Raw genomic sequence first — 57,671 nt, forward strand, 5'->3', positions numbered from 1 at the left:
TGTAGTGGAGTCATTTCTTGCATATCCTTCATCATATCCAAAATATCATCGTCTGTAATGGTATCCGTTAGTTCTGTAGAGGTAAATCCAGGTTCTATAGACGTAACATTGATACCGTATTTAGGTGCCAATTCTTTACGCAGTCCTTCAGAATACATTTTTATTGCCGCTTTTGTAGCGCAGTATACCGCACCACCCGGGAAGTAACTATGTGCCGCACTGGAAGATATGTTTATAATATGGCCGCCTTTGTTATCCATTAACGTAGGCAGTACCGCAGCAACACCGTTAAGAACCCCGTTAATATTTACAGAAACCATTTGGTCCCATTCCTCCGTTTTTAATTTATCGATATAAGACAATGGCATTACACCGGCATTATTAATAATTCCGTTGATTGTACCAAAGGTACTTTTTGCTTTTGCCGCAACTTGGCGCATATCGTCCTTGTTGGTCACATCTGCAACTACCACAAGGGCTTCACCATCATTCGCTTTAATTTCTTCTTGTAAATCTTGCAACTGCTCCTCTCTTCTAGCGGTTAAAACAACTTTTGCACCTGCTTTGGCCAAACGTTTTGCAGTTGCGGCACCTATACCACTAGAGGCACCTGTAATCACGATTACTTTATTCTCTAAATTCATAGCAATTTTCTTTTTCTACAAAGTTGCCACGAATTGAGCATGCCCTTTAGTGCGATTACCGTTTTCCTTGACGGATATGCTGAAAACACAAATGTTACGGCCATTGAATCTTTGATATCGCAAACAAGTTTATCTTTTAGTTATGTATCTTACAGAAACTAAAACTGAACACAAATGAAACGAACTGCTTTATCCAATGCTCACCATTGGATGTTACTACTGCTCGCATTTAACTTTGGTCTATTGACCGTTGCAGCACAAGAATTTGTATACGGGGACCCTTTACCAGACGCGCCAGAATTGGCGTTTAGAGGCCCATATTCTGTAGGAGTAAAAACCATGCAATTTGAAAACCCTAATCAGGTAGATATTTTAAACTCCACAGGAGAAAAAACAGTAACCTATAACAGACCCTTGACCACAGAAGTATGGTATCCTGTAAATAAACAAGGTAACCGTACCATTACGGAATACCAAGATTATATGGGCACTGCCAACGACAGTTTAAGACCGCTTATCCCGTTTACGTTTAAAGGAAGAGCTTTGAGAGATGCCATACCCGAAAAACCAATGGAAAAATACCCCTTGGTCATTGTTTCCCATGGTTATGTTGGGTCTCGTTACCTAATGACGTATTTGACCGAGAATTTGGCCTCTAAAGGCTATGTAGTAGTAGCTATTGCGCATACAGACAGCACTTTTGAAGATGCCAATGCTTTTTACAGCACTTTATTAAACCGGCCGCTAGACATTAAGTTTGTATTGAATGCTATTGAGGCTATTTCTAAAAATGGTTCCAATACGGTTCTGGAAAATTTGGTAGATACCAATAACACCGCCCTAATTGGGTATTCTATGGGCGGTTATGGCGTATTAAACGTTGCAGGTGGTGGTTATAGCGATGGTTTGGGCGCGTTTTTTAAGACGATGACTAAAGGAAATGATGCAATTGCGGTAAACTTGGCGAGCAATGCCACCTATCAAAACAAGAAAGATACTCGAATTAAAGCTGTGGTTGCTTTGGCGCCTTGGGGAAAGGAAAGAGGCGTTTGGACGGCAGATAATTTAAAAGGAATTAAAGTACCTACCTTTTTTATAGCTGGGGATAAAGACGATATTTCAGGATATGAGAATGGTATCAAAGCCATTTACGAGGAGGCTATTTATAGCGACAGGTACTTGCTCACCTATGCCAATGCCAGACACAATGTAGCGCCCAACCCTGCGCCAAAAGAGGCTTTAAATTTAGCTTTACATTTTGATGAATACTACCGCTATGCAGAACCTGCATGGGATTCTAGACGAATCAACAATATCAATCAACACTTTATAACAGCTTTTTTAGGCCTTCATCTCAAAGGTGAAGACAATAATGCTTTCTTAGATTTAGAGACAACAGGAAACAAAACCAATTGGAAGGGTTTTAAACCGCGGTCGGTTACTGGTTTAGAATTGCTACACCAAAAACCAGCGGAATAGCTTTTTACTAGTAGTTGTTGTACAAAATAGCAAACCCCATACTTGAGCATTTAAGTATGGGGTTAATTTTTACCGCTGTATTAGGTTTTAATGCTGTTTAGAATCGTTAAATTGCCATAATACATTAACTAGTTGCCACTTGCCATTTAGTTTTACAATATGTAAGTAATCTATCCAATCGTCCGCAATTAGTTTAACCGATGCTACTTTATCATATGCATCTAAAATTACAACCTCTTTTTTGGGCGTTTCTGGAAACTTATCTTGATTTTGATTATAAGTCTCTGCCAGTAGAATCATGGCGTCTGTAAACGTTTCCCTCAAATATTCTTTACCTGTTTTTTTATCTTGCCAAAAGGTTCTTTTTACCATTCTTGGATGCGCGGCCCTTTCAAACTGTGCCGGATTAACATTATGCTGAGATTCTATATAATCTAGGGCCACTTGTTTAATCTCTAAAGAATCTTTCTTGGTTTGTCCTTTTAGATGCACGCTAATTAGGAACAGTAAAAGCATAAAAATTTTAGTTGTTCTCATTTCTGTTATTCGTTTTTTAGGATTGAATTTTTTCCAATTTAGAAATGATTGGGTATAAAATATGCCGTGTTTTACTTTTTTTAAGAATTAGCTTGCGTTTACAGATTTTTAAGTTTCCTATATATTTACCAACTGAAGATTATATATTTTAATGAATTATACTGAGTTTTCCGTTATACTCTCCTTTAACAACAGTACCCTCTTTTTCTAACGTAAAGGTTAATGTATATTCATCACTATCTTTTTTAATAAGTAAAGAACCATTATCCCAATTGAAATTACGATACGTATAGCTCCAATCTTTATCGTCTTTTTCAGAAGGAGTTATTCCTAATACAGCTTCTGAGTTCAAAACTAAAGGTTCTGCTGTAGAAATAGTCAACATATTATTATTTGTGCTAAGGGGATAATTATCTACAATTTCTAAATCCGTATTAGGCCTATTTAGCACAAAAAAGAGGTAGCTATCTCTAGGCTCTGAAAACTCCCTTATGTTTTCTGTATCGAATGAAATTGGTTTATCTGACAAATGTATTCTAAGCTGATAATTACTATTGCTAATTTCTACAGATTCAATGTAAGCGTAATTTAATTCGTATTTATTCTTTCCATATTGCACATGATTATCTTGGAAAACATCATCGTCCTGTGTACAGGAAAATAGAAATGAAATGAAGAAAATCACAGTTAATAATTTGTTTAGTCGCATTGTTCTCGTATTTATATTTCAATTAAAGTTATGCAGATTATCAAACTAAAATAACAGCCTTATATTAATTTTAAATTAATTTAAAGTTATTGTCTAGTAGCATTTAATGAATAACGGTAGTAAATAAGAACATTAGTTTAAAACAAAGACTTTTTGAATAAATATTAGAGATTAAATCTACAATTGTTTAGTATGATACTAACAAATTATAAACTCTATTCTTCTTAAGCTTGGATTTACACCACTTATCAATTCAATTGCTCGACCAGTAGTAAAACAAAAAAAAGATTTACTCAGATGGCTCGGCCAAGTATCGGTCAAAATATTCGATGAGTTTTCCAAAAAGATAGCGGTCGTAATTTGGTTCACGACTCCATCCGTGCGTTGCACCCGGTGCAAAAGCAAAATCGAAGTTTTTACCCTGTTTAATCAGTTCTTCAGCTAAAACGGCCGTAGTCTTAAATGGAACCACATGATCTTGCATGCCGTGGATAAACAAGAGCTTATCTTGCAAATTGGCTGCGTACTTGACTGCCTTTCTTTCAAAAACCTCTGGGTGTGTTTGTGGCGTGCGCACGATAGCAACATCGTCTGTACCAAAAAACACTGGGTCCACAGCCGCAGCTGCAGCAACGCCAACTTGGAATAAACCAGGCTTTTTTAATAGTGAATACACAGATAAGGTACCACCATAACTACTGCCCCAAATCCCCATACGGTTAGGGTCAACGTAATCTAAGGACTCAAGGTAGGCAACCGCACTTGCATAATCTTCTATGTCTTGGTCCGCAAAACCCAATAAAAACTCTTCCCGAAATGCTCTACCATAACCGTTACTGCCACGTGAATCTACCTGCACCACGATATATCCTTTCTTAACTAACAGTTGCTGTACAAGACTGTAATTACCAGCCCAGCGGTTCCTAGCGGTATTGGAATATACGGGACCGAAAACTACGGGATACTTTTTACCAGGCTTCATATTATCAGGTTTAAGCATCCGGGCATGCAGCGTGTAGTCGTCTACAAGACTAGGGAAAGTTACGTAGGTTGCACTTGTCCACGTTTGCTCTGTAAACGCTGGCAATGGCGAATGGGTAACTCGTTTGGCTTTACCACCCTTGCCAGGTATTACATAGAGCTCATGAGGTGCTGTGTCGTTACTATGCAAGACTACCAAATTTTGACCATCTGGTGAAGGATAACCTGTGTTTTGACCTGCTAATTGCGTAATCCGCTCAGGTTTGCCACCTGATGCATCCAAGCGATACACGTGTTGTTCGTACGGGTTGACACCGTTCCCAGTATAAAACAGCCTATTTGCCGCATTCATTGGGGCAGACAGTACATCATAAGAAGGGTCTGTAAGTAATTTTGGATTATTCTTAGCAGTTGATGGGTCTAAGGCATAAAGCCCATAACGGTCTCCCCTATCGCTTAAAAAAACAACCTGCTGCCCATCTGGATGCCAGCAAGACCCAAACGTGGTGTACATGCGGCTCTCACGAACGCCTTTCCAAATTTCACGAGTTTTGGATTCATTAGGAGCAACAACAAATAGTTTACGCTCCACGGCCGTATCCGAAGCTACATCAATTAGTAATGAACCGCTTGAAGACCAGTTGAAATCTATAATCTGATTGGCACTTGGTTCTGGTAAATCTAAATAGGTTATCGCTTGGTTATCCAACTGGAGTAGGCCCACCCTACGTATCTCGTTGGGGTCTCCCGGGTAACTTCTGCGTACTTCGTTAGGGGTGGTTTCGGTAGCAAGGTAATTTGGAAAGGGCACCTTTTGCATCTCACGTCTATCCACGGAATGAAAAACAATATGTTTCCCATCCGGAGCCCATTTGTAAGTTGGCCCACTCCAAATACCCGGACCAATTTCACGTTCAGGTCTGCTATAACGCCCCTTTCCTAAGTTAGATAGGCTTGCAATACCAATTTTGGTAAGCTGTTGATTTTGTTTGGTGGTTAGGTCCGCCAGCCATAAATCGCCCTTACTTATATACGCCAATTGCTTACCGTTTGGTGACATAGACAGATTATGCGCGCCTTTCGTTACCGCCATTAATTCTGAGTCTTCCCCTTTGCGCAACGTTGTCTGCCATAGATGGTTGCCACGTAGACTAATGATGGTATTTTTATTGACCCAGACCATATCGCGCACTGGCGCAGATTCCGCGTTGGATAAAAGGCGAACCTCGTTCCCATCCTTTGAAGATATCCAAAGACCACGCCCAGAAATACCTGGTTTACTCCAAGAGAAAGCAAAATGTTCGCTGTTGGGTGCCCAAACAGGTTTTGACGGTGTTATCCCTGTAAGTTTTGGTGATGCAAAAATGGCATCTAGGGTAAGCGCTGTTTCCTGTGCTGTAACAATTCTGGTTAGGACTGTTAAAACGACCGTTAAAGCCCATTTTTGCCAAAAAGAAATATAGTTCATTCGTTTATTTCAATATAAATTTTCTAAAAATCGACTTACTTCATCATTACCATATGGTCAGCATTACCGGTCATTTCCCACTGCGTTAATACCACAGGAATATTACCTATGCTATTAATACTATCAAAAAAATCACTGAGCACAAATGGCGCGCCCTCTAGTTCTTTACCACGCGCATATGCGGCCATAGCGGCTTCTAGTAAATATTTCCCGGTAATATAGCTGGTACCGTAACCCGGTTGTCTTAAATACAAGTGCTGCTCAAATATCAAAAGTTCTTTTTCCGTTTTCATCCACCCTCTAGGGGTATATTCTGAGTGTATACTTCCAGCTTCTTCCATGGTCATTTCATTGGCATGTGCATAAAGCGAACCCAGTCCTCTTGCTGCCCGTTGCGCAATCATAATGTAAACAATCTCCCGTACCCTAGGGTCGTCATCATACAAACCGGCATCCATAAACATTTCTTCCACGGCCGTGGCTGTGCCCTCGTTTCTAGAATCGAAGATATTGTACAACAGTGGCCCTTTTCTAATTTCACTGGGGTTGGGCTCATTTTCCATTCTAGCCAACTCAAACCAATGGTAAAAGTGAGAAAACAGTGGGCGAGGGTCGTAGTGCGAAGTGATATAAAAAAAGTTTCTTGTTTCCTCTGGAACAAAGGTGCCCAAATGTTCCCGTAAAGCGGGCTCAAAATAATCTTTGACCGTTAAAATAGCTTCTTTCTCTAGAAAGTTGAGGAAGCTGTTGGCTGCTCGATTGGCTAAGGCATCATAACTTTTAGGAGAGTCTGCGGCGATTAATTGGGGGAGCTTGCGATTGCGGTGTTCTTCTAATTTTAATGCCGACCATGCACGTGCCAATTCTCTTTTTAAAATCATTACCTCATCTTCCCAAGTAAGTGGAACCAAATGTACATTTTGCATATACCAAGTATAATTCTCCTTACCTATACCTGAAGGGCCTGTTTTCTTATCGGATTGCGCTTCTAGCCATGCTACCAGTTGATTTGTGGCCGTTTGGGCTTTTTCAATGGCGGCCATCAGGGCTTCATCGGTACGTACACCTGCTGCACTTTTCATATTCTCAAGTACTTCGGATTGTGTTTTAATATCTCTGATACCCGTAACCCATAAATCTCTAGCATTGCCTGAAAGGTTGGTTTTAGCTTGTGCGTTCAAGGATGGAATCACGGCCAGCTCCTTGAGCATTTTTGTTCGTGCAGCATCGCTCAACGGAAAAGTATACGTCCATAGTTCCAAGGTACCATGATGGGTAGGGCCCTCGTGTGCTGGAACATCACTTTTGGCGGTCCAAATGGTTTTGTAGAATGCAGGGTCTCGCTCCCATGGTTTTAGTACACGATGGTTAAAATCAAAACCATTCATCTCTGCCCAAACAACCATCCAATCCACCTTGTTGGGGATAGACCAGCCTGTAGTGTCAATAGCCGCATGGCGCGCTCTTAATTGCTTAAAGGCAGGCATACGCTCCGTAAACGTAGCTTTACGATAATCCGGAGCACCTTTATGCATAGGCGGCGTTTCAAAACGCCGCCATTCTTTGAACAAGGTTACTAAATCTTGATAATCATTAGTTGTAGTTTGTACCGGTGTTGTTTTCTTGCTCTTTTCTTTTGCATCTATTGTACAAGTAAACAATAGCATTACTAAGACAGGGAGCAAGATAGTAGTGGTTTTCATATGTGGTTGGTGGTTTTTCTTAATTGGCCGAAATGGTGGGGTTATCGTTGAATTCCTAAAAATACAGGATTTTGGTCTAGATAAAAAGACCTTAAACGTAATGGGGTAATGGGGTGGTTTTCACCTCAGTTCTTTGTTGTATGCGTTTTTTTATTTAACTAATGATTTCTTGAATACTTCAAATAGGCTTTTTTCCTGAAGTCTAAAAACAAAACCAAAATATAAGGTTATAAGTGGAAAAAAAATTAGCACCCAACTTTTAATATTTGTATTTCCAACAATAATTTCTGGGATTAGAAATATTAATGGAACAAATACTAGGATTAATTCCCAACGGAATTTTGTCTTTAATGCCAAATGTTGCTCCTTTTGATTTTTCGATGTTACGGTGGCGTATCCTTTAATTCCTTCGGTGATAGGTCTGCCTATGCTCATAAAAATTCCAGCAGGCCGGTTCGCGACGAATTTCAGCTCATTTTCATTAATCCATTTGGTCCGAAAATATTTATTCTCTCCCAGTTTTAATCTTTCATCCAATTCGGACAAAGTGCCATAAAATGAAATTTCATCTTGCAGGGTAAAAATGTTTAGTAAGTCCCTCATCACAAAGTGGATTAAAATGCTCTACAACTTTAAATTTATGGCCATTTTCGCCACGAAAAAAGCGCATACCATACGGTTGGAAATAAATATAGGCAATTACGGTTGAATACCGTTTAGATAATTTTGGCTCAATGAATTAGAGCTAAATTTTTATCTAGTTCTTTTTTGTTTAAAAGCGGTTACCTTTCCAAATAAGCAAACTAGTGATAGCGGGGGGGATTAGGTCAGGTTTTTGTTGTACGCTGGCTTCTTTATTTAAAGATTCCGTTAAATGTTTTTGATTCGTTATAAACAGTGATTCCGAAAAGATTCCATTTCAAAACACCGTTAGCAGAAAATTTCGCATTTTCAGATGGTTTGTAATTTTCAGTTTCAATCGACGTAAATTCCCATTCGTAACCGCTAACAAATCCAGTCAAGAAACTATTACTTTCTATAGCAATCAATTCGGTTTGTTCAATCGAATATTTAACGTGCATATTTATATCAAAAGTCAAATTCTTTTCAAGCGTTACTTTTTCTACTTTTGAAAAATTCTTTTTGTTGTAGTTGTTTGATATTGTAATTCGATTCGTTTTTCCCTCCAAACTAACAGCAGAAATTACTTGAACAACTCCGATTACCATTACAAATATTGAAACAACTTTGAATTTAGGACTAAAAATCCGTTTACCTTTTCTAATAAATCCAACAATCAGATATAGAAAGTAGAGAACAGTAATTAAATTAATTATGGACCAAAGTAAATGTATCATCGTTTTCGTTTTTCAGCTTGTTTACAACGTTGAATGTATGACGAGTTGCGCATAAAAAAACGCAGACCACACGGTTGGGAATAAATATAGGCAATTACGGTTGAAAACCGATTAGGAAATTACGACTCAATGAACTAGAGCCATTTTGTGCATTTACTTTCAATTCAGTTCGCATTTGGCTAAATTTTCACCAAGTTCTTCTTTGTTCAAAAGCGGTTTCCTTTACCCATGAGCAAACTAGCGATAGCGGAGGCAGAAGTTTGGCCAAAATTTATATATCTCAAATTTAAAGTAGAAAAAAGTAGGTTTTTACCTCAGTTCTTTGTTTGCATTAGTTTTAATCAGTCGTCGAAGCACTAATCACAGTAATTATTCCTTCATCACTATTTAGTACTGTCCAAAAAAATGTTCCCCACCATTCTTTTCCTGCATCAAAATAATAAGACCAATTATTATCCCATTCGTAGATTACAAGTTGATTTTCGTCAGTAACATCTAGTTCAATCTCTTCTAAAAAATAATTGAAAAATTTTGTTTGAACTAGTTTGATTCTCTCCCAATTATTTAGTTTTTTTCTTCCTAATTCTCTTGCTTGTTGACGAATAAATTCGGTATATCTTAATGGATATGGTGGTTCTAAAAGCGCATAACTTAAACCGCTATTGGCTCGATGCGTTAATTCTTTGAACTTTTTACTGTAAGATTCTCCTAAAAACGTGCCTAATTCTATTTTCTTTCCTTTTGGTTCAACACCTTCAATATCATTACTAATCTCAGCACCATTTAAACCTGAGTTAAAATAGTACTGACTTTGATATTGTTTATGTGGTTTCTCATAAAATTTGGCTTTTCTCTTTTTTAAAGACTTAAGTGCTTCTTTAGCTACAAATGCAGAAAAATCATAATTATTCTCAGGCAGTTCACTAAAAAAGAATTGGACTAGATTGAGCACACTCCCAAACTGCGAGAAATATTTTTCTTTCTCATAAAAGTCACTGTTTTCAAATAAGACAGGTGTTTTCATCAAATTATTCTTAACGGTTGGCTATATGGTTAGTAGGTGATTACGGGCTTTTTACCCATCAAGGTACAACATATTTGTAGCGGATTATTACTCTCCGAAAACCACTAAACCCTTTTTAACTACACCGCGTGTTGAGCCGACGTTAATTTCAAAATAACTATTTTAATTGTTCACTATCCATCCCTGTTTCTTCGTTTTCGTTACTCTTAATCCATGGCATTTTATCTTTCGGCCATTGTCCGTTAACAATCGGATAGGTTTCTAACTTTTTCGGGTCTATAACTACATGTTTGATTAGTTTGCGGTGCCAGGAATATGTCACGTGGACTAAACCGTCATTAGTTTGAATCACAGCAGGATAGGAATACTGCACTGTTCCTGTCCGATATTCAAGTACAGCAGCTGCATCCCAATTGATTCCATCTTTAGAAACAGCCACTGTTAGAATACCCCGTCCTTTGCGGCCCCCGATAGAATCTTCACGCGTTGAATGATTATAAACCAGAAGGTGACGACCATCATCAAGTGTTACCGCATCGATGGCCGAATTGTTGTTTGGCAGAGTAATATCAGTCACCGGCGACCAGGTTATACCTCCATCTTCTGACCATGATTGAGCAATTTTAGTATTTTCATCTTTTTCATTACTTCTTGCAAGAATCTGTAAGCGTTTTTGAGAATGGACAAGTATGGTGGGTTGAATAATTTGGTACTTTGTGTTTACCGGATCACTAATCGGTCCTACCTTAAACCATGTTTCAGCATTGTCTTTGCTGATTTCCACATGGATGCGTTTACCTGGATCGCCCTGCAGGCTGGCACCTGCAATAATTGTCCCGTCTTCCAAATAAACCGGCTTGTTTACAATTGGGCCGACGAATCCTTCAGGAAGCTTTTTTGGACTGCTCCAAGTATAGCCATTGTCCCTTGATGTAATAACATGACCATCATCAATACCAGGGCTGACGTAATATATCTGGATGTCGCCGCCACGGAGCTTAACAAGCACGGGATTGAATACGGTTTGCCCATCGTCACCGGCAATACGTACAGGTGGTTGCCACTGTCCACCCTTTGGTTTTCGTGCCAACCAGATTTTAACGTCCGGAGCACCTTCTTTCAATCCGCCAAACCATGTACACAGCAAATCTCCATTGTCCAATTCCAATAAGGAAGAAGCATGACAGTCACGTGTTGGGCTCTGTGTAAAAACGAATTCCTCCAAAACAATAGCTTTTTTAGATGGTGATTCGCCCTCTATTAAATCAATAGAAAGTTGCTGACTCCATGAACTGAAGATAATTGAAATTGAAATCAGCCTTGTTAAGAATATTTTTTTCATTTTTTTTCCTGTTGAATTTCTTTCTTAAATTCAGTATAACGGTTTAGCTATGAACAGTACGGGAGCAAACTAGCGTTTGCTTTCCGCCACGCACATAGCGCAATCTTTTGGTTTTGTTTTTTCTTTTTTTGTTCAAAAGCGAAATCCCAAAGATTTCGCGAATTCATAAAAATACGCAAACCATTCGATTAAGTCCTAAGCCCTTATTGTTTATAGGTTTTGTTGTCATTAGTTTTTAATTTTAACATTTCAAATGTAAGCTTGTTTCGTTTATTTCGTTTAATATTGTAAAGGCGAAACTTAATAAACCAAATGGAAACTTATAATAATGTTAATAAAGCCTCAAAAGAGGAGCAAAAGATTGCGATACAATCTTATGATGCCCTTTCTTCTGTGATTAAGGAATTAAAGTCCAATAATCCTGAAATAGAGATAGATGAAACTCAAGAAAGGATAAAAATACCATTAAGCGCATTGAAACTTTTAGGAGAGATTTTAGAAGCAATGAGCAAGGGTAAACCATTTTCTTTGGTGCCAATTGCCACAGAAGTAACAACGCAAAAGGCAGCTGAAATTTTAGGTTGTTCTAGACCTCATTTTGTTAAACTTTTGGAAGAAGGAAAAATTGATTTCACTAAAGTTGGAAAACATCGTAGAGTTAAGTTTGAAGATGTAATGAATTATAAGAGAAAAATGAAAGAGACTCAGAAAAAGCATATTATTGAAATTATGCAATCTGACGAGGAAATCGGACTATATGATACATAGTGTTCGTTTTATTTGTGTTTTAGATACAAATGTTATTTATCCGATTGAGATTAGAGATTTACTTTTTTGGTTTGCTCATTATGATTTATATACTCCTAAATGGAGTGAACATATTTTCGATGAATGGGCAGATGTTATGAAAAGAAAAGGAGTTTCTGAAGAAGAAATTTCTAAGCGTATGTCAAAAGCAAATTTGGCATTTCCAGATGCTTTTGTACCTAACTATTCAGGGTTGATTTCTGGATTGGAATTATCTGACCCAAATGATTGTCATGTGCTAGCCGCAGCAATTAAGACCAACGCTAACGTAATTGTTACAAATAATATTAAAGATTTTCCGAAAGAGTATTTATCATCGTTTGGCCTTTCCGCCAAGACCGCAGATGATTTCTTAACTGATATTATCGACTTAAATCCAGAAGAAGCTGTAAAAGCGTTTAAAGAAATGGTGTTATATCGTCGAAATCCTGATTTAGATGAGTTTGAAGTCTTAGATATACTTAGAAATAGAGGATTAAAAGATACTGCTGACTTCTTGCATTCGCAACTTTGAGTGAATTAATGACAACAATTCAATATCCGTCATATTACTGATATTCCACTTTTAGCATAAAGATAAACCAATTCTTATACACTACTGTTTTAAATAGTGCAACCGCTCCAACCCATATTGTAAGTCTACTGTAATTCGCTAAAAGCAATCTCTTTAAAAGAAGTAATTACCTTATCAGCTAGAGCATAATCTTGGTTTTTAGAATGTGGACTATCAAACGCTACCGCATAAATACCTGCGCTGTGTGCAGCTTTTATGCCATTGGTAGAATCTTCTATTACCATACAATGCGCTTTCTCATGACCAGAAGCTTCCGCAGCTTTTATAAAAATCTCTGGATGCGGTTTAGATGCTTTTAGGTCTGCCCCACTTAATTTTGCCACAAAATACTGGTCCAAATTAAAACGTTTAAACACATTATTTATGCTAGGCATACTGGCAGAACTTGCCAAAACTAAGGTAAGTCCGTTAGCATGGTAGTCCTTAATCAGGTCTAGAACGCCAGGTATAAGTTCTAAATCCGTATCTAGGGCAAAAAGCGACTTAAAATGTTTGCGCTTGCTGGCTACCAAATCTTTGGGCTGCGCATCTAGGTTAAATTCGGCCACCAGTTCTTCGCAAATAGCCAAGGTGGCCTTTCCGGTAAAACTTTCGTACAAAGCAGCAGATACATCCATACCAAATTCTTGAAACATGGCGTGGTAGGCTTTTGTATGCAGGGGTTCAGAATCTATGATTACCCCATCCATATCAAACAAAACTGCTTTTATCATCTTACAACTATTTGGTGTAAAAATAATAGGAATACTAGAGGAAACCCTCATTTAAGCTACATTATAAAAAGCGCGCCTTAATTTGTGAATATTCACACTAATTCTGTTTAATTTTATGGCGTGAATAATTCAACAATAAAAGAAGTCTATGAAAACCTACCCAATAGGTTGGTAGCGCAATATCCTGAATTGCCTTTTGAAAACCATTGCTATCTGCGTATTGCTTTAGATTGGCTGTTTAAGGCGAAATGGGATACAAAAATTAACAGACCTGCCTATAAACACCTAACCAACCAACAAAAGCTGCAATTACGGCAACTATTAAGGAGTTATTTATCCAATAAAAAATTGCTTTTAGCACATCATAAAGCGTCTCTAACATATAGAAAATCATGGAAAAAACAGCTAACATTACCATTATAGGCGCTGGAGTAAGCGGACTGCTCGCTGCCAAAACTTTGGAAGAAAAAGGCTATAGCCCAACCGTTGTGGAGGCTACGGAAGCAGTTGGCGGTAGAGTTAAAACTGATTTTATTGATAGTGTGCCTTTAGACCACGGTTTTCAAGTACTACTTACGGCCTATCCTATGGTGCAAAAACACTTGAATTTAGAAGCGCTTAACCTCAACTATTTTAAACCTGGAGCCCTTTTGTTTTCTAACGGTAAAAGAGAACGTATTGGCGACCCACTGCGGGATTTTAGCGCTTTGTGGCCCACCTTGGTTTCTAAAGCGGGTACCTTTAAGGACAAATGGAAAATATTTAAACTTTCACAGCAATTAAAACGTACTTCACTAAACGACATTTTTGCATCTAAAGAAACCACTACACTAGCTTTTTTACAAGACTATGGTTTTACGGATAGCATAATCAATAACTTTTTTAAACCTTTTTTCACAGGCATTTTTTTAGAAGAAGAATTACGGACCTCATCCAGAATGTTTCAGTTTGTATTTAAGATGTTTGGCGAAGGCTATGCGGCTGTTCCTCAAAATGGTATTGGCGCTGTGGCCGAACAATTAAAAAACAGTTTAAAACAGACCACCTTCCAGTTTAATACCACAGTAAATTTTTCCGCAACGGGAAAAATCGCAACTGAAAAGGGCGAAACGATTACTACCGATGCAGTCCTCTGTAGCGCTCCGTTGCAAAGCGAAGTAGCCTGGAAAAGTTGCCATAATTTTTATTTTGAAACTGCAGAATGGGCTATTGAACCCGGTATCATAGGATTGCTTACGGCCCCAGAGACCTATGCCAACAACATTAATTACTTGTTCCAAACCAAAACACCCATACTATCGGTTACCGTGGTGAAAGAAAGTACCCATGCTGTAACTGATTTAGAGCAATTGGTTCGTAAAGAATTAAAACTACATTGTGCCATAGAAACGGGTAGGCTAGTGAAACACTACCACATTAAAAAAGCATTGCCCGATTTAGAAAACATACGACAAGATTTTACACAGAAAGGGAACTCATCCAATAGCATTTCTATTGGGGATTATACTTTAAACGGCTCCTTAAATGCTGCCATGCAATCCGGAGAAGCAGGCGCCTGTGCAGTAATGAATCAACTACAACACACCTAATGGGTATGCTTGTGTTCTAGCAACATATCAAAAGAAACTGTTTTTAAGGCTTTTTCATGGGTAGCCTCTAAAATTACTGGTGGTGCAACATGGGCATCGTAGGCTTCCTTCCAACGAGAAACACACAGACACCATTTATCACCAGGTATTAAACCTGGAAAATTATAATAGGGTATGGGTGTTATTAAATCATTGCCACGGCTTAATGAAAATGCTAAAAACTCTTTGGTCATTAGCGCACATACCACATGCGTACCCGTATCCATATCGCCCGTTTTGCAATAGCCATCCCGGTAAAATCCGGTTTTTGGTGCAAAACAACAAGGCTCTAAAGCAGTACCAAGAACGTTATTGGGCATTGTTTTCTTTTCGATACTTAGTTTCAGCAATGGTTTGCTGGTTTCGTAAGGCTTCAATAATGGATACATCAAAACGTACGCCATCGGCATGCATATCTGCCAAAGGACGCTCAATCATGTAAGGTGTTTTCTTTTTCATAGCAATTCTTTTTCCTCTTCACCTTAAAAATAATCATTTTGTTTAATTTATTTACATATTTATTAAACATTTAAGATTGGTTTAATAGTCAATCAATTAGAAGGTCTGTAACAATTAGTTATAATTTGCTACCTATCTAAAGTATAGCAAGGCAATTTTTGTTAGCTTTAAGGCAAGGCAAAGCCTATTATTTTAAACCGTACAAATAACCAAGAAACACCTTTAATACATTGTTGTTTCTACTATAAACCTAAACTCTAAAACATGGATATCTTCGGAAAAATCAAGGAAAAGCTCAGTAATGAATTTATAGATATTATTGAGTGGCTAGACTACACGGACGACACCATTGCACACCGTTTTGAGCGGTATCAGAATGAAATTAAAAACGGCGCCAAACTCATCGTTAGAGAAGGGCAGACGGCAGTTTTTGTAAACGAAGGGCAACTTGCAGATGTTTTTACCCCCGGTACTTATGAGTTAACTACCCAAAACCTACCTATCCTTTCTACTTTAAAGGGTTGGAAATACGGTTTTAACTCCCCTTTTAAGGCCGAAGTTTATTTTGTGAACACCCATTTATTTACCGATGAAAAATGGGGCACTAAAAACCCAATTACCTTAAGTGACGACCGTTTTGGCTTGGTAGAGATACGTGCCTTTGGAACCTATGCCTTCCGTATTTCCGATGCAGGCAAATTTATTATTGATATTGTAGGTACGGATAACAACTTTACCAATTATGAAATTAACGAGCATTTAAAAAGTTTAATCGCTACCCGATTTACAGACACCGTTGGCGAGGCCAATTTACCCATTGAACTGTATGCCGCCAATACCACAGAACTTTCTGAAACGTGTAAGGAAGTAATGGCTCCCGAGTTCCAAAGTGTAGGTATTTCTTTAGAAAAATTCTACATAGAAAATGTTTCTATGCCAGAGGAACTTAAGAAAGAAATTTTTGAATACAGCCGCATAGACAAGTTAGATTTAGATAAGCTAACCAAGTTCAAAGCTGCCAAAGCTATTGAAGCAGCTGCCCAAAACGAAGGCGGAACCGCCGGTGCCGGTATGGGTATGGGTATGGGCTTTGTTTTGGCGCAACAAATGGGCGGTTTAATGAATCCGCAAATGGGCGGCCAACCTGGTTCACAGCAGCCTGCTACAACTGGCGCCGTACCCCCACCAATGCCGGTACAGGTACAATACTTTTATGCGGCCAACGGCGCACAACAAGGTCCGGTTACGTTTGACCAATTAAAAACCTTATTTGCCAACCGCACCATTAATAGGGAAAGTTTGGTGTGGAAACAGGGCATGAGCAATTGGGCGCAGTTACAAGAAGTAGAAGAATTAAAGTCCTTCTTAGGAGGCAACACACCTCCACCACTACCGCCAACAGCGTAATTAGCACATTTATAAAACTAATTTATGGGCAGCAGCAAAGCTGCTGCTCACTTATAAACACCAAAGCATACCCAGCTCATGGAAGCGGTGAATACCCAACAAACCGAACTTAAAAAACCCTGCATAAACTGTGGTGCAGAAATGAAATATAGCCCGGGCACTAAAACTGTCTTGTGCGAATATTGTGGCCATACCGAAGAAATTCATTTAGACGAAAATGGTTTTGAAGAGCTAGAGCTGTATCCCTACCTTAAGGAAATGGGGGCGCAACGCCACTCCGAAGAAATTTCCATGCTCAATTGTAAAAATTGTGGTGCTACCCAGCATGTAGAAGAAAACTACAAATCGCTACACTGTGTGTACTGTAGCATGCCTTTGGTTTTAGAAGACCAGTATAAAGAAGAATGGATTTTGCCGGGTGCCGTATTGCCTTTTCAAATAGATAAACAAAAGTCTTTTCAAATCTTTAAAAAATGGGTTAATTCACTTTGGTTTGCACCAGACAACTTAAAAAAAGCGGCATTAGACCCGCAATTTACCAAAGGATTGTATTTACCCTATTGGACGTTTGATGCCCAATTACAAGCCCAATATTCTGGTCAGCGTGGTGAATATTATTATGAAACCAAACGGGTACGTAACAGCAATGGTAAAATGGTAAACCAGCGGGTACGGAAAACACGTTGGTACCCAGCCTCTGGCAGCGTAGCTGGTTTTGTAGACGATACTTTAGTGGAAGCTAGTAAGCAAAGAAAGGGCCGAGTTCCCAGTAAAATTGCTAGGTGGAATCTTAAATTACTACAACCTTTTAACAGCAGCTTTTTGCGTGGTTTTGTAACCGAAAAATATACCATTCCCTTATCCCAAGGGCATTTGGCTGCCAAGGGCGAAGCTAAACGAATTGCAGAACGCTGGTGCAGACAAGATATTGGTGGAGATACCCAACGGGTAAGCAGTATGGATGTGCAATTATCAGAAGAAACGTTTAAGCACATCTTACTCCCAGTTTATGTAAGTTCTTACCGGTATAACGGCAAGGAATATAACTTTTTTGTTAATGGCGAAAACGGAACCATTTCTGGTTCTAGACCGTATAGTGCTTGGAAGATTTTCTTTGCCGTTTTAGTGGGTCTTATCATCATAGGAATTCTAGTGGTAGTTGGCAGATAGCTTTCCATTTATTTAATTAGATTAGACCATCTTTTGAAAGCGTTACCTACAATAACAAAGCCGATTACTTTGTAATGTAGGTTTTGACTTTATCATTATTAGGAACCACAAAAATAACTTGGCGGCCAGCTTTCATTTTAATCGTAGTTATAAATGTAATTTGATTAGAAAATGGAGCGATACCGTAATCCTTGACTTGCTTATAGTTGTTAACACTTGATCCAATAATCCCCCCTAAGCTCATGTATTTACCATGATACGTATTTACCCTTTCACTATTTCCCGCCACCATAAAGAAAGTTTTATTATCAAGTTCTATTTGTTCAAACTGGGTTAGTGGTGCCAATTGAAAATGATTTGGCAGGGGCACAAACTCTTTAAAAGTACCATTATCATTCTTAATATAACCGGAAGCTAAATAATTGGATTCATATTTCTTTGCCCTACTTAATGTTCCTTTTTTAATTATGTCTTCAATAGATTTACCTGCAAAATCTGCATGTTGTACATAGAGCTTACTTATAATGTTCATTTGGGCGGACATTTCCATCTTAGAATTTAAAGGATAGTAGGTTCCGTCTATGTTATAGGCTAAAAGGGTTTCATTACTACCGTTTAAATCGAAATCTGAGTGATACATTACCAAAGGCCCATCAAAATTTAAACTGTACTTAGTGTTTAAACCCCAGTTACCGAGAACAATATCTTTATAACCATCATTATCCATGTCAAATAAATCTATCTCTTGCCATAAACCAGTTAAATTTTCCGGCAAATCTAACTTAACAAATCCGCGTTCTTTATTCAAATAGACGTTGGGGACATCCCATTCAGATGCTAACAATAAATCTGGCCTTTTGTCTCCATCTACATCTGCCCACTTAGCTTTATTTATATTAGATTTAACCCTTAACCTACTAGATTTGGTAAAAGTTCCCTTTCCATTATTCTCCAAAAGATAAGAATCTACTTGTGCACCAAAATTATCTGCATCACATAAATTACCTATAAAGAGGTCCGTATCCCCATCTAAGTCAAAATCTACTGCGGTTACCGAGGTTGTTACCAAATCATTTACTGGGATAGCATTTGTAGCCTTTATAAAATTTAAGTTGTTATTTATATATAGGCGATCAATTTCTAAGGTACCATCTCTGTTAGGGGCTATTCCGCTGCCAACGTATAAGTCCAAATCACCATCTTGATCTGCATCCAAAAACACAGCTGTATTATCTTCAAAAAGGGCATCCTTTTCTATTTCAGGAATAGACATGGGTTTAAAAGTTTGCCCATTATTTAAATACAGTTTCGCCTCTTCCCCAGCTGCTGCTCCTATGAAAACATCTTCAAAACCGTTATTATCTATATCTGCTTTAGCTACCGCAGGACCAAGATTGGATATTCTATATGGAATTAATTTAATTTCTTTAAAATCATTGTAGTTATCTTCTTTGTGTTGAAAGTCAACACCTAAATCTACTTCCTCAAAACGGTAATTTCCTTGTTTAAGAAATAAATCTTCTTCTTTCTTTACTTCTAATGGATTATAATTTACCGTAAGCCTTACCGCGTCCAAATTGTTTTTTATAATTTGAGTAGTATTATCTGGCCATATAACTTTTATGGAATCTATAGGCTTACGGTCATTACCCAGACCAAAATGTAACTGATGGTCTACGCTAGATAAAAAACCTCTAGAGGCATATAACTGTTTAAGCTGCTTACGTTCGCTTTGATACACTATGGCCTTAGTTCCAACCCCAAATTTATTCTGTCCCTTATACCGAAAACCTAAAGCTATTGCTTTACCATTATTACTGGTGTTCTTGTAAACGGAAGGAAAATCATTAAAGTTATTAACTACAAGGTCTAAGTTTCCATCTAGGTCTAAATCTGCATAAACACTTCCATTACTATAACTTGGTTTTGCATTGAACCATTCTCCGGTTTTCTTAGAGAAACCGTTTTTACCGCCTTTAAAGATTTGATTAGTAGCAATACCATTCGGCATTGCAGCTATTGAGTTATATAACCATTTCTGACCCTCTTCTGTAGACCTGCCCTTAAATGCATTAGAAACATACCTTATGAAGTCCAATCCATTAGGGCGCCTCATTATACCATTAGATATAAAAAGATCTGCGTATCCATCGTTATCAAAATCTGCAAGTAACGGTGACCAACTCCAGTCTGTGTCTGCCATTTTATTCATAATAGCATTCTCATAGAACCCATCTCCTTGTGAGTTCATATGAAGCATATTTCTAGAATATTGGTCTTTATACCCTAATTCTCTTAGCTTATCTATCATATTAAGCATGGCATCATCCCCTTCGGTCTCTTTTAGAACCTTTTCGTTATCGGGCAACATATCCAAGGTAATCAAATCTTGAAAGCCATCGTTGTTGATGTCTCCAGCATCGCTTCCCATGGAAAACCTACTACTAATAACAAAATTTTGCCCATGTGCCTCGATAAAGGTCCCATCTTGATTGTTTAGGTAGTAGTAATCATCCTCATGAAAATCGTTACAAACATAGATATCGTCCCAGCCATCATTATTAAAATCAGCTAAAGAAGCACTTAATCCATAACCATTAGGACCCGCGAAAATTCCAGATTGCTTAGTTACATCTATAAATTTACCGTTTACATTTTGTAGTAAAACATCTCCCACTTTCGGAGTAATATTATTTCTTACGGATGCTTTACCATGTGCCCTTGTAGTATGTACGGCATGATTAACCAAAAACACGTCCAAATCATCGTCCTTGTCGTAATCAAAAAAATAGGCCTGTGTGTTATAACCTTCAAAATCTAAATTGTAGCCCTCTGCGTCTTCTGTAAACGTACCATCTCCATTATTGATAAATAGTTCGTTTTTACCTTTAAAATCTAAGACATTACTTACCGCGCAAACATAAATATCTAACCAACCATCTGCATTAATATCTACCATGGTTACCCCAGTATTCCAAGATGCGTTCCCCGCAATGCCTGCCTTTTTCGCTATCTCTGTAAACTTAAAATTACCTTGGTTTAAAAAAAGTTTATTGGGCACCTGGTTGCCTACAAAAAATAGATCTGGCAAGCTATCATTATTAACATCGCCAACGGCTACACCACCACCATTGTAGTAATAAATGTAGTTGAGTATATTATGTATTGAATCTTCTTTTACTACGTTTCTAAAATCAATCCCAGTTTCTTTAGGCAACAACGCCTTAAACAAATATTCTTTTCTTTTTTCTACATGCTCTTTTTCTTGAATCTTATTAGTGCAACTAATAAGTACTAAAATAATAGCAGTAAGTACAATACCTATTTGACTCTTCAATTTCATCCATCAATTATTCAAACACCAAACAAACGGGACTGTCCAAGGCTACCTCATGCAAAAAGTTTAAAGTGCCTTCTTTTTCATCTCGTTTAAACACGGTAATATTATTGCTCTTTTTATTCGCTACCAAAACAAACTTACCGTCTGGAGATAAGGTAAAATTTCTTGGCCAATCGCCTTCCACAGAAGTCCTGCCCACTAGACTAATTTTTCCAGTAGCTTTGTCAATTTTAAAAATTACCAAGGTGTTTTCTCCTCGGTTGCTCCCATACAAGAATTGCCCATCTGGACTCATATGGATATCCGCACAAGGGTGTGGACCAGCATAATTGGGGTCGATAGTGCTTTCTGTTTGCAAGGGCTGAAACTTACCTAATGCGTCTCTTTTAAATACCGTTAATGTTGCATTAAGTTCGTTAATAACGTACATAAAATTTCTGCTCTCATCAAACACAAAATGTCTTGGACCTGCACCTTTATCTAAAGTTAATGCCTCTTGCTCAGCAGGCACCCAACCATAAGGTTGTTTGGTATATCTTTTTACTTGGTCTAACCCTAGATCCGCAGCAAATAATCCATCTGCATTAAAATGAGCCATATGTACATGGCTAATGCCTGTAGTGTCTGGCGGATTATGATTAATTACTTGTCGGTCCCCTAATTGCCCATCTTCTAATAAATCAAAAATGGCCAAATTACCCCCAGAATAGTTGGAAACTGCCAATTGACCAGATGGCGAATAGGCCACATGGCACGGATTTGCTCCACCTGTTGCTTTCGCATTTACCTCTTTTAAACCATCTGACGTAACTTGGAGTGCCACAACCCCACCACTATTAGCGTCAAAGTCCGAGGTTTCCTCAACGGCATAAAGCATTTTACCATCATCAGACAATGTTAAAAAGGAAGGACTACTTAACTTAGCCTCAAGTTTTAAACTGTCTAGAGTACCCGTTAATGGATTAAACTGAATAGAATAAATACCTTCACTATTGCCATTGGTATAGGTGCCAATATATATTTTTTGCATCTCTTGTGGTTTTTCTTTTTTACAGGCGGTAAATAACAAAATTACTAAGGCTAAAATGTGGTATTGCATTTTCATGTTTAGTGTGGTTTGTGGGCTTCTAAAGTAACTATTTCTAGCTAAAACCAAAGCAACCATTAACGTTCTTTATCTTTACGCCGTGGATAAAGACAGTATCATCTTAATTCTATGTAGCCTTGGTATTGCGCAAGGCTTATTTTTGTGTGGTTATTTACTCAGCCTTAAAAAAGGGAATGTACTTGGCAATCAACTCCTGTCTTTAATACTAATTGGTTTAATTCTACGTATTGGTAAGTCTATCTTACATGTTTACATAGACCTAAGCCCTTGGCAACGTAATATGGGTTTGGGCGGCATATTACTGGTGGGCCCTAGTCTTTGGTGGTATGGAAAGATGCTCCTTTTAAAATTAAAAACATTACCCAAAAGTGCTTACCTGCATTTTATACCCTTTGGTCTATTTGAGTTATTTTGTTGGTTAATCCCCAACGATGGTCAACTATGGGCCTATCTAACGTATTACGCCGTATTTGTACATTTAGCCATCTATATAGTATTGGCGATTCGTATCTTAAAATTTGGTAGCCCTTTGGCTTCCAAAGTTGCCATACGATGGTTTAGAAACCTTGTAATTGGTGTAGGTCTAATTTGGTTCTTTTATATCGGTAATATTTTAGGTATTGTCCCTTTTTACATTGGAGGTGCTCTTTTCTTTTCATTTTTGGTCTACGTGTTTTCTTTTTTAATGTTGAAACAGCACACCTTTACGCTAGAAAAATATGTGAACACAACTGTAGACCCTAAGGAGGTACGCCTTATCATCAATAAATTAGAACGGCTATTTACAACCGAAGCAACTTACCTACAACCCAACATGAATTTAGCTAGTGTTGCAGAACAATTACAGGTAACGCCTAGAGCATTGTCCCAAGCCATAAATGAAGTTTTGCACATGAATTTTTCGGAATATGTAAACTCCCATCGCATTAATAAAGCAAAACAACTTTTGGTACACCCTGATTATGCAGAAGAAAAAATTGCAACCATTGCTTACGATGTTGGTTTTAACAATCCTACTTCCTTTAATATTGCTTTTAAAGCAATAACCAAGATAACGCCCACACAATATAAGAAAGGGCACATTGCAGCGGTAAAATCATCTTAAAAATCATGATTTTTAAAGTTTAACCTTGCTAAAAAAGGCAGATTTGGCAAAAACAATTCTATGCGTTATTTGCTATCATTGCTTTCCATTTTCTTTCTAAATTGCATTACCAAAGATGCCACACCCGTATTTAAACCTGTACCTATTCCCGTAAAGGAAGTAGTTGTTGAAGACTTAAACAAACCTTGGAGTATTGCCTTTTTATCAGAAGAAATAGCCTTGGTATCCGAGAAAAATGGTGATTTGGTAAAAGTGAACTTAACCTACCAAACAAAGACTAGCATCAAAGGTTTTCCATCGGATTTAAAAGATAGTATAGGAGCTGTAGATTTTGGTGACAATGCTGGTATTTTTGATGTATTAATAGACCCTAATTACAATCAAAATAAGCGAATCTTTATAGCCTATGCTGCTGAAAAACCTAATATAGGCAGCACTACGAAATTTATTTCCGCACGTTTGGCAAACGATTCGCTAACGGATATCCAGACTATTTTAGTCGCTGCTCCTTTTACTCAAGACAACTTTCATTATGGTGGCGGTATGGCTATTGGTACGGACCAAAAATTATACCTAACGGTAGGAGAACGTTTGTATTGGGAAAATGATGAACCTACCACACCTATTGCGCAGGACTTAAACGACCCCAGAGGAAAAATGCATCGGTTTAACCTAGATGGCAGCATTCCAAAAGATAATCCCCTTATAGGTAAGGGTGCTATTGCCAGTATTTACGCCTATGGAATAAGAAACGCACAAGGCATCGCTCTAAATCCAAGCACCCAATCTTTATGGTTTACAGAGCATGGCACCATACAAGGAGACGAGCTTAATCTTTTACAATCTGGTGGCAACTATGGCTGGCCTAGCAGAACCACCGGCAAATTACGGAGTAAGACCTATAAACCCCCTGTATTAGCAGACAGTAGTGTAGTTGAACCAGTCTGGTATTGGCAACACACGGTGGCTCCCACAGGCTTATGCTTTTATACAGGAACTACCTTTCCACAGTGGACCAACAGTCTGTTTGTCCCTGGACTTTCTAGAGGTAGTTTATGGCGATTTAAACTGGATGAGGATGTACCCATTTCTGCAGAAGAATTGTTCTTAGATAGTCGAGCACGTTCCCGTAAAATAGCTCAAAGCCCTGCAGGTAAACTATACCTACTTACAGATGAAGAAAACGGGAAAATCATTGAAATAAAACCTAAAACAAACGAATTATGAAAAAAGTATGTATCGTCTTAACCCTATTCATTTCAATACTAAGTTTCGGCCAGAACGAGGTTGCTGCCATAACCACAACGCTAAATTTATACTTAGAAGGTTCTTCTTATAATTATCCAGAAAAAATCACTGAAGCTTTTTATAAGGATGCGCCTCTATTCTTATCCAAACCAGACCAAGAAATATGGCTTGTTAGTCCGGAAGCGTATGCTGGTTTTTACGAAAACAAAGAAAAAGGAGCATATAACGGCAGGGCTACAAAAGTGCTTTCTATAGAAGTATTAAATGATATTGCCCTAGCAAAAGCGGAAATATATTTTGAAAAAACAAAAGATATTTATGTGGATATATTCTTGCTTAAAAAGCTATCAGGGACTTGGAAGATTATTAGTAAGGCAGCTTCCAACACCACTCGAAGCGAGTAATTAGTGCAATGTTCTTTTCACTTCTTTATATAAATAGATACCGGTGACAATTGTAGCAAGTACATCTGCTATAGAAAAAGACATCCACACTCCCAATTCTCCATAGATGGATGGCAACATTAAAATTAGCGGTATAAAAAAAATGCCTTGTCTGGTAAGCGTTAAAATTAATGCAGGAACAGCCTTACCAATTGCCTGAAAATAAGCGGCGCCTATTAACTGCAAAGCAATTATAGGTGTAGCCAAAAATACCAAACGCATTGCTAGCGGTATGTGCTCCAAAACATAGGCGTTGATGGCCAAGGCTTGTTCATCTAAATCTGGCCTATCACTTAAAAATAACTGGGCAATTTCTTTGGGAAAAACCGTTAGAATCACAAAAACCAATGTGGCAACCAAAGCGGCATATTTAATAGCGGTAATTATTGTTTTCTTTACCCGATCATATTTTTCTGCACCATAATTAAAGCCAGCAATTGGTAAAAAGCCCTGTGTAACCCCAAAAACAGGAAATAAGGCAAACATGAGCATACGCCCAATTATGGCATAAACCGCAACTAATGGCTCACCACCTAGATTAAAGAGAATATTATTCATTAAAAGGTAGGTAATACTGGTAACGGCTTGCCTTGCCAAGGTAACGAAACCCAGTGAACCAATTTCCTTTAATACCGAGCCATTAAGTTTAAAATGCTGAAAATTAATTTTAAGTTCGGAATTGGGCGAAAGAAAAAAATAAAAGACGTAACCAAAACAAAGTAAATAACCTGCCGTGGTAGCCCATGCCGCCCCGTGCATTCCCCAATCCAACACATAAATAAAAAGGTAATCCAACACCAAATTTCCAATAGACGGGATAATCATTGCCGTCATAGCATATTTTGGTTTGCCCTCTGCCCTAATTACGGCATTGCCCATCATACACAGTGCTAAAAACGGCACACCGTATAATACAATTACGTAGTAAATTTTTGCTAAATCAAAAATTGCACCTTTACCTCCAAAAGCAGGAATAAGCGTATCTACATAAAGTAACCCCAGTATTACCATGCTTATGGTTACTAATAAGGTTAAGCTTATTTGATTGCCAAAGGTGAGCAAGGCCTTTTCTTTTTGGTTAGAACCTAAAGCCCTAGAAATAATACTTGCCCCTCCAATACCTATGGCCATACCTAGGGCGGCTATAAAAAAAGAAACCGGCAAAACTACATTTATGGCAGCAATGGCTATGGGTCCTATCCAATTGCCAACAAATATGGTGTCTACCAAAATATTTAAGGACATGACCAAAATACCAATAGATGCTGGCACAGCTTGTTTTACCAATAATTTACCTATTGGTTCTGTGCCCAATGCTTCAGAAGATACGTTGGCCATGTTTTCCTATTTCATTATAACCCTCAAGTTATACTAGTGTAGACTGTTCTTTGTTCAACATTATGGTATTGGCGATACTGCTCCACAAAGCTACACGCTTCTCCAAGGCCAGTTTGGAATATTCCAATACTTCTTCCCACTTAACAACATCTTCACCGCAAAGCTCAGCAATCATTTTTAAGGCAAGGGGTCCATGCTCATCCCCATCCAATTCTATATGCCTTTTTAGATAGTAGGTTAATTTTGGATAATTGCCCTCTCCAGTTTTTTCTGCACCTTCCACTATTTTTAAGAACATATCTGGTATAACATCTTCCCTTCCAAAGGTAAAGGCTGCGGCAATGATGTGCGGCTTTTGGGTTTTAATTACATCAAAAGTAAAGCCAACAAAACCTTTTTCAGCTTCGTTCAGATAAGAAGCTTGGATTTGCTCGCCAATATCTTCTAAGTCCTTTACGTTAGAAATGAAATTTAGCACGTTGTCCGTATTGGCACCAACTTCTTTCATTGCATCTAAATACATGGAAAAGTGGCTTTTGTACTCCCCTTTTTCATTAACGTCTGTTTCTTCTTCTAGCACAATCTCATTGATAAACCTTGCGGTGGCATTATTTACCACAGGTTTCCAAGGTAAGGTGGTGCAAGTAAGCTTAGTTTGTAACGCTTTTAACAAAGACATAAAATCCCAAACCGCATATACATGGCTTTCCATGAAAAGTTGTACATCCGTTACGGTATTTAAACAGGAATATAATTGGTGATTGTTAAGCGTTTCTCTCAACGGAGCCAATGCTAATTCTATTTCTTTTGCTTTGGTCATTTTTTTAAGTATTTACGGGGGTTACCTTATATGGGTTTGTGGTAATGCATCTGTTTCTTGCCATTCTTTAAGCCAACTCACCATAACGGATACCCAATCGTCTCTATCATTTAAACAAGGTATGTGTATGTAGTCCGTTCCACCAGCTTCCATAAATTCTTCCTTGCCCTCCATGGCAATTTCTTCCAAGGTTTCTAAACAATCACTTACAAAGGCAGGGGTAATAACGGCCAATTTGGTCTTGCCCTCTTTTGCCAAACGTTCAAATTCAAAATCGGTATACGGTTTTAGCCAAGGATCGTTAGGTAATCTAGATTGAAAGGAAGAACTTACCTTGTCTCTTGGCAAACCTAGTTCCTTAATTACCAATTCCGTTGTGTCATAACATTGGTGTCTATAGCAGGTATGGTGTGCCACGGAGTTGGTTTTACAACAACTACCATCTATTTTACAATGAAACTTTGTTGGATCAGACTTACGTATATGTCGCTCAGGAATTCCATGATAGGAAAACAGCACATGATCGTATTCAAAAGTATCTAAATGCTCTTTTATACTCTTAGAGAGCACTTTAACATAGGCAGGATTACTATAAAAAGCCGGCATGGTAGTTAATTGCATCTCTGGAAAAAAGGCATCTTTATCTTCCATGGCTTTTACCACTACCGTTTCATAAGAAGACATGGCATAATGTGGATATAAAGGAACCAAGTACACGTGTTCTACCCCTTGATTCTTTAACTCTTGCAAACCCTCTTTTATGCTTCCGCTACCATAACGCATACCTAGTGCAACCGGAATATCAAGTTGTGCAGCCACTTTTTCCTTAAAGCGCTCTGAAAGGATAATTAAAGGGGAACCCTCTTCCCACCAGATTTTAGAATAGGCTTTTGCAGACTTTTTAGGTCTTGTTTGTAATATAATACCTCTTACAATTAGATTTCTAAGTATTGGATTTACATCAATTACCCTTTCGTCCATCAAAAATTCATCCAAATACGGTTTTACGTCTTTTGGGGTTGGACTATCTGGAGAACCAAGATTTACCAGAAGTACGCCTTTTTTCATAGTTGCATTTTTAGGAATACAAAAATACAACTTGCAACGCTTATCGTTAATACTGGGTTAAATTGTTTTCTTATGGTATATAAGTAAATACTATATGAAGAGAATACAGTATCTTGAAAAAAGCTAAATAGTACCTATGAACAACTTTTTAAATTCCGTACAAAAAGAATCTTTGGTGTTTTTTGTATGTACACTCCTAGGTTTATTCCTTGCATACCTATTAAGCCGTCTTATTTTAAAACGATTGGGCAAGAACCCAAAATATCTTTTACCAAAAGGCACGTTTAAGAGGCTTTCTTATCCTATTTTTCTAATTCTGCTTTCCTTTTTAATACGGTCCTCGTCTTTACGCGAACTATTAACGCTAGAAGCGTATGCGTATTGGTTTAGAAAAATTAGCACCTTACTTTTTATTTTTTCCTTTACCTGGCTAATTGTTGCTATTCTAAAAATCACTAAGAAAATAGTGCTCTTGCGGTACGATGTAGGCGTAAGCAATAACCTAAAAGCCAGAAAGGTGTACACCCAATTCAATATTTTAGAACGCATTGTCATTTTTGTGGTCATTATTTTGGCAATGGGCGCCGCACTTATGACGTTTGAAGAAATTAGAAAAATTGGTCTAAGTGTCTTTGCATCGGCAGGTGTAGCGGGTATTATCATTGGTTTTTCTGCCCAAAAGTTTATAGGAACCATTATCGCTGGCATACAAATAGCCATTGCGCAACCCATAAAACTAGACGATGTGGTTATTGTTGAAGGTGAGTGGGGCCGTATTGAAGAAATAACCCTGACCTATGTGGTGGTAAAAATTTGGGATAAACGCCGATTAATTGTACCTACACCTTATTTTATTGATAAACCTTTTCAAAATTGGACCAAGACATCTTCTGATATTTTGGGCACTGTTTTTTTATATACTGATTACAATGTACCCTTTGATAAGCTTAGAGAAGAACTCACCCGTATTTTAGAGGATACCGATTTATGGGACAAGGAAGTAAATGTCTTACAAGTAACCGATTCTAAGGCAAACTACGTGGAAATTCGTGCTTTAATGAGCGCTAAAGATTCACCTACCGCTTGGGACCTACGCGTACATGTACGGGAACAATTAATAGCCTATCTGCAAAAAAACTACCCTGAAAGCATTGCTAGAAATCGTGTATTATTGTGGGACGAATCCAAAAACAAACCTTCAGATGAAGCATAGCCTGTTTTTTGCATTTCTTATAGGCGTTAACATCCTTAACGCGCAATTGGTGTATAACAAAAAAGACAGCTTACTTGTCTTGGATAAATTGGAAAGGTTAAAAAATATTGACAAACACACTTCAGGGGAAGCTATAGTTGCCGTTGGCCAATGGTATTTGGGAACGCCTTATGTAGAAAAGACGTTAGAAGTAGCTGCCACGGAACCTCTGGTAATTAATCAGTCTGGTTTGGATTGCACCACTTTTGTAGAAAATGCATTGGCCTTGAGCCTACTTGCCCAAAAAAAAGAAATCTCTTGGAACAACTTTATAAAAAACTTAGAAACCATTAGGTATAGAAATGGTATTCGCAGCGGTTACCCATCAAGATTACATTATTTTTCAGAGTGGATAAAAGACAACGAAAAAAAAGGCTTGGTAAAAGACATTACTGCAGATTTGGGTGGCGTGCCGCTAACAAAACCCATCAATTTTATGGGCACGCATCGCCAGTTGTATCCACATTTAAAAGATAATGACGCCAACTACCAGCAGTTACTTGCTATAGAGCAAAAATTGGCCAAAGAAGACCTATGCTATATACCCCAATCAGAAATCAAAGCAGCAGAAAAATTCATTAACACGGGGGATATAGTAGCACTTGCAACCAACATAAAAGGTTTGGATGTTACCCACACCGGAATATTGGTAAAAAAACCAAACGGACGGGTTTATTTATTACATGCTTCTAGCTCACAAAAGAAAGTGGTACTTAGCAAAGAGCCTTTAGTAGACTATCTAAAAAAGATAAAAAGCAATATAGGTATTATAGTTGCTAGACCCCAGTAAATTATTATTCTGAATCTCTTTTAAAACACCAAAGCATTGCTTTAAGTAAATGCGTTCTAAAAAGTGGTTCATCGTAAGATTCTATGGTGTGCCCGCCTCCAGTGTAAAAGGCCCTTCCTCCAAGGTTTTCGTGATACCAAGCTATAGGATGGTAATTGCCATTTGTCCCTCCTTCGTAACTACCTTCGTCTAACGTAACCAACACCTTAATGTTCGGGTCTATACTTTTAAAATTATACCATTCGTCTGTACGCTCCCAACTTTTGGGCAAGTGTGCCGTAGCTGGGTGTGTAGCATCTGTTACCGTTAAAGTGGCTTTTCTAACATTTGGGTCGTTTGGGTGGCCATTAAAATAGGCGCCCACCAATTTATTGTACCAAGGCCAATCAAATTCGGTATCCGTTGCTGCATGTATACCCAAAAAAGCCCCACCACCGGCTATATAGTTTTTAAATGCAGCCTGCTCTTGGGTGTTTAATACATTTCCTGTGGTATTTAAAAAAACAACCAACTTATAATTCTTTAAATTTTCTGGGTTAAAATCGGCAGCCGTTTCGGTTTGTAGTACAATAAAACCATTTTCCCTACCCAGTTCTCGTAAGGTTTTTACACCCTTCTCTATACTCTTATGGCGCCAACCTTCGGTTTTGGTAAAAGCAAGAACCAACTCAGGAATCCTAGTAGATTCCCAAGCATCTTTGCCATCTTGTGCAAAAGAGACCATTGCAGAAAAACAAAACAAGAAACAAATAAGGGCCTTCACATTCATGGTTTTACGTTTTAACAATGGAAGTTAAATATTTTTTTGGCGTAGTGCCATATTTCTTTTTAAAAGCCGCTATAAAATGACTAGCCGTGCTGTACCCTACTTTTAAACCCACCTCGTTAACATTATGCTTTCCAGATTCTAACATTTGCCGTGCTAAATCCATTTTGTGGTCCAGCAAAAAACCATATACACTATCGCCATAAATTTGCTTAAATCCTTCTTTTAATTTTTTAAGGCTCAAATCTATCTCATCGGAAAGCTCTTGCAAGGTTGGTGGTTCTACCATGCGTTCTAAAATTATATCTTTTGCCTTTTTAATTTTACGTACGTTGTCTTCATCTGCCAAAAACGGGCATTGCTCTAAATCCGCATCTTCCGTTCTATTAAAATATAAAGCGATCAGTTCATAAACCTTACCTTTTATATACAATCTTTTTATGGACGGGTGCAGGTTATAATTCATTAACTGACTCAATACTACAGCCATACCAGGCGTTAACATTTCTTGCGCGTAATACTTTTTCTCACTAAAACTTTCACTTAAAAATGGAATAGCATTGGCATCTTGTGAGAAAAGTGAATGAAACTTTTGTATGCTCATAATTACGGAAAACACCCAACTATCTGGCTGTAAACTTAAATGTATGGGCAAATCTTTCTGTGTGTTGTATAGTAAAAGCGAATTTTCTTCGGAAACGTTTAAACGATAATTACCTTGATTGAATAGGAACTGACCACTACCCTTTAACGAAAAATGAAATTGTATGTAGCTACTATCCAACTCATGATATATTTCTTTGGCAGCATCCGTATCGTTCTGAATCTTAAGCACATAAAAACCAGGTTCTACAAAAACTTGGTCATAGGAACCCATAGCGTTATTTTCTTCCATAATAAATTGGTTTAAGCACCCTCTTTTTTATTATTTAGAATGACTCTAAACAAATATAAATTAATCACAAATTGCCAGTAAAATCGGCTATTTCATCAAAAATAACGATAAACCAAATCAATAAGAAACAGCAACCGACAAAAATGGTACCGATAGCGTTATTTTTTTTGGAACAAGGCATAGTACTTTTGTAATTCAGGTTTAGAGCAAGAATGAAGAATTACCATCTATCCAGACATAGTTCTTTTTATGCGGTTGGTTTAAGTTATAAAAAAGCAGATGCCAGCATACGAGGAAAATTTAGTTTGGACGTACCAAAAATTGATGCTGTTACCCTAGATGCAAAAGCACAAGGGGTAGATGGTTTGTTGGTGATTTCTACCTGTAACCGCACAGAGATGTATGGTTTTGCCCAGCACCCTTTTCAATTAATCAAGATTTTATGTGAGCATACCAAAGGCACTATAGAAGAGTTCCAGGAAGTTGCTTATGTACATAAGAACCATGATGCCATAAGCCATCTGTTCAAGGTAGGCACCGGATTGGACAGTCAAATCTTGGGCGATTTTGAAATAATAAGTCAGATCAAACAAAGTTTTTATCGTGCCAAGAAGTTAGAAATGAGCAATCCATTTTTAGAACGCTTGTGCAACTCGGTTATACAAGCCAGTAAACGTATTAAAAATGAGACCGAAATTTCTTCTGGAGCCACATCTGTAGCTTTTGCTTCCGTGAGATACATTCTGGACCATATCCCAGAAATTGCCCATAAGAATATTCTTTTATTTGGAACAGGCAAAATTGGTCGTAACACCTGCGAAAATCTAATAAAGCATACGGGTAATGAGCACATTACGCTAATTAACCGAACCAAAGAAAAGGCAGAAAAAATAGGTGGTAAATTTCAGCTTACCGTGAAGGATTTTGGCGATTTACAATCCGAAATTCGAAAAACGGATGTATTGGTCGTTGCAACCGGGGCACAATTACCTACTGTATCCAAAGCACTCATCCACAATAAAAAACCATTATGGATTTTGGACCTATCCATTCCTAAAAATGTGTCTGATGATGTGTTGGATTTACAAAACGTAACCATGGTTCACCTAGACCAACTGTCTAAAATAACGGACGAGACCTTGGAAAAAAGGAAAAAATATGTGCCTAAAGCGCAACAAATTATCGCTGAAATACAGTCAGAATTTGTAGCCTGGTTAGAAACCAGAAAATTTGCGCCCGTTATTAAAGCCCTAAAGAATAAGCTTAAGACCATTAAGGAAGAAGAACTGGATTTTCAATCTAAAAAACTTAACGATTTTAATGAAAAACAAGCTGATTTGGTTTCGGATCGTATTATTCAAAAAATTACCAAACAGTTTGCCAACCACCTTAAAAACGATGCTGTAGATACCGAAGAAAGTCTGCAACTCATACAACAGGTATTCCAATTAGAAATAGATACCAAATGAACAAACCCCTAAGAATTGGCACCCGTGACAGTGAACTGGCCATGTGGCAGGCAGAAACGGTACAAGCGCAATTGGCGCGTTTAGGTGTTGATAGTGTTCTGCATCCGGTAAAATCTACAGGCGATATAATTTTAGATAAACCGCTCTATGAGCTAGGCATCACCGGCATTTTTACCAAAACATTAGATATTGCCCTTATCAATGGAGAAATAGACATTGCGGTACATTCTATGAAAGATGTTCCTACGGCTTTGCCAAAGGGAATGGTACAAACTGCCGTTTTAGAAAGAGAAGTTACCAATGATGTACTTATACACAAAGGCGACCATTTTTTACTAGATGAGAATGGCAAAGCAACTATTGCTACGGGTAGCCTTAGAAGAAAAGCCCAATGGCTGCATCGTTATAAAAATCATACCGTTACAGATTTAAGGGGCAACGTAAATACACGCCTTATTAAATTGATAGAAAATGATTGGCAAGGAGCAATCTTTGCGCAGGCAGGCTTAAAACGTATTAAACTTTTACCTAAAGACGCCATGGAACTAGACTGGATGGTTCCAGCCCCGGCACAAGGTGCAATGGTAATAGTTGCAATGCAAGAAAACCAAGAGGCCGTTAATGCTTCTAGCCAATTAAACCATCTGCCAAGTGAGCAAGCTACCACAATTGAGCGTGAATTTTTGCGTACCCTTGAAGGTGGTTGCACAGCACCAATTGGTGCATTGGCCACAATAAAAGACCAAACAGTATATTTTAAGGGTTGTTTACATGCCCTAGATGGTTCTAAAGAATTGGTCATTGAAAAAGAAACTACCTTAGCACAGATAGCCAATTTTGGTAAAAGATGCGCACAAGAGATTTTAGACAATGGTGGCAAGGAATTGATGCAAAACATAAAAGATGAGCAAAACAATCCTGTCAACTAAAACCTTAAAACCGCATCAAAAAGAATTGGTATTGAATTCTGGACTTGGTTTAGTTTCTTATGATGCTATAGCTATTCAGTTTACACCATTTACCTTAGATTTAAATACCGATTATTTTATCATTACCAGCAAGAATAGCGCAAAAGCACTTTTAAACTATCTGAATCTAAACCCACATAAAAAAGTAGCTTTTTCTATTCCTATTTGCTGCGTAGGCACAAAAACCAGCGGTTATCTATCAGATAACGGTTTTACAATAGCCCACATGGCCCATTATGGAAAGGAATTGGCCACTTACATCACCACAAATTTAAAAGATAAGCGTTTTACCTTTCTAGCTGGAAATTTAAGACGAAATGAAATTCCCGAATTATTGGCAGAAGCTAATGTTAGCTTAAATGAGATTATCTGTTACCACACGATAGCACAGCCAAAACTTTTTGAACGAAATTTTGATGGTATCTTACTTTTTAGTCCTTCTGGGGTTGATAGTTTTACCACTAAGAACAGCTTTGATGGTGCGGTTGCCTTTTGTATTGGCAATACCACGGCAACTGAGGCCAAAAAATATACCGATAAGATTATTATTGCGAACAAGCCTACGGTAGAAAACGTACTAGTACAGGCAATTAAAACTTTAAACTATGCTTAAAAACGATTTATTCCTTAGAGCCTTAAAAGGTGAAACCGTAGATAGACCACCCGTTTGGATGATGCGCCAAGCAGGCCGCTATTTGCCAGAATTTATGGAGTTAAAGCATAAATATGATTTCTTTACACGCTGCCAAACACCGGAATTAGCTTCGGAAATAACCGTACAACCCATACGCAGATACGGCATGGATGCAGCTATTTTGTTCAGTGATATCTTGGTTATACCACAAGCCATGAACATTGAGGTAGAAATGAAACCAAACTTTGGTCCTTACCTTCCAAAGCCTATTAGAACGGCAAAAGATTTAGAACATGTTGTTGTTCCAGATATACACGATAGTCTTGGTTATGTTTTGGATGCTATAAAAATGACCAAAGAAAAACTGAATGACGAAGTACCCTTAATCGGTTTTGCCGGTTCCCCTTGGACCATTTTATGCTACTGCGTTCAAGGACAAGGGAGCAAAAGTTTTGATTTGGCCAAGGGCCTATGTTTTTCAGACCCTAAAACCGCACATATCTTACTTCAAAAAATTACGGACACCACTATTGCCTATCTAAAAGAGAAAGTAAAAGCGGGTTGTAATGCCGTTCAAGTATTCGATTCTTGGGGCGGTATGCTATCTCCAGTAGACTATCAAGAATTCTCTTTTAATTATATTCAACAGATTGTAGATGCGCTAAAGGATATGGCCCCGGTTATTGTCTTTGGTAAAGGTTGTTGGTTCGCTTTAAAAGAAATGGCCAACTCCGGAGCTGCTGCACTAGGCGTAGATTGGACCTGTTCTGCACAAAACGCTCGGTATTTAACCGGAGGTAACATTACCCTACAAGGTAATTTTGACCCGGCCAGATTACTATCGCCACCTGTAGAAATAAAACGAATGGTTACCCAAATGATACGCGAGTTTGGCAAGGACAAATACGTAGTTAACCTGGGCCACGGTATTTTACCGCACATTCCGTTAGAAAACGCGGGTGCGTTTATAGAAGCCGTAAAAGAGTACAAGGAATAAAGCAATAGAGTGGAAAAGCTAAAGCGTATAAACAAGCGCTACCAAAAATTTAAATTAGGCATTAGCCCACAGCAAAATCTGCTATACGGCTTTCTAAGCTACGTATTTATAGGTACTTTACTATTGGCTTTACCCATTTTCCAAAAAGCACCCATAGCTTTTTTGGACAGTTTATTCATGGCTACAAGTGCCGTATCCACAACTGGTTTGGTTACCGTTCCCCTTGCCGAAAGCTATAACCTTGGTGGGCAACTAATACTGCTCTCCTTGTTTCAATTGGGAGGTATTGGTTACTTAACCTTTACCACGTTTGTAATACTCTCTACTACGCGAAAAATTACCCATTGGCATCAAAAAATATTAAAAACGGAATTCGCACTACCCAAGACCATAACTATTGGTATATTTTTAAAATCTGTGATTCTTTTTACCGTAATTATGGAGTTTTTGGGAACGGTGTTGTTAACCGTTGTATTTACGCAAGAAGGGCAACCCTTTTGGACCGCACTTTATAACGGATTTTTTCATTCTATAAGTGCCTTTTGTACGGCGGGCTTTAGCTTGTTTGGTGATGGATTCATGAGTTACACTGCAAATGGTTGGGTCAATGTAATTATTAGCTTACTAGCCATATCCGGATCCCTTGGTTTTATTGTAATTACAGACTTCTATTTGCTGTTACGTTATAAGGCTCACAAATTAAGTTTCACAACCAAAATAATACTATTTGGTTTTTTATTCCTATTGACTTCAGGTACCATTTTAGTATTTGCTCTAGAACCTACAATCAATCAATTAGAAGGAAAAGAACGCTTTTTAGCTGCATTTTTCCAAACCATGTCCGCAATGACCACGGTTGGTTTTAACTCGGTAGATTTTGGTAATTTTTCGCAAGCTATTTTATTGGTAATTATATTTTTGATGTACGTTGGTGCTTCACCATCTGGGACCGCTGGAGGAATTAAGATTACAACATTGACCGCCCTAATAGCCATATTAAAAAGCAGAATACAAGGAAACCAACAAGTAACCTTTCTAGGAAAAGCCATACCACAAGAAAGATTAAGTATTGCTACTTCTTCCTTCATATTTTATTCCTCTATTTTAGTTCTAGGTTGTTTTGTTATCACCCTTACCAACCATCACAAGTTCGAAAACCTCTTTTTTGAAGTTGCATCTGCACTAGGCACTGTTGGTTTAAGTACCGGCATAACTAGCCAATTGGATGTATTGGGAAAATTAACTCTTATTGTTTTAATGTTTATAGGACGTTTGGGCGTACTCACGTTTGGATTCGCCTTATGGCATAGAAACAATAAACTATTTGAGCCTTGTGAGGAAGAAGATATTGCACTTTAGTTATGAGATTACTTCAAATATTTACTAAAATTTCATTATCGGCATTTTTTGCGCTATTCAAAATAGGTTTTAAACATCCATTATTTATACTTCCAACGGCAAAGGCCACCAGAAAATGCATAGCGCTATCTAATAGTTATTTTGGGCACAAACACCACGAAAACGGTCCTGCTAATGCATTTAGGCATGCCTTATGGAACTTTTTAATAGCCAAATATTGCTCCAAAAGAAGTAAAAACAATGATTCCGTGCTCGCCTATACACAAAGCATTACAGATTGGCATGAAAGCGCTTTTCCAAACCGAGAATTGGCTAAAAAGATGGATTTACACAACAATGCAGTGGGCAGGCATTTATTTAAAATCCATGGGGCTATTGCAGTTAGCGATTTTGTTGATATCTTACTACAGGAGACAAAAAAGTCAACTTACATTACCCAAATTGATGGATTTACAAACTACAAAAACCAATTGGTACATATAAAAAATGAAGCTTAAAGACCAATTTTATCAATACATACAACAATTGCAAGATAGCATTACCCATAAACTGGAAACTATTGATGGGAAAGCTAAATTTAAAGAGGATTTATGGGAGCGGCCCGAAGGGGGAGGTGGCAGAACCCGAGTAATACAAGAAGGAAATGTTTTTGAAAAAGGAGGCGTTAACATTTCTGCGGTACATGGGGCCTTGCCAGATTCCATGCAAAATTATTTTGGCGTACAAGATGCCGATTTCTTTGCCTGTGGTTTAAGTTTGGTATTACACCCTAAAAACCCTTTTGTGCCAACCGTGCATGCCAACTGGCGCTATTTTGAAATGTATGATAAACAAGGGAACATTGTAGACCAGTGGTTTGGTGGTGGGCAAGACCTTACCCCCTATTATTTGTTTTCTGAAGATGCCGTTCATTTTCATGAAACGTGCAAAAAAGCCTGCGATGCACACCATCCCGATTTTTATACCACTTACAAGGAACGTTGTGATACCTACTTTTGGAACGCGCATAGAAATGAAGCACGCGGTATAGGTGGTTTGTTTTTTGACTATTGCAAAGCGAATGAAGAAATGAACATGAACGATTGGTATAATTTTGTAACCGAGGTGGGAGATAGCTTTTTAGACGCCTACATACCCATAGTAGAAAAGCGAAAAGCTACGCCATTTACCGATCAACATAGAAATTGGCAAGAAATAAGACGTGGCCGTTATGTAGAATTTAATCTGGTTCATGATAAGGGCACGCTATTTGGCCTAAAAACAAATGGTAGAATAGAAAGTATTTTAATGAGTTTACCGCCACACGTGCAATGGGTTTATGACCATACCCCAGAACCTGGCAGTGAGGAAGAACAATTAATTTTAGTGCTGCAACAACCAAAACAGTGGATATCTTAGAATCAAATACAGACTTATGTTAGAAAGTTTATTAGAGGCCCTAAAACACTCGCCAGATAATGTTCCACTTAAACTACAGGTGGCAAAACTCTATTTAGAAGAGCTGGATTATCTTATGGCCGAAGAACACCTTACCGGTATTCTTGCTCTGCAACCAAAACATGAAGAAGCCAAATATTTATTGGCCAGTTGCTTTTTAAAACTAGGTAAACAGGCTGCTGCGGAAATCATTGCGGAAGAACTTTCCCAACAAAGTACTAATATACAATATTTAGAATTGTTATGTGAGTGCCAACTAGCACAAGATAACTATAGCGAGGCTCAAAATACGTATCGGTATATTACAGAATTACAGCCTGGGTACCAAAATCATAAATTTGACCAAGTTTTAAAAAACCCAGTCCTCACCAACGAAGATGATTTTACCGAAGATGTAGTAAGTTTTATGTCCAAACCCAATATCACTTTTAAAGATGTGGGTGGTATGGAACAGGTAAAAAACGAAATAGACCTTAAAATTATAAAACCCCTACAACACCAAGAAGTCTATAAGGCCTATGGTAAAAAAATTGGCGGAGGTATTCTTTTATACGGCCCCCCAGGTTGTGGTAAAACCTATTTGGCAAAAGCAACCGCAGGCCAAATAGATGCCAACTTTATCAACGTAGGTATTAATGACATTCTTGATATATGGCTGGGAAGTTCTGAAAAAAACCTGCATGAAATTTTTGAGAAAGCCCGGGCCAATACCCCATGCGTCATATTCATAGATGAGATAGACGCACTTGGTGCCAACCGTAATGACATGAACAAAACAGCAGGACGTACGGTAATCAACCAATTTTTATCTGAATTGGATGGGGTAGATTCCAACAACGATGGAATTCTAATCATAGGGGCAACCAATGCTCCTTGGTATTTAGACCCTGCCTTTAGAAGACCAGGAAGGTTTGATCGTATTGTATTTGTTTCCCCACCAGACACCACCTCAAGAGAAGCCATTTTTGATGTGCAGTTAAAGAACAAGCCTACAGATAGTATTGACCTTAAAGAACTTGCAAAAAAAACAAAAGAATTTTCTGGGGCAGACATTAATGCTGCTATTGATCTTGCCATAGAAGACAAATTACAATCGGCCTTTGTAGACGGCATTCCTAAGCCACTAACAACTAAAGATATACTCAAAGGTATAAAAAAGACCAAGCCCAGCACCAAAGATTGGTTTAGTTCTGCAAGAAATTATGCCTTGTACGCCAACGATTCTGGTTTGTATGATGATATACTAACCTACCTGAACATTAAGAAATAATGGAAAACCAGAACGAAGAACGCGCTTTGCAGCTTTTTGAGTTAGGACGCTACGAGGCAGCCATCCCCTATTTTGAACGGGCACTAGCGGAAGAACCAGATAATTTTAACGCAAAATACTATATAGCGCTATCCTTTATTCATTTAAATGATATGGATAAAGCCGAAACCATCTGCAATAATTTGTTGGGAACCCATCCAGACAGTGCTAATGTGTTCTATCTTAAAGCTATTATTTCCTTTAACAAAGACAAAATAAAACAAGCATTTTCAGAAATTGAACACGCCATACGCCTGGCGCCTTATATTGCCAGTTATTTTGGTCTAAAAGCTTCCATTTTATTAGCTCAAAAAAAATACGAAGATGCTTTGCTAGCAACTGACCAAGGTTTACAAATAGACGCAAAAGACAGCCTTTGCTTAAATAACCGTGCTAAAATTCTAACCAAATTAAACCGTAAGGAAGAGGCAAATAGTACCATACAAGATATTCTTCAAGACAATCCAGAAGATGAGTATTCACATGCAAATGTTGGCTGGGTAGCCTTAGAACAAGGCAAAATACAAAAGGCCTTGCTACATTTTAAAGAGGCGCTAACGTTTAACCCAAATTTTGAATATGCCAGACAAGGTATGGCCACGGCCTTAAAATCTAAAAATCCAATTTATGCCCTCTACTTAAAGTACTCTTTTTGGATGGCGAAGCAAAGCACAAAATACCAATGGATTTTTATCATTGGCCTGTATTTGGCGTACCGTTTTTTAGTTAGTGTATTATCTGCAAATGGATTAAGTTATTTAGCTATTCCACTTATCGTTTTGTATTTAATATTTGCTTTGGGCGGTTGGATAATGGAAGCGTTGTCTGACACTATTTTACTCTTTGATAAGCATGGAAAATATTTATTGGACCGTTCCCAAAAACAAAGTGGCTATGTTTTTGGTTTAGCTTTGGTTTCTGCAATACTATTTGGTATATTATATTATGTACTCAAAGAACCTATTTTGGGAGTATTTGCCATAACCTTTTTATGCCTTTTATTGCCCTTACCACGTGCATTTCATCAAGAAGTCCCAAATAATAGAATATTCGTATTCACTTATGCTGCTATTATGGCTACAGTTGGCTTAATTGGCAGTTTCTTTATTTCTCCCCTAATGGCTGGTTCCGGGGTGTTAATTTTGTTGGTAGCCTATACTTGGCTTGGTAATTTTATAGAAGATAAAAATTAAATATATGTATCCACTTATACGAAATAGAAGATTAAGACAAAACGATTCCATTCGCAGATTGGTTAGGGAAACCTATCTTAATCCCAATGATTTTTTGGTACCGCTCTTTGTAGTAGAAGGTAAGAACGTCAAAGAAGAAATTGCTTCTATGCCCAACTATTTCCGCTATAGTTTAGACATTCTTGCAAAGGAGGTTAAAGAACTTTGGAACATGGGTCTATGTTCCGTTTTGCTTTTTGCAAAAGTACCAGACCATTTAAAAGATAATGAAGGTACAGAAGCCTTAAATGCTAATGGATTGATGCAACGGGCAATAAAAACCGTAAAAGATGCGTGCCCAGAAATGTACGTAATGACGGATGTGGCCATGGATCCGTATTCCTCTTACGGCCATGACGGAATTGTTGCGGAAGGTAAAATTTTAAATGATGAAACCACGGATATTCTTGCACAGATGAGCGTGAGCCATGCCCAAGCTGGTGCTGACATGGTAGCGCCCAGTGATATGATGGATGGTAGAATCTTGGCCATTCGTGAGGCCCTAGAAGATGAAGGTTTTACGGATACCGGTATCATGAGCTATTCTGCCAAATATGCAAGCGCTTTTTATGGTCCTTTTAGAGATGCATTGGATTCTGCACCAGTGGCTATAAAAGATGTGCCTAAAGACAAGCAAACCTATCAAATGGATCCGGCAAACCGAAAAGAGGCCATAAAAGAAACCGAGATGGATATTGATGAGGGCGCCGATATAGTAATGGTAAAACCAGGGCTATGTTATCTAGATATTGTTAGAGACATAAAAAATGCTGTAGAAGTGCCTGTTGCAGTATACCAAGTTTCCGGAGAGTATGCCATGCTAAAAGCGGCTTCAGAAAAAGGTTGGTTAAACCACGATGCCGTAATGTTAGAGCAATTAACGGCAATTAAAAGAGCAGGTGCCGATATAATCGCAAGTTATTTTGCAAAAGATGCGGTAAAATTGTTAGGTTAAAATAATTCTATACAGCAAAATCCTAACCGTTTTAAGGTTTGTATTATTTTAAACCCATTGGTATAATTACCAACAACACGTAATACATTATCTTGATCCTCAAGATCAAAATTCCATTTGCCGTCATTCTGGATCAACCTATTAAGATGCGGCGCAACATACCGTATGTTGCGCCTTTTTCTTACCGTTGTTTTAAAGAGTAAAACAACCATCTACCTATCATAAAAAAATGGTGGTTCTACATCCAAGGCTCGTAAATACACATAACCTTGCCCCCTGTGGTGTATTTCGTTATCCAAAAAGTAGAACAAAGCAGATTGCACCGTACCCGGAAATTGTCCAAATGATAAGTGCTCTTGTTGAAAATCTACCTTGCCCATTTGGTCCCAATACTTGTTAATAGCTACTGTAGCCAAATCCCACAACCTGAGCATCTCGCGTTTACTATTTTTAAAATCTATAGCTTCGTTCAAAACGGCCTTTTTACCTGTAGCTATTTCTCCTAGGCCTGGTGCGGCAATAGCCAATAATTCACCTACCATATCCGCAAAGGTTCGCATTGTACCAATTTTAAACGTAAACAATTCCTTCTCTGGAAACGCTTCTATTACTTTTCTGGTTAAGCTTCTATGACCCTGCCAATGATCAAAAAATTGCGCTCTGTTAATTACTTCTTGTGTGGTTGCCAAAGTTGTTTCCATAATAACTGATTTTTGGTTTCTATACTTCAAAACTAAAACCCAATGGTGACAGCCCTATGTCAACAGTGATTTATAGTATCTAAAAAATCAGAACTTTCTTTTAAAAAGCCTTTATCTTTGATAGGAAAGCAACCCAACCACCCATGGAATCCGTTAATCGATTTGATCGTATCGTAGCCATTTTGGTACAATTACAAAGCAAGCGTGTGGTTAAGGCCCAAGAGTTGGCAGATCGTTTTCAAATTAGTCTACGCACGGTCTACAGGGATATTCGTTCTTTAGAAACTGCCGGGGTTCCTATTGTAAGTGAAGCAGGGGTTGGTTATTCCATTATGGAGGGCTATCGTTTGCCACCCGTTATGTTTACCCAAGAAGAAGCCGCAAGTTTTGTGGCCGCACAAAAGCTGATGCAAAACTTTACAGATAAAACATTGGGCAAACATTATGAAACGGCCATGTATAAAATTAAATCGGTTTTACGCGGAAAAGAAAAAGATTGGGTAGAATCTTTAGAAAAACATATTCGCTTTTTCCCAACCCAAGAAATATTTAATCCAAATGTTGCCAATGCCATGGAAATTATTTTAAGTAGCATAGCAGAGCAACAACAGGTTTTTTTAAAATATACTTCCATACAAATAGACCATGCAGTTGATCGTGTTATAGAACCAGTTGGTATTTTTAATGAAAATAATTTTTGGTATGTACTTGCCTATTGTCATTTGCGTAAAGATTACAGACAATTTAGAACTGACCGTATACAAGCCATAAAACGAACCGCAATTCCATATAAAAAGAAACATAGCTCTTTGGAAGAACTACGATCAAAGGATGCCCGAACTAAGTTGAAGGTTAAAATTATAGTGGATAAAACCATAGCCAAATTTTTAGGCAACAAAAAAAATTACGGTTTAATTGATGAAAAATCTGTAGCTAAAGGTATAGAGATGACGTTTCTAGTAGACGATTTAGATAACGGTTTTGCTAGATGGTATCTTATGTATGGCGATTTTGCCCAAATTCTAGAACCCCCAGAACTTAAAGAGCGCATGCGCTATCTTTTAAACAAGCAATTAAACCAATTAAAAAACAGCACAGATTGAAACCATTTCAATTTACATACCTATTGGTATTCTCTTTTTTCATGGCCTTTGGCCAATCCTACGAAGAAAAAATTGATAGCCTAATAAAAGATGCTATTGTGCAACAAGCATTTCCTGGTGCCACGATTTTGGTTAAAAAAAATGGAAAAGACTTGTTCCACAAAACCTACGGTTATTTTACCTATGATAGTTTACTTCCCGTTTCAACAAACACGTTATACGATCTAGCTTCGGTAACCAAAATAGCGGCCGGTTTGCCCGTAGTGATGAAATTGGTACAAGATGGAAAATTAACCTTGGATGATCCCTTTTCTAACTATTGGCATCCATGGAAAAGAAAAAAAGATAAGAAAGCAATTACACTAAGAGAAATTTTAGCACACCAAGCAGGCTTGGAACCTTACATTGTTTTTCTTTCAAAAGTGCGGAAAAAGAACGGTAATCTTAAAAAACGCTTGGTAAGGAACCAACCTTCTAAACGCTTTGCAAAGCAAGCTTATAACAATCGCTACATTAAAACAGGGTTTTACAAAAAAATGTACCGCACCATCAATCGTTCACCCGTTAGCAAAGAAAAAACCTATCGGTATTCTGGGTTGTTTTTTCTTTTACTACCAGAACTGGTGCAACAACTTACAGGGGTTGACTTTGAGACCTACCTTAACCAAGAAATTTATGAACCTTTAGAAATTACAAATCTTGTTTTTAATCCTTCCTTAAAGCAAAGTAACCTGTCCATTATTCCCACAGAAAGCGATTCCATTTTTAGAAATGATGTTACAGTAGGTTGGGTACATGATGAAAATGCAGCCCTACTAGGTGGTGTTTCCGGTAATGCAGGGCTATTTGGAACGGCAGAAGATTTGGCAAAGCTCATGGAATTTTATAGAAATCTTGGCAAATACAAGGGTCGTCAAATTATAGATAAAGAAATCGTACGTTCGTTTATTAAAATTCAATATCCAGAAAACCATAACAGACGGGGATTAGGTTTTGATAAACCATTAATTGGCAATGATACCTTAAGTATCTTCGAGGCCTATCCGTCTCCTCATGTAAGTAAGGAAAGTTTTGGACATGCTGGTTTTACGGGAACATTTGTCTGGGCAGACCCAAAAGAACAATTGGTATATATTTTTCTTTCTAACCGGGTTTACCCATCTAGGACACACAGAAAAATATATGATCTAAAAATTAGAGAAAAAGTACAAGATGTTTTTTATAACTTACCCAAAATTCAAAAGCAATAACATCCAATGGGATTATTAATATTTTACGCGTTAATTTCCATATTCTTTTCCTTCTTATGTTCAATTTTGGAGGCCGTACTCTTAAGTATAACCCCAACATTTTTAAACGTTAAAAAACAAGAAGGTAAGGTATACGCCACAACACTAGAACAGCATAAGAAAGACATAGACAAACCCTTAATTGCTATTCTAACCTTAAACACTATTGCCCATACCGTTGGTGCTATTTTAGTAGGTGGCCAAGCAGAGGTTTTATATGGTGAAGAAGGTGGTTACGGTGTATTTATCATCTCTGCCGTAATGACCATTTTAATTTTGGTTGCTTCAGAAATAATACCAAAAACTATTGGTGCAACTTACTGGAAACAATTGGCCAACTTTACCGCCAAAACCCTAACCATTATGGTCTTTATTATGAAATGGACGGGTCTACTTTGGATTTTACAGCTTTTTACCAAGCTAATTGGTAAAAAAGGTGCTCATGGTAGTGTACTTAGCAGGGAGGACTTTTCTGCCATGACGGATATTGCAGAGGAAGAGGGGGTTTTCCAGGCTTCCGAATCAAAAGTTATTAGAAATCTATTGTCTTTTGATGAAATACAGGCTAAAGATGTGATGACTCCACGTACGGTGATGAAGATAGCATCTGAAGACCTGACCGTATCTGAATTTTACCATAAAAACAAACCCTTACAATTTTCTAGGATTCCTGTTTTTAAAGAACGTATGGATAACATAACGGGCTTTATTTTGAAAGACGAACTTTTGGAAAACATCGTAAACGAAAAAGGGGATACCAAGCTGGGAAGCATTAAAAGAGAGATTTTGGTTACCAATAGAAATAAACCCATACCTCAACTTTTGGAAAAATTTGTAGAAAAAAACGAACATATTTCTTTGGTTGTGGACGAGTATGGCTCTGTGAGTGGATTGGTAACCATGGAGGATGTTATAGAAACCTTATTGGGACTAGAAATTATGGACGAAAGTGATAATGTGGAAAACCTACAGCTTTTGGCGCGCAAAAATTGGGAGAGCAGAGCGCAACGCTTGGGTATAATAGATGTACCCATAAAAGAAGTTGAATCCCCAGAAGGTCCTAAAAAATAAATGGAAGAGGCCTTTGTACATACTCCCTTGGGAACAGCCGTTTTAAAAGGAGACTCAGATGGCCTAAAGTCAATAACCGTACTAGACCAAAATTTAACTTCTACAACACTTATACCAGAGGTTTTAGAAGAAGCCGTTACACAATTAAAGGAGTATTTTGATGGTAACAGAACCCAATTTAACTTACTTTTAAATCCAGACGGCACGCCTTTTCAGCATAAAGTATGGTTAGCCTTACAAGAAATACCATATGGCAAGACCGTTTCTTACCTAGCATTGTCTAAAGAATTGGGAGATACTAAAGCCATACGTGCCGTAGCTGCCGCTAACGGAAAAAACCCACTTTGGATCGTTGTTCCCTGCCATAGGGTAATTGGTAGTAATGGAGATTTAGTGGGGTATGCAGGCGGGCTACACCGAAAAAAATGGCTTTTAGAGCACGAGAGTCCAGTGACCCAAACAAGTTTATTTTAATTTCCCTATTTTCAGGGTAGTCCAATTTTGGTCTAAAAATTAACTTTAGCTCCAAATTTTTACGATGAAACTACCTTCTATACAAGAAGTTCTAGACCGTGGTCTAGAGGCTTTTAAACGCTTTCCCCTGACCCTTATTTGGGCTATAACGGGAACAATATATGTAATGTATCTAATTGGAAGTGATAGGGTAAATAATACGTTTGATGAGAATTTAGATATTGTTTTAACCCTTATATTGGGGGTAAGTTGGTTTATTGGGGCCCAGTTTTTTATAGAGCAGCAAGCTAAACACAAAACATGGCAACTACTTAAAATCCTAATTTTAATAGGGTTGGGCGGCTTCTATTTTTACCTATCCAATACCCCATTCTTAGAAGACAATCCTATCTACCTTGCACATTTTTTTATATTTCTTATTGCCGGCCATTTATTTGTATTATTTGCGCCATTTTTAAAAGAATGGAATACCCATGCGTATTGGAATTATCTTAAATGCGTGGGTATAGCGTTAACCAGGAGCCTCCTATATAGTTTTGTCTTGTATTTGGGCTTGGTACTTGCGCTCTTGGCCATAGATGCTTTGTTTGAAATTACTATTAGAGGAGAACGTTACGGGCAATTGTTCGTCTTTAGCTTAGGTATTGTAAATACTTGGATTTATCTATCGGATTTTCCTGCTCAAGTAAGGAAAAATAGTATTGTTCAATTTGAACGTGCGCTAGAGGTTTTGGTAAAGTTTATTTTAATACCGCTAATCATGCTTTATCTGATAATTCTCTACGCCTACTTTGGTAAAATACTTTTGGAATGGGAATTACCTAAAGGCTGGGTAAGCTATTTGGTTACCGTTTTAGCCCTGTTGGGTTTTATGGTACACATAATCATAAACCCTATTATAAAGACTTCCAAAGCTTGGACCATAAAGCGTTTTTATCCTTGGTTTTACTATTTATTATTGCCCTTGTTGGTACTCTTATTTGTAGCCATCTATAGGCGTGTAAGTGATTATGGAATAACAGAAAATAGGTATTATGTTTTACTCGCTGCCTTCTGGATTTTGGGTATTAGTCTCTACATGCTATGTATAAAAAAGGCAAAACTTATAGTCTTGCCCATTTCACTATTTCTTATTCTAATGATTACTGCTGTAGGACCTTGGGGAGCTTTTAGCATTTCTAAGAAGGCACAGGCAAAAGAATTCAAAGAAGTGTATAACCAAGTGTTGTTGCAAGATACGCTTGCCAATTATGAGCAATACCAAAGGCTAGAATCTATATTAAAGTACTTGGATAAAAGAGAAAGCTTGGATAAACTGAGCAAGGTTACACAAATAGATTTTAATGCAGTCATTTTGGATTCTACCAACAACTGGAAAAATTACCGTTGGTTAGATACACGCTTAGTACTAGATTCATTACATATAAAAATGGATTCTACCACGCAAAGCATCAAAAGAAATTACAATCAATACCATATGTATGATTATGGCACGGACAAAACAGTTTTTCCCATTAAAGATTACGACTATTTTATATCCTTACGATTTAACCGACATACCAATAATTTGGTAACCATTGACAGTTGCACCCTTAGCTATACCAATAAACACTTGGGTATAATGATAAAAAACCAGGAAGAAGATTCTTTGGCCATAATTCCACTTAAGGGCAAACTTTTAGCGTTGACCAAATACGGTAACAATCTAGATAATCTTCCTTTAGAGGAAAAAACAATTACAGTTGAAAACAATGTTTTGAAGGTTAAATTAGTCCCAACCAATCTATCTTACAGCCTTATAGAAAAAGACAGCATACAACTAAACAATATAGATGGTTATCTATTTTTAAAATGGAAGCAAGATGTTAAATAGAATTCCTTTGGACAGTATTCTATTCTTGGATATTGAAACCGTACCGGAAACAGCAGACTATAATGAGCTAAACGAAGAAAAACAAGAGCTTTGGGCCCATAAAACGGCGTACCAACGAAAAGAAGAACACACCCCGGAAGCCTTTTACGAACGAGCAGGAATTTGGGCAGAATTTGGGCTAATTGTTTGTATCTCTGTAGGCTATTTTGTGAACAAAGGAAGTGAGCCCCTATTTAGGGTGACCAGTTTTCACGGGAATGAACCAACCTTATTAAAAGACTTTAAAAACCTTTTAAACGACCATTTTAATCAGGCTAGGCATGTATTATGTGCACATAATGGTAAAGAATTTGATTTTCCATACATAGCAAGGCGAATGTTAATTAATGGGATTACGTTACCTTACAAGCTAGATTTATTTGGCAAAAAACCTTGGGAGGTACCTCATCTGGATACTATGGAGCTTTGGAAGTTTGGCGATTATAAGCATTATACCTCCTTAAAGCTAATGGCCAATGTATTGGGAATACCCTCACCAAAAGAAGATATGGACGGTAGCATGGTACGCAGTGTATATTATGAAGAAAAAGATATGGACCGAATAATAAAATATTGCGAATTGGATGTGGTTACCACCGCTCAAGTGTTCTTAAGATTAAAGTGCGAACCACTACTAGAAGCGCATCAAATTAAAACCGTATAAAAAAGACCCTAAATGAACAGGGCCTTTTTTGGGATACTTACAACAATAGTGTCCACAGTATCTTATTTTGTGTAACCTAGGCCACATATTGGGGTGTAATGTTTACTAGCTACTACAAGCTAGCATATGAATAATTAACTCTTATAAAATTTTGTGCTTTTTGTTCCTTCGTAGTCTTGAACTAATATGATATAGATTCCACTTTCCAAATTGGTCACATCTATGGTATTGTTCGCATTTCCATTTTTAATGGTTCCACCTGCGGTGTTTATGATAGAATATTGTGCGTCTTTAGACATCTTAGTGTTTACCTCTAAGTAATTTACCGCTGGGTTTGGGTACACGACCAAATCAATATTATCAGAAGTTTTTCTTACTTCAGGCTGCTCGGCCTGGGTAGCATCGCCTTGAAAAACAAAGGTTATGGTTTCTGAATATCCGGAAGCAATATTTGCCGTACAAACCGATTGAACTTTAACTTCATACTTGGTTCCTGATGCTAAGTTCTCCAATGCTATTTCTGCCTCCCAAGTAGAAAGTGTTGACCACTGCATTTCGTCTGCAGCCTTGTATTGAACCTCATATAAATTATCTTCAGAAAGGGCATCCCATTTTACAGAAACTCCTGTTGCAGCTACCTGGCTTAAATCTAAACCTTTTGGAGCTTCTAATTTACAGCTAGAAACAGCTACACCACTAACAATTAAACTAACATCTTGTGCACCATGCATCAACGTACCTTTGTGAGAAATGGTTATAGCATAGGAACCAGAAGCATTTTCTATTTCTATCTTTTCAAAAGGGTCTACTGTATTGTCTCCTTTAGTAGCTGGCTCACTTGCTTTTGCTGGATTTAGTTTCCATGGAAAATAGGTTTCTCCATTCTTGGTAACCCTTACATCAATATCATTGACCAAAGCAGCTTTCATTTCGTTCAACGTACCTCTATTTACCACTCCACTTTCTGGATCGGTCCAAGAAACGGACACCATTAAAGGGTCTACACCATTACTATCGTACACAAAGGTTTTGGTTTCGCCACTGGTTAAAGTCAATTCTTTTACTACAGAACTATAATCTACGCTTTGCAATACTTTGGCCGCCTTTGCAGTATTGATCAAGCCCCATCCAATTTTATAATCCGGACCTGGATTTTCTATATCATCCGCTGTGTGTAAAGCCAAACCTTTTAAGGTAGCCGCCTTCATAAAATTACCGTACAAACTTTCGTGATATTGTTGTAATAAAATTAAAGAACCCGTTACACCAGGTGCGGCCATAGAAGTACCCATTGCCGTTTTATAGGCGTTATTAGAAGCAGAACCGGTAGTATACACCATAGTACCGTTACCAGCTAAATCTGGCTTAATTCTACCATCATCTGTAGGCCCATAACTACTATAACCACTAACATTGGCCTTTTTAACTGTACCATCATTACCTATTCTGGCATCTACACCGGCAACTACCAAATTATTTTTAGCTGTTGTGAACCCTAGTAATAAATCAAAACCATCTTGTGTTTTACCATAGTTAGGGGTTGCATTATCAAAAGAGTTTTGTGCGTTACCGGCTGCCGCAACCATTAAATAGTAAGGTGCGTTGTACATAATTTTATCCCAATCTTGAGAAACTTTAATATAAGCCCCAAAATACCAATCTGGAACTTGTGAAGATGTAATACCGTAAGAATGATTGGACACCAAAAGACCTTCTGCTGCAGCTTCTGCCACTTCCACTTTATCTCTAGACCAACTGTGGGTCAAAGCTTCTGCTCCATAAGCAACCCCTCTAGCTTTTGAGTCTATACCAGCAGCAACTATATTACCGGTTACCATGGTTGTATGGTTATCTATCTCTGTGGTATTATCGGCATTAGATACCCTACCACCAAACTCTTTATGGCTGGTTAAGGCCACACCGGCATCCCATACGCCTACTTTCATTCCGGTACCGTCTATATTGGCATTTAAAAAACCATCTGCATATAAAGCATCTGCCCTGCAAATATTAGCGGTCATATCTGCATGTGTAGTATAATATAAAGGAGTACCATCTTGTCCAAATCCATTTAAAGCTACTACAGTCCCATCTTTTTCCATTCTGGTAGCCTCTAAACCTCCCACTAGTTTTTGAGTCGCAATACGTTGTGTAGTTATTTGATACTCTTTTTTAAAGCTATTTGCTAATTCTTGTAACTTAGCAGTGTTGGTATTTGCTTTAATTGCTTCTAATTGTACTTGCTGTTGAGCTTTAGTTGCAACGCTAAATACGAAGCTGGTAGCAACCAAAAACATGGCCTTTTTTGCGGGAAGTTTTATATTGTAGTCCATAACGTAGGTTAAGTAAGATTTGGACTACAAATATAGATGAGAACTAATTATCTATCGTTAAGTTGCAAATTTAAATCGACGAATTACACACTCAGGTACACATGTTTGTTGTGAAACTTACAAAAAGTGTTGTAAGAATTTTCTCAATCTTTTAATTTTGTTTCAAAATCAGGTAAACGGGAAAATGATCACTATAACCACCAAGGTATTTTTTACCGCCAAATGTTCTAAATGGTGTTCCTTTATACCTCCCTTTCCATTCTTGTAGAAAATGAGGAGCAAAAATCTTAGCCTTGGAAAAGCTGTGAGCGCCCGGCTCATGATTTAAAAAAGAATGAGAAACTATTATTTGATCAAACAGACTCCATTTACCCCTATAATTGGCACTGCCTAGCGTTGGGGAAAGTAATTTTTGCATCGGATTGATGAACCAACCTGTTTGCATTAACGTTTTTATACTTTCAGAATTTGGGTCATCATTAAAATCTCCCATAATCAATACGTGGGGTTCTTCTTCTACCAGCCTAATTTGTTCTAATTTTTCAATAATGGTGTGGGCAGCGGCAATCCGTTTGTATGCGGTAAGCTTGGCACCATCTCTACGAGAGGGCCAATGATTTACAAATACATGCACAACCTCTCCATTAAGCCTACCTTTTACATATAGAATATCCCTAGTAAAATCACGGTCACCAAATTCATTGTTCACTAAAAGCGCCAAGGTTTCACTTTCCATTACTTCAAAATTTTCCTTACGGTAAAACAATGCGGTATCTATACCGCGCTCGTCTGGAGAATCATAATGTACATAACCATAATCCAAGTGCTTCAAGGCATCTTCCCCTAACAATCGTTCTATTACCCTTTTGTTTTCAATCTCAGCAACACCCACGAGTACGGGTGGGGCAAGCCCTTCATCTTCTCCAATTTTAGCTATAGCATTCGCTAATTTTCTAGTTTTGGCCAGGTAACGCTTATTCTTCCATTTTTTAAAACCTTTTTTGGTAAAATCGTCATCAAGAATATGTGCATCGTCAATGGTATCGAACAGATTTTCTAGATTATAAAAAGCAATTACGTGTTGGTTTTCCATAATTTTTTAGAATAGCGCTACAAAAATTTACATAAGGGTTAAGTAGAAGGGGCAAAATACAAAAACAGAACGGAAACATTATGTAGCTTTGCATTTTGCTTTATATATGATTGAAAAGAAGTCTATTGAATATGAAAAGGCCGTATTGGTTGGTGTCATCAATCAATTACAAAATGCTGAAAAAGTAGAAGAATATCTGGATGAGCTAGAATTCTTAACCTATACTGCTGGTGGCGAAGTAACCAAACGCTTTGTACAAAAGATGGATGTGCCCAATCCTAAAACTTATATAGGAACGGGTAAGATGGAAGAAGTACATGCATACGTTAAGGAAAATGACATTAGCTCGGTTATTTTTGATGACGAACTTACCCCTGCCCAACAGAATAACATAGAAAAATTATTGAAGTGTAAGGTAATGGATAGAACCAGCCTTATCCTAGATATTTTTGCGCAACGTGCAAAGACCAGTTATGCCCGTACACAGGTAGAATTGGCACAGTACGAATATCTTTTGCCTAGACTTACTGGTCTATGGACGCACTTAGAACGCCAACGTGGTGGAATTGGTATGCGTGGACCCGGGGAAACAGAGATTGAGACCGATAGGCGAATTGTTAGGGACCGTATTGCTTTGCTTAAAAAGAAACTTTCTAAAATAGACCGCCAAATGGAAACCCAAAGGGGTAACCGGGGCGCTCTTGTAAGGGTAGCTTTGGTGGGCTATACCAATGTGGGTAAATCTACCTTAATGAACGTAATTAGTAAAAGTGATGTATTTGCAGAAAATAAGTTGTTTGCCACTTTAGATACAACTGTAAGAAAGGTAGTTATTGGCAACCTGCCTTTTCTCCTCAGCGATACGGTTGGATTTATACGCAAGTTGCCTACACAATTGGTAGAAAGTTTTAAAAGTACCTTAGACGAGGTGAGGGAAGCAGATTTGCTTTTACATGTGGTAGACATCTCACACCCAAATTTTGAAGAGCATATTGCTTCTGTAAATCAAATTTTAGATGAAATTGACAGTACGGACAAGGAAACCATTATGGTTTTTAATAAAATAGACCAATACGTGCCAGAGGTTATTGAGGAAGATGATTTAGAGACCGAAAAAACGTCGGTACACTTTACACTGGAAGAATGGCAAAAAACCTGGTTTAACAAAATTGGGGATAATGCTTTGTTCATCTCGGCATTGAACAAAGAAAATTTAGATGAGTTTAGGCAAAGGGTTTATCGCGAAGTTAGAGAAATACACGTAACCCGTTTTCCTTATAACAATTTCCTTTATCCAGAAAACCTTGATGAATACTCGCAAACTGAGGAAGAATAGTTTTTCTGTCAGAAAAATGAATTTTTAGCGAAAACCACAAAAAAAATACGGTTTACATCAAAAAGTTTGGGCATAGGTAAGACTTGAGTACTTTAGTACTGTTCTTAATAACTAGCCCCAAGGTTATTACTAACACCAATAACAAGTATGAACTAACCTATCCAATCAAAAAAAGCCCGAACAACTTGTTCGGGCTTTTTTTATAAAGTATGTTTTAAACTTAGAAAGAGTAGCTAAGACCTAATGTCCAGTACGTTTGTAAGTCGTTATCTATAGAATCAAAAGTAGCCGTAGCATCTGGTGTAGCAGCTAAATTTCTCACGTAGTTCAACGTCTCCTGCTTGTTGTTTCTTAGACCAAAGTCAAACCCAACACCAATCATCTTCCAAAGGGTGTAAGAGAAAGAGTTAGTCCACGTCCAGTTACTTAAATCACCACTCTCGTAACTTTGGAAAGCAGATAGGTTACTTTTAAAACCAACAGCTCCTATTTTACGGGTATAGTCCGCAACAATTTTAGCACCCAAAGAGGAGTTAAAAATGGTATCATCATCCGCAAAAACAAAGTTGTAGTTTAAAGGATGTATAACCACCACTAAATTCTGAATTGGTGTCCACGTAGCACCCACACCCAAATCTAGGTAGCCTGGGTCATTAAAATTGTTTAGAATAGTTGTTCTGTATTCCATTAAACCAGATACCGCGAACTTATCACTTAATTTTCTACCGTAAAGGGAAGATAAGTTGAATACATCTGTAGCTTCTCTAAAGCTATCATCATCGGTTGGATCATTCTTGTCATCAAACTTAACCCAAGAAAGGTTTGTCGTTAATGCGTTTCTCCAAAAGAACTTCTCTTCCTGTAAATTGGCAAACGCATTGAACGAAAAACCAATGTTTCCGCTAGAGTTATCTGGAAAACCCTGAGCATACCAATTATTGAACTGAGAAATACTACCACCTATAGTACCAAACGCCCCTAATTTCCAGCCAGGAAGCGCATCAATTTTAGCTTGGATAGCATTTGCCCTACCTTGAATGGCAGCAATAGAATCTTTCTTTTCGGCCAATGTAGCCTTTAACTCTTCTTCTGTCTGTGCTTGGCCCATCCAAACTCCAGCTACCGTAAGAACGGCGAAAAGTATTTTTTTCATAATGATTTGTGTTTATAGTTTTAGAAACGCAAAAGTAAGAATAGTCACACTTGCCTTACAAGGAAAATTACTTTTTCTTGTACAAAGGCACCGCAGAACAGGCTTCTCCGTACATAACACTCTTAGCCACAGGCTGTATTTTCAACATAGCCTGTAGATAAGCGTTTTGTGGCACTGGTTTATGGCTACAACCTTTAATAATTACCGGTTTATCTTGGAAAGGACTAACGTCTAAATTAGCTAGAATTGATTGATACAGGCTGGTTTCTAAATCTTCTAAGGTACCAACCACTACTTGTTTGGCATAGGGTTGTAATTTGCTTACTAAAAGCATATATGCCCAACCTGGAACTATAGCATCTGTACTACAATTTAGGGCTACATAGGCATCTTTGTATTGTTCCCAATCATGGGTGTCTGCTAGACTTCTAAATTCTTTTTCCTTAAGGATCAGTTCTTCCCAAAGCCAATCTTTAATATCCAAAACGGTTCTTTCCCCTACAGGATAGTAATCTTCCAAATCAAAGACCTGTAACTTGCTTTGCGCAACCCTATTTACAATTTCTTCTGCCATTTTTGTGATGCTTACAGTAAGCCCAGTTCCAATTTAGCTTCTTCGCTCATCAAGTCTTGCGTCCAAGGCGGATCAAAGGTAATTTCTACCTCGGCATCTTTAATTTCGTCAATAGACTTTACTTTTTCTTCTACTTCTGCAGGTAAACTTTCCGCTACCGGGCAGTTAGGAGATGTTAGAGTCATTAGAATCTTAACCTCATTATCTTCGTTTACCAAAACATCATAAATAAGTCCTAATTCGTATATGTCTACTGGAATTTCTGGGTCAAAAATGGTTTTTAAAACCAATACGATTTTCTCTCCTAATTCTGCTGTATCTAGTGTTGTTTCTTCGCTCATTTTATTTGTGTTTGATAGGCCACGGCATACAATTTCATCTGTTTAATCATACTCACCAATCCATTGGCCCTTGTGGGTGATAAATGTTCTTTAAGTCCAATTTCATCTATAAATTGGGTATCTGCCTCCATGATGTCTTTAGGCTTTTGATTGCTAAAGACTCTAATTAGAAGGGCAATAATTCCTTTAGTGATGATTGCATCACTATCTGCCGTAAAAAGCAATTTATCATCTTCTAATTCTGCGTGCACCCAAACCTTACTTTGGCAACCTTTGATGATATTGTCATCGGTTTTATATTGCTCATCTATTAAGGGGAGGGATTTGCCCAGTTCTATCATGTATTCATAACGCTGCATCCAGTCATCGAACATGCTGAACTCCTCTATGATTTCTTCTTGTATGGCCTGTATGGTCATGTAATTTGCAATTTGTGTACAAAATTAGTGGATTTTAATCCCTTACTCAACTTTTTCAGAAAGTGTTAAGAGCTTGGTCATCAATTCTTCTAGTTCTTTGGGTGGGTGTCCATGGTCAAATTCGTATGAATAGGCCACCCCGTCAATCAATAATTCAAGACTTGCCAAAGCGGCGGCATCTATCATAGATTTACTTTGGTCTGGCTCTGAAATGTTATTAGGATCAATAGTTTTTAATACCGTTTCTAAAGATTCTTGCTCTTTTGCCCTTAAATTGCGGGTTTTAAATGTTCCTTGTCTCGCACTTCTATGTTTTAGGGTTATTCCATCACAAACCAGTTCTTTGTAAAAACCGCGACTTTCTGCCCTGTAATTTAAAGCCCAAGTAGTTTCTTGATTACAATTTTGTTGTAGCATCAAAAGGGTTAAAATAGCAATAATTGTTTTCATATTTAAAGCTAACAAAAAAGGCATCTACCAACGTAGATGCCTTTGATTATTTTAATGTATTGGGTTATGGTAACATAGCTTCTCTGGCACCACCAGCAGCAAAAAGTGCTCTCATACGTTCTTTTTGTCCATTACTGAACATATACATACATTCATCATCTACATAATCCATATAGTTCATAGTCATATCCGTAGTTCTACAGTGGGTAGTTGGAAAATTAG

General features: G+C 37.8%; 57 protein-coding genes (2 of these 57 only partly in view). 29 read left to right on the forward strand and 28 right to left on the reverse strand.

What is annotated here, in order from left to right; genetic code table 11:
• Nucleotides 1-644, reverse strand: partial view of an SDR family oxidoreductase gene (locus tag BUL40_RS00780; RefSeq protein ID WP_080317683.1) — the 5' portion only. It extends 97 nt beyond the left edge of the window; 644 of the gene's 741 nt are visible here — the first part of the coding sequence; the start codon lies at nucleotides 642-644; its stop codon lies beyond the left edge, outside the window.
• A 174-nt stretch (nucleotides 645-818) separates the two neighbouring features.
• Here BUL40_RS00780 and BUL40_RS00785 point away from each other — a divergent pair, with 174 nt between their 5' ends.
• Nucleotides 819-2,123: an alpha/beta hydrolase family protein gene (locus BUL40_RS00785; protein ID WP_080317684.1), complete on the forward strand. Its 1,305-nt coding sequence runs from the start codon at nucleotides 819-821 to the stop codon at nucleotides 2,121-2,123.
• A gap of 87 nt (nucleotides 2,124-2,210) precedes the next feature.
• Here BUL40_RS00785 and BUL40_RS00790 read toward each other — a convergent pair whose 3' ends face one another.
• From BUL40_RS00790 to BUL40_RS00825, 8 genes are all read right to left on the reverse strand, one after another.
• Nucleotides 2,211-2,660: a nuclear transport factor 2 family protein gene (locus BUL40_RS00790; protein WP_080317685.1), complete on the reverse strand. Its 450-nt coding sequence runs from the start codon at nucleotides 2,658-2,660 to the stop codon at nucleotides 2,211-2,213.
• A gap of 148 nt (nucleotides 2,661-2,808) precedes the next feature.
• Entirely contained in the window at nucleotides 2,809-3,369 is a 561-nt protein-coding gene (locus BUL40_RS00795) for a hypothetical protein (protein WP_080317686.1), read from the reverse strand.
• Between the two features lie 289 nt (nucleotides 3,370-3,658).
• Complete coding sequence (locus tag BUL40_RS00800; protein WP_080317687.1) at nucleotides 3,659-5,818, reverse strand: prolyl oligopeptidase family serine peptidase; 2,160 nt, start codon at nucleotides 5,816-5,818, stop codon at nucleotides 3,659-3,661.
• A 35-nt stretch (nucleotides 5,819-5,853) separates the two neighbouring features.
• Entirely contained in the window at nucleotides 5,854-7,521 is a 1,668-nt protein-coding gene (locus BUL40_RS00805; RefSeq protein WP_080317688.1) for a hypothetical protein, read from the reverse strand.
• A gap of 150 nt (nucleotides 7,522-7,671) precedes the next feature.
• Nucleotides 7,672-8,124 (reverse strand): hypothetical protein, encoded by a 453-nt coding sequence (locus BUL40_RS00810; protein ID WP_080317689.1) that lies wholly within the window; start codon nucleotides 8,122-8,124, stop codon nucleotides 7,672-7,674.
• Between the two features lie 251 nt (nucleotides 8,125-8,375).
• The gene (locus BUL40_RS00815) at nucleotides 8,376-8,879 is read right to left on the reverse strand and encodes a hypothetical protein (protein WP_080317690.1); all 504 of its coding nucleotides are present in this window, start codon (nucleotides 8,877-8,879) and stop codon (nucleotides 8,376-8,378) included.
• Nucleotides 8,880-9,216: 337 nt separating this feature from the next.
• Nucleotides 9,217-9,903 (reverse strand): hypothetical protein, encoded by a 687-nt coding sequence (locus BUL40_RS00820; protein ID WP_080317691.1) that lies wholly within the window; start codon nucleotides 9,901-9,903, stop codon nucleotides 9,217-9,219.
• Between the two features lie 157 nt (nucleotides 9,904-10,060).
• Complete coding sequence (locus tag BUL40_RS00825) at nucleotides 10,061-11,245, reverse strand: sialidase family protein (protein ID WP_080317692.1); 1,185 nt, start codon at nucleotides 11,243-11,245, stop codon at nucleotides 10,061-10,063.
• A 312-nt stretch (nucleotides 11,246-11,557) separates the two neighbouring features.
• Here BUL40_RS00825 and BUL40_RS00830 point away from each other — a divergent pair, with 312 nt between their 5' ends.
• On the forward strand, nucleotides 11,558-12,013 hold the full coding sequence (locus tag BUL40_RS00830; RefSeq protein ID WP_080317693.1) for a helix-turn-helix domain-containing protein: 456 nt from the start codon (nucleotides 11,558-11,560) through the stop codon (nucleotides 12,011-12,013).
• Complete coding sequence (locus tag BUL40_RS00835) at nucleotides 12,003-12,566, forward strand: PIN domain-containing protein (RefSeq protein ID WP_080317694.1); 564 nt, start codon at nucleotides 12,003-12,005, stop codon at nucleotides 12,564-12,566. The genes BUL40_RS00830 and BUL40_RS00835 overlap by 11 nt, the downstream gene beginning before the upstream one ends.
• Before the next feature lie 125 nt (nucleotides 12,567-12,691).
• On the opposite strand, the gene BUL40_RS00840 is transcribed toward BUL40_RS00835, so the two are convergent.
• Nucleotides 12,692-13,339: an HAD family hydrolase gene (locus BUL40_RS00840; protein ID WP_080317695.1), complete on the reverse strand. Its 648-nt coding sequence runs from the start codon at nucleotides 13,337-13,339 to the stop codon at nucleotides 12,692-12,694.
• Nucleotides 13,340-13,459: 120 nt separating this feature from the next.
• Between BUL40_RS00840 and BUL40_RS00845 the strand changes: the two genes are divergently transcribed.
• Together BUL40_RS00845 and BUL40_RS00850 are read left to right on the forward strand one after the other, a co-directional pair.
• A complete protein-coding gene (locus BUL40_RS00845) occupies nucleotides 13,460-13,762 on the forward strand; it encodes an acetyltransferase (protein ID WP_244901797.1) in 303 nt (100 codons plus the stop codon).
• Nucleotides 13,732-14,928, forward strand: coding sequence for an FAD-dependent oxidoreductase (locus tag BUL40_RS00850; protein WP_080317696.1), 1,197 nt, complete (start codon nucleotides 13,732-13,734; stop codon nucleotides 14,926-14,928). Before BUL40_RS00845 ends, BUL40_RS00850 begins: the two co-directional genes overlap by 31 nt.
• Here BUL40_RS00850 and BUL40_RS00855 read toward each other — a convergent pair.
• Complete coding sequence (locus tag BUL40_RS00855) at nucleotides 14,925-15,287, reverse strand: DUF2237 family protein (RefSeq protein WP_080317697.1); 363 nt, start codon at nucleotides 15,285-15,287, stop codon at nucleotides 14,925-14,927. The genes BUL40_RS00850 and BUL40_RS00855 overlap by 4 nt on opposite strands.
• Nucleotides 15,277-15,426 (reverse strand): hypothetical protein, encoded by a 150-nt coding sequence (locus tag BUL40_RS15700; RefSeq protein WP_157832792.1) that lies wholly within the window; start codon nucleotides 15,424-15,426, stop codon nucleotides 15,277-15,279. Before BUL40_RS15700 ends, BUL40_RS00855 begins: the two co-directional genes overlap by 11 nt.
• A 264-nt stretch (nucleotides 15,427-15,690) precedes the next feature.
• On the opposite strand from BUL40_RS15700, the gene BUL40_RS00860 reads away from it, so the two are divergent.
• Both BUL40_RS00860 and BUL40_RS00865 read left to right on the forward strand, forming a co-directional pair.
• Nucleotides 15,691-16,833, forward strand: a complete 1,143-nt coding sequence (locus tag BUL40_RS00860) for an SPFH domain-containing protein (protein WP_080317698.1) — start codon at nucleotides 15,691-15,693, stop codon at nucleotides 16,831-16,833.
• Between the two features lie 78 nt (nucleotides 16,834-16,911).
• Complete coding sequence (locus BUL40_RS00865) at nucleotides 16,912-18,003, forward strand: DNA helicase PriA (protein WP_080317699.1); 1,092 nt, start codon at nucleotides 16,912-16,914, stop codon at nucleotides 18,001-18,003.
• 64 nt (nucleotides 18,004-18,067) lie between these two features.
• Here the strand turns inward: BUL40_RS00865 and BUL40_RS00870 are convergent, their stop codons facing one another.
• The gene (locus tag BUL40_RS00870) at nucleotides 18,068-21,346 is read right to left on the reverse strand and encodes a VCBS repeat-containing protein (protein WP_080317700.1); all 3,279 of its coding nucleotides are present in this window, start codon (nucleotides 21,344-21,346) and stop codon (nucleotides 18,068-18,070) included.
• A 7-nt stretch (nucleotides 21,347-21,353) separates the two neighbouring features.
• Complete coding sequence (locus tag BUL40_RS00875; RefSeq protein ID WP_244901798.1) at nucleotides 21,354-22,448, reverse strand: lactonase family protein; 1,095 nt, start codon at nucleotides 22,446-22,448, stop codon at nucleotides 21,354-21,356.
• A gap of 82 nt (nucleotides 22,449-22,530) precedes the next feature.
• Here BUL40_RS00875 and BUL40_RS00880 point away from each other — a divergent pair, with 82 nt between their 5' ends.
• Genes BUL40_RS00880 through BUL40_RS00890 form a run of 3 tightly spaced genes read left to right on the forward strand, consistent with a single transcriptional unit; the run spans nucleotide 22,531 to nucleotide 25,208 of the window.
• Complete coding sequence (locus tag BUL40_RS00880; protein WP_080317702.1) at nucleotides 22,531-23,556, forward strand: helix-turn-helix domain-containing protein; 1,026 nt, start codon at nucleotides 22,531-22,533, stop codon at nucleotides 23,554-23,556.
• A 60-nt stretch (nucleotides 23,557-23,616) separates the two neighbouring features.
• Entirely contained in the window at nucleotides 23,617-24,783 is a 1,167-nt protein-coding gene (locus tag BUL40_RS00885; protein WP_080317703.1) for a PQQ-dependent sugar dehydrogenase, read from the forward strand.
• Nucleotides 24,780-25,208 carry a nuclear transport factor 2 family protein gene (locus BUL40_RS00890; RefSeq protein ID WP_080317704.1) on the forward strand — a complete coding sequence of 143 codons (429 nt, stop codon included), beginning with the start codon at nucleotides 24,780-24,782 and terminating at the stop codon, nucleotides 25,206-25,208. The genes BUL40_RS00885 and BUL40_RS00890 overlap by 4 nt, the downstream gene beginning before the upstream one ends.
• Here the strand turns inward: BUL40_RS00890 and BUL40_RS00895 are convergent, their stop codons facing one another.
• Genes BUL40_RS00895 through hemH form a run of 3 tightly spaced genes read right to left on the reverse strand, consistent with a single transcriptional unit; the run spans nucleotide 25,209 to nucleotide 28,473 of the window.
• Entirely contained in the window at nucleotides 25,209-26,585 is a 1,377-nt protein-coding gene (locus BUL40_RS00895) for an MATE family efflux transporter (RefSeq protein ID WP_080317705.1), read from the reverse strand.
• 28 nt (nucleotides 26,586-26,613) lie between these two features.
• Nucleotides 26,614-27,405, reverse strand: coding sequence for a DUF3050 domain-containing protein (locus BUL40_RS00900; protein ID WP_080317706.1), 792 nt, complete (start codon nucleotides 27,403-27,405; stop codon nucleotides 26,614-26,616).
• A gap of 21 nt (nucleotides 27,406-27,426) precedes the next feature.
• The gene (hemH, locus tag BUL40_RS00905) at nucleotides 27,427-28,473 is read right to left on the reverse strand and encodes a ferrochelatase (protein ID WP_080317707.1); all 1,047 of its coding nucleotides are present in this window, start codon (nucleotides 28,471-28,473) and stop codon (nucleotides 27,427-27,429) included.
• A gap of 136 nt (nucleotides 28,474-28,609) precedes the next feature.
• Between hemH and BUL40_RS00910 the strand changes: the two genes are divergently transcribed.
• The gene (locus BUL40_RS00910) at nucleotides 28,610-29,686 is read left to right on the forward strand and encodes a mechanosensitive ion channel family protein (RefSeq protein ID WP_080317708.1); all 1,077 of its coding nucleotides are present in this window, start codon (nucleotides 28,610-28,612) and stop codon (nucleotides 29,684-29,686) included.
• On the forward strand, nucleotides 29,676-30,515 hold the full coding sequence (locus tag BUL40_RS00915; protein ID WP_080317709.1) for an N-acetylmuramoyl-L-alanine amidase-like domain-containing protein: 840 nt from the start codon (nucleotides 29,676-29,678) through the stop codon (nucleotides 30,513-30,515). The genes BUL40_RS00910 and BUL40_RS00915 overlap by 11 nt, the downstream gene beginning before the upstream one ends.
• A gap of 4 nt (nucleotides 30,516-30,519) precedes the next feature.
• On the opposite strand, the gene BUL40_RS00920 is transcribed toward BUL40_RS00915, so the two are convergent.
• Both BUL40_RS00920 and BUL40_RS00925 read right to left on the reverse strand, forming a co-directional pair.
• A complete protein-coding gene (locus BUL40_RS00920; RefSeq protein ID WP_080318010.1) occupies nucleotides 30,520-31,284 on the reverse strand; it encodes a ThuA domain-containing protein in 765 nt (254 codons plus the stop codon).
• A gap of 4 nt (nucleotides 31,285-31,288) precedes the next feature.
• Entirely contained in the window at nucleotides 31,289-32,176 is an 888-nt protein-coding gene (locus BUL40_RS00925; RefSeq protein WP_080317710.1) for an AraC family transcriptional regulator, read from the reverse strand.
• Between the two features lie 212 nt (nucleotides 32,177-32,388).
• Between BUL40_RS00925 and hemA the strand changes: the two genes are divergently transcribed.
• Genes hemA through hemB form a run of 10 tightly spaced genes read left to right on the forward strand, consistent with a single transcriptional unit; the run spans nucleotide 32,389 to nucleotide 42,536 of the window.
• Nucleotides 32,389-33,645 (forward strand): glutamyl-tRNA reductase, encoded by a 1,257-nt coding sequence (gene hemA / locus BUL40_RS00930; protein ID WP_080317711.1) that lies wholly within the window; start codon nucleotides 32,389-32,391, stop codon nucleotides 33,643-33,645.
• The gene (gene hemC, locus BUL40_RS00935; RefSeq protein WP_080317712.1) at nucleotides 33,642-34,574 is read left to right on the forward strand and encodes a hydroxymethylbilane synthase; all 933 of its coding nucleotides are present in this window, start codon (nucleotides 33,642-33,644) and stop codon (nucleotides 34,572-34,574) included. The genes hemA and hemC overlap by 4 nt, the downstream gene beginning before the upstream one ends.
• Nucleotides 34,549-35,226 carry a uroporphyrinogen-III synthase gene (locus BUL40_RS00940; protein WP_080317713.1) on the forward strand — a complete coding sequence of 226 codons (678 nt, stop codon included), beginning with the start codon at nucleotides 34,549-34,551 and terminating at the stop codon, nucleotides 35,224-35,226. Before hemC ends, BUL40_RS00940 begins: the two co-directional genes overlap by 26 nt.
• Nucleotides 35,219-36,244 (forward strand): uroporphyrinogen decarboxylase, encoded by a 1,026-nt coding sequence (hemE, locus tag BUL40_RS00945; protein ID WP_080317714.1) that lies wholly within the window; start codon nucleotides 35,219-35,221, stop codon nucleotides 36,242-36,244. Before BUL40_RS00940 ends, hemE begins: the two co-directional genes overlap by 8 nt.
• 9 nt (nucleotides 36,245-36,253) lie before the next feature.
• Nucleotides 36,254-37,603: a TrkH family potassium uptake protein gene (locus tag BUL40_RS00950; RefSeq protein ID WP_080317715.1), complete on the forward strand. Its 1,350-nt coding sequence runs from the start codon at nucleotides 36,254-36,256 to the stop codon at nucleotides 37,601-37,603.
• Nucleotides 37,604-37,605: 2 nt separating this feature from the next.
• The gene (locus tag BUL40_RS00955; RefSeq protein ID WP_080317716.1) at nucleotides 37,606-38,100 is read left to right on the forward strand and encodes a DUF6973 domain-containing protein; all 495 of its coding nucleotides are present in this window, start codon (nucleotides 37,606-37,608) and stop codon (nucleotides 38,098-38,100) included.
• Complete coding sequence (gene hemF, locus BUL40_RS00960) at nucleotides 38,090-39,001, forward strand: oxygen-dependent coproporphyrinogen oxidase (RefSeq protein ID WP_080317717.1); 912 nt, start codon at nucleotides 38,090-38,092, stop codon at nucleotides 38,999-39,001. The genes BUL40_RS00955 and hemF overlap by 11 nt, the downstream gene beginning before the upstream one ends.
• A 16-nt stretch (nucleotides 39,002-39,017) precedes the next feature.
• Nucleotides 39,018-40,310 (forward strand): ATP-binding protein, encoded by a 1,293-nt coding sequence (locus tag BUL40_RS00965; protein ID WP_080317718.1) that lies wholly within the window; start codon nucleotides 39,018-39,020, stop codon nucleotides 40,308-40,310.
• On the forward strand, nucleotides 40,310-41,542 hold the full coding sequence (locus BUL40_RS00970) for a tetratricopeptide repeat protein (RefSeq protein WP_080317719.1): 1,233 nt from the start codon (nucleotides 40,310-40,312) through the stop codon (nucleotides 41,540-41,542). Before BUL40_RS00965 ends, BUL40_RS00970 begins: the two co-directional genes overlap by 1 nt.
• Nucleotides 41,543-41,546: 4 nt before the next feature.
• On the forward strand, nucleotides 41,547-42,536 hold the full coding sequence (gene hemB / locus BUL40_RS00975) for a porphobilinogen synthase (protein WP_080317720.1): 990 nt from the start codon (nucleotides 41,547-41,549) through the stop codon (nucleotides 42,534-42,536).
• Between the two features lie 212 nt (nucleotides 42,537-42,748).
• Here hemB and BUL40_RS00985 read toward each other — a convergent pair whose 3' ends face one another.
• A complete protein-coding gene (locus BUL40_RS00985) occupies nucleotides 42,749-43,237 on the reverse strand; it encodes a DinB family protein (protein ID WP_080317722.1) in 489 nt (162 codons plus the stop codon).
• 143 nt (nucleotides 43,238-43,380) lie between these two features.
• Here BUL40_RS00985 and BUL40_RS00990 point away from each other — a divergent pair, with 143 nt between their 5' ends.
• The 6 genes from BUL40_RS00990 (at nucleotide 43,381) to BUL40_RS01015 (ending at nucleotide 49,750) form a co-directional block, all read left to right on the forward strand.
• Complete coding sequence (locus BUL40_RS00990; RefSeq protein WP_080317723.1) at nucleotides 43,381-44,340, forward strand: helix-turn-helix transcriptional regulator; 960 nt, start codon at nucleotides 43,381-43,383, stop codon at nucleotides 44,338-44,340.
• Complete coding sequence (locus tag BUL40_RS00995; protein WP_080317724.1) at nucleotides 44,337-45,590, forward strand: serine hydrolase domain-containing protein; 1,254 nt, start codon at nucleotides 44,337-44,339, stop codon at nucleotides 45,588-45,590. The genes BUL40_RS00990 and BUL40_RS00995 overlap by 4 nt, the downstream gene beginning before the upstream one ends.
• Before the next feature lie 6 nt (nucleotides 45,591-45,596).
• Nucleotides 45,597-46,700, forward strand: a complete 1,104-nt coding sequence (locus BUL40_RS01000) for a CNNM domain-containing protein (protein ID WP_080317725.1) — start codon at nucleotides 45,597-45,599, stop codon at nucleotides 46,698-46,700.
• Nucleotides 46,701-47,174: a methylated-DNA--[protein]-cysteine S-methyltransferase gene (locus tag BUL40_RS01005; protein WP_080317726.1), complete on the forward strand. Its 474-nt coding sequence runs from the start codon at nucleotides 46,701-46,703 to the stop codon at nucleotides 47,172-47,174.
• A 64-nt stretch (nucleotides 47,175-47,238) separates the two neighbouring features.
• On the forward strand, nucleotides 47,239-49,047 hold the full coding sequence (locus BUL40_RS01010) for a DUF4153 domain-containing protein (protein WP_080317727.1): 1,809 nt from the start codon (nucleotides 47,239-47,241) through the stop codon (nucleotides 49,045-49,047).
• Complete coding sequence (locus BUL40_RS01015; protein WP_010518845.1) at nucleotides 49,037-49,750, forward strand: 3'-5' exonuclease; 714 nt, start codon at nucleotides 49,037-49,039, stop codon at nucleotides 49,748-49,750. The genes BUL40_RS01010 and BUL40_RS01015 overlap by 11 nt, the downstream gene beginning before the upstream one ends.
• A 134-nt stretch (nucleotides 49,751-49,884) precedes the next feature.
• Here the strand turns inward: BUL40_RS01015 and BUL40_RS01020 are convergent, their stop codons facing one another.
• Nucleotides 49,885-52,083 (reverse strand): S8 family serine peptidase, encoded by a 2,199-nt coding sequence (locus BUL40_RS01020; RefSeq protein WP_080317728.1) that lies wholly within the window; start codon nucleotides 52,081-52,083, stop codon nucleotides 49,885-49,887.
• A 151-nt stretch (nucleotides 52,084-52,234) separates the two neighbouring features.
• Nucleotides 52,235-53,176 carry an endonuclease/exonuclease/phosphatase family protein gene (locus BUL40_RS01025; protein WP_080317729.1) on the reverse strand — a complete coding sequence of 314 codons (942 nt, stop codon included), beginning with the start codon at nucleotides 53,174-53,176 and terminating at the stop codon, nucleotides 52,235-52,237.
• A 106-nt stretch (nucleotides 53,177-53,282) separates the two neighbouring features.
• Here BUL40_RS01025 and hflX point away from each other — a divergent pair, with 106 nt between their 5' ends.
• Entirely contained in the window at nucleotides 53,283-54,512 is a 1,230-nt protein-coding gene (hflX, locus tag BUL40_RS01030; protein WP_010518848.1) for a GTPase HflX, read from the forward strand.
• A gap of 220 nt (nucleotides 54,513-54,732) precedes the next feature.
• Here hflX and BUL40_RS01035 read toward each other — a convergent pair whose 3' ends face one another.
• From BUL40_RS01035 to BUL40_RS01060, 6 genes are all read right to left on the reverse strand, one after another.
• Nucleotides 54,733-55,665, reverse strand: a complete 933-nt coding sequence (locus tag BUL40_RS01035; RefSeq protein ID WP_010516147.1) for a DUF3078 domain-containing protein — start codon at nucleotides 55,663-55,665, stop codon at nucleotides 54,733-54,735.
• 67 nt (nucleotides 55,666-55,732) lie between these two features.
• Nucleotides 55,733-56,239 carry a DUF2480 family protein gene (locus tag BUL40_RS01040; protein ID WP_080317730.1) on the reverse strand — a complete coding sequence of 169 codons (507 nt, stop codon included), beginning with the start codon at nucleotides 56,237-56,239 and terminating at the stop codon, nucleotides 55,733-55,735.
• A gap of 11 nt (nucleotides 56,240-56,250) precedes the next feature.
• Nucleotides 56,251-56,580, reverse strand: coding sequence for a DUF59 domain-containing protein (locus tag BUL40_RS01045; protein WP_010516151.1), 330 nt, complete (start codon nucleotides 56,578-56,580; stop codon nucleotides 56,251-56,253).
• Complete coding sequence (locus BUL40_RS01050) at nucleotides 56,577-56,999, reverse strand: SufE family protein (RefSeq protein ID WP_080317731.1); 423 nt, start codon at nucleotides 56,997-56,999, stop codon at nucleotides 56,577-56,579. Before BUL40_RS01050 ends, BUL40_RS01045 begins: the two co-directional genes overlap by 4 nt.
• A 42-nt stretch (nucleotides 57,000-57,041) precedes the next feature.
• Nucleotides 57,042-57,449, reverse strand: a complete 408-nt coding sequence (locus BUL40_RS01055) for a hypothetical protein (RefSeq protein ID WP_141239626.1) — start codon at nucleotides 57,447-57,449, stop codon at nucleotides 57,042-57,044.
• Between the two features lie 64 nt (nucleotides 57,450-57,513).
• A protein-coding gene (locus BUL40_RS01060) for a zinc metalloprotease (RefSeq protein WP_080317733.1) crosses the window boundary here: on the reverse strand, nucleotides 57,514-57,671 show its final stretch. It continues 928 nt past the right edge of the window; only the last 158 of its 1,086 coding nucleotides appear in the window; its start codon lies beyond the right edge, outside the window; it ends in the stop codon at nucleotides 57,514-57,516.

The sequence above is a fragment of the Croceivirga radicis genome (assembly GCF_002072105.2).
GTDB lineage: Bacteria > Bacteroidota > Bacteroidia > Flavobacteriales > Flavobacteriaceae > Croceivirga > Croceivirga radicis.

Coding starts and splice junctions, on each gene's coding strand:
- BUL40_RS01005 (WP_080317726.1), top strand. CDS start 46,701: ATGGAAGAGGCCTTTGTACATACTCCCTTGGGAACAGCCGTTTTAAAA.
- BUL40_RS01050 (WP_080317731.1), bottom strand. CDS start 56,999: ATGACCATACAGGCCATACAAGAAGAAATCATAGAGGAGTTCAGCATG.
- BUL40_RS00795 (WP_080317686.1), bottom strand. CDS start 3,369: ATGCGACTAAACAAATTATTAACTGTGATTTTCTTCATTTCATTTCTA.
- BUL40_RS00990 (WP_080317723.1), top strand. CDS start 43,381: ATGGAATCCGTTAATCGATTTGATCGTATCGTAGCCATTTTGGTACAA.
- BUL40_RS00895 (WP_080317705.1), bottom strand. CDS start 26,585: ATGGCCAACGTATCTTCTGAAGCATTGGGCACAGAACCAATAGGTAAA.
- hemH (WP_080317707.1), bottom strand. CDS start 28,473: ATGAAAAAAGGCGTACTTCTGGTAAATCTTGGTTCTCCAGATAGTCCA.
- BUL40_RS00800 (WP_080317687.1), bottom strand. CDS start 5,818: ATGAACTATATTTCTTTTTGGCAAAAATGGGCTTTAACGGTCGTTTTA.
- BUL40_RS00915 (WP_080317709.1), top strand. CDS start 29,676: ATGAAGCATAGCCTGTTTTTTGCATTTCTTATAGGCGTTAACATCCTT.
- BUL40_RS00885 (WP_080317703.1), top strand. CDS start 23,617: ATGCGTTATTTGCTATCATTGCTTTCCATTTTCTTTCTAAATTGCATT.
- hemE (WP_080317714.1), top strand. CDS start 35,219: ATGCTTAAAAACGATTTATTCCTTAGAGCCTTAAAAGGTGAAACCGTA.
- BUL40_RS00910 (WP_080317708.1), top strand. CDS start 28,610: ATGAACAACTTTTTAAATTCCGTACAAAAAGAATCTTTGGTGTTTTTT.
- BUL40_RS15700 (WP_157832792.1), bottom strand. CDS start 15,426: ATGAAAAAGAAAACACCTTACATGATTGAGCGTCCTTTGGCAGATATG.
- BUL40_RS01000 (WP_080317725.1), top strand. CDS start 45,597: ATGGGATTATTAATATTTTACGCGTTAATTTCCATATTCTTTTCCTTC.
- BUL40_RS00955 (WP_080317716.1), top strand. CDS start 37,606: ATGAGATTACTTCAAATATTTACTAAAATTTCATTATCGGCATTTTTT.
- BUL40_RS00925 (WP_080317710.1), bottom strand. CDS start 32,176: ATGGAAGAAAATAACGCTATGGGTTCCTATGACCAAGTTTTTGTAGAA.
- BUL40_RS00940 (WP_080317713.1), top strand. CDS start 34,549: ATGAGCAAAACAATCCTGTCAACTAAAACCTTAAAACCGCATCAAAAA.
- BUL40_RS00835 (WP_080317694.1), top strand. CDS start 12,003: ATGATACATAGTGTTCGTTTTATTTGTGTTTTAGATACAAATGTTATT.
- hemC (WP_080317712.1), top strand. CDS start 33,642: ATGAACAAACCCCTAAGAATTGGCACCCGTGACAGTGAACTGGCCATG.
- BUL40_RS01025 (WP_080317729.1), bottom strand. CDS start 53,176: ATGGAAAACCAACACGTAATTGCTTTTTATAATCTAGAAAATCTGTTC.
- BUL40_RS00985 (WP_080317722.1), bottom strand. CDS start 43,237: ATGGAAACAACTTTGGCAACCACACAAGAAGTAATTAACAGAGCGCAA.
- BUL40_RS00920 (WP_080318010.1), bottom strand. CDS start 31,284: ATGAATGTGAAGGCCCTTATTTGTTTCTTGTTTTGTTTTTCTGCAATG.
- BUL40_RS01040 (WP_080317730.1), bottom strand. CDS start 56,239: ATGGCAGAAGAAATTGTAAATAGGGTTGCGCAAAGCAAGTTACAGGTC.
- BUL40_RS00890 (WP_080317704.1), top strand. CDS start 24,780: ATGAAAAAAGTATGTATCGTCTTAACCCTATTCATTTCAATACTAAGT.
- BUL40_RS00865 (WP_080317699.1), top strand. CDS start 16,912: ATGGAAGCGGTGAATACCCAACAAACCGAACTTAAAAAACCCTGCATA.
- BUL40_RS00870 (WP_080317700.1), bottom strand. CDS start 21,346: ATGAAATTGAAGAGTCAAATAGGTATTGTACTTACTGCTATTATTTTA.
- BUL40_RS01015 (WP_010518845.1), top strand. CDS start 49,037: ATGTTAAATAGAATTCCTTTGGACAGTATTCTATTCTTGGATATTGAA.
- BUL40_RS01020 (WP_080317728.1), bottom strand. CDS start 52,083: ATGGACTACAATATAAAACTTCCCGCAAAAAAGGCCATGTTTTTGGTT.
- BUL40_RS00815 (WP_080317690.1), bottom strand. CDS start 8,879: ATGATACATTTACTTTGGTCCATAATTAATTTAATTACTGTTCTCTAC.
- BUL40_RS00840 (WP_080317695.1), bottom strand. CDS start 13,339: ATGATAAAAGCAGTTTTGTTTGATATGGATGGGGTAATCATAGATTCT.
- hemA (WP_080317711.1), top strand. CDS start 32,389: ATGAAGAATTACCATCTATCCAGACATAGTTCTTTTTATGCGGTTGGT.
- BUL40_RS00825 (WP_080317692.1), bottom strand. CDS start 11,245: ATGAAAAAAATATTCTTAACAAGGCTGATTTCAATTTCAATTATCTTC.
- hflX (WP_010518848.1), top strand. CDS start 53,283: ATGATTGAAAAGAAGTCTATTGAATATGAAAAGGCCGTATTGGTTGGT.
- BUL40_RS00860 (WP_080317698.1), top strand. CDS start 15,691: ATGGATATCTTCGGAAAAATCAAGGAAAAGCTCAGTAATGAATTTATA.
- BUL40_RS01045 (WP_010516151.1), bottom strand. CDS start 56,580: ATGAGCGAAGAAACAACACTAGATACAGCAGAATTAGGAGAGAAAATC.
- hemB (WP_080317720.1), top strand. CDS start 41,547: ATGTATCCACTTATACGAAATAGAAGATTAAGACAAAACGATTCCATT.
- hemF (WP_080317717.1), top strand. CDS start 38,090: ATGAAGCTTAAAGACCAATTTTATCAATACATACAACAATTGCAAGAT.
- BUL40_RS00805 (WP_080317688.1), bottom strand. CDS start 7,521: ATGAAAACCACTACTATCTTGCTCCCTGTCTTAGTAATGCTATTGTTT.
- BUL40_RS00850 (WP_080317696.1), top strand. CDS start 13,732: ATGGAAAAAACAGCTAACATTACCATTATAGGCGCTGGAGTAAGCGGA.
- BUL40_RS00785 (WP_080317684.1), top strand. CDS start 819: ATGAAACGAACTGCTTTATCCAATGCTCACCATTGGATGTTACTACTG.
- BUL40_RS01055 (WP_141239626.1), bottom strand. CDS start 57,449: ATGAAAACAATTATTGCTATTTTAACCCTTTTGATGCTACAACAAAAT.
- BUL40_RS01010 (WP_080317727.1), top strand. CDS start 47,239: ATGAAACTACCTTCTATACAAGAAGTTCTAGACCGTGGTCTAGAGGCT.
- BUL40_RS00900 (WP_080317706.1), bottom strand. CDS start 27,405: ATGACCAAAGCAAAAGAAATAGAATTAGCATTGGCTCCGTTGAGAGAA.
- BUL40_RS00970 (WP_080317719.1), top strand. CDS start 40,310: ATGGAAAACCAGAACGAAGAACGCGCTTTGCAGCTTTTTGAGTTAGGA.
- BUL40_RS00820 (WP_080317691.1), bottom strand. CDS start 9,903: ATGAAAACACCTGTCTTATTTGAAAACAGTGACTTTTATGAGAAAGAA.
- BUL40_RS00790 (WP_080317685.1), bottom strand. CDS start 2,660: ATGAGAACAACTAAAATTTTTATGCTTTTACTGTTCCTAATTAGCGTG.
- BUL40_RS00810 (WP_080317689.1), bottom strand. CDS start 8,124: ATGAGGGACTTACTAAACATTTTTACCCTGCAAGATGAAATTTCATTT.
- BUL40_RS00830 (WP_080317693.1), top strand. CDS start 11,558: ATGGAAACTTATAATAATGTTAATAAAGCCTCAAAAGAGGAGCAAAAG.
- BUL40_RS00855 (WP_080317697.1), bottom strand. CDS start 15,287: ATGCCCAATAACGTTCTTGGTACTGCTTTAGAGCCTTGTTGTTTTGCA.
- BUL40_RS01035 (WP_010516147.1), bottom strand. CDS start 55,665: ATGAAAAAAATACTTTTCGCCGTTCTTACGGTAGCTGGAGTTTGGATG.
- BUL40_RS00875 (WP_244901798.1), bottom strand. CDS start 22,448: ATGAAAATGCAATACCACATTTTAGCCTTAGTAATTTTGTTATTTACC.
- BUL40_RS00965 (WP_080317718.1), top strand. CDS start 39,018: ATGTTAGAAAGTTTATTAGAGGCCCTAAAACACTCGCCAGATAATGTT.